Genomic DNA, 49,937 nt, shown 5'->3' on the forward strand with positions numbered 1-49,937 from the left:
GCGGGTGCAGATGTCCCAGCGGGCGCCAGTCGGGGGCCCCCGGCGGCAGCAGGACCGTCCAGTCGACGGCGATGCCATGGCCGGTCAGTTCACGGACGGCGACCAGCGCCGCGACCGCCGCCGCGCCGTCGGACCCGGCCTCGGCCCGCGCCAGATCGACCGTACCCCGCAGCCGGGCGAACCGGACGCCGTCGTCGGCGAGCCGCGCCACCGCGTCGAGGGGGTCGCCGAGCAGCTCGGTCTCCCCGAGGTACATGCCGGGGATCCGCCGGGCCACCGGATCCCGGTCGCGCCACAGGGCCAGGCGTACGGCGGTGTCAGCCCCCATCGGCATGCCCCTCCGTGGCCAGCGCGGGTACCAGGGTCTCGCGCGGCCGGGCCGGCCCCCGGCGCAGCCGCATCAGATCCTGGTTGGCGGTGGCGGGGGCGACATGGACCGCGTGGCCGCCCTCCTCGAAGACGACACCGAGCGCCCGCCACCGCGCGAGCAGACCGTCGACGCGTGTCCCGGTGACACCCTCAAGGGACCCGCCCGCCTTGCGGACCAGCGCCGCCGGACTGTGCGGGGTGTCGAGCAGCCGGAAGACGGCCACCTCGAACGGGTCGGCGATATCGAGCACCCGCCAGTCGAACCCGGGCCGGGTGTCCACGAGGACGATCCGGTCCCCGAGGTCGCAGTGGGTGAGCCGGCTGCTCTCGTACGCGTCGGCCCAGTCGTCCACGGCCCGGCGCAGCCGGTCGAGGCAGGGGTCGGTGATGCCGCGCCGGGGCGCGTCGAAGATATAGACCAGATCGGCCAGCTCCGTCTCGGGGAGGTCGTAGATGTGCCGGTAGTGGGCGGCGGGCCGGGGCGGTCCGAAGCCCAGCTCCGGCCGTTCGTAGTACGGGCTGAAGCGCTCGACCTTGACCCGGGTGGCGCCGGCCGGAGGCACCAGGTGGTACAGCGCGGGCATCTGGTCGATGACGCCCGCGTAGTCGTCGTCCCGCTCACCGGGGAAGCCGTAGAGATAGTTCCAGCTCACATTGGTGCCGACGGTCTCCGCGTCCCGCAGCAGCCGGACATTGAGACAGCCGGTCACCCCCTTGTCCATGAGCTTCAGCACCCGGCTGCTCAGATTCTCGATACCGGGCTGGACATGGCTGATCCCGGCGGCGCGCAGGGTCGCCAGCTGCTCCCTGCGCAGATTGGACTTGATCTCGTAGCCGATCCGCAGGTCGTACCCGGACTCGGCGAGCCGGGGGGCGACGGAGCCGATGTAGGCCATGTCGAGGATGTTGTCGGTGACCCAGACATTGAGGATCCGGTGGCGTTCGACCAGGGTGAGCAGCTCGTCCACGAACCGGCCCGGGTCCTTGCTGCGGAAGGTCATGAAGGATCCGTTGAGCCCGCAGAAGGTGCAGTGGTGCTTCTCGCCCCACCAGCAGCCGCGCGAGCCCTCCAGGACGAGTCGCGGTTCGGCCCAGGAGCCGGCGACGGAGCGGGCGTGGTGTTCGTAGTAGTCGCCGTAGTCGGGGGGGACGAGCGCGCCCGGCGGCAGTGGGCGGGCCTCCATGGGGTTGACGACCGAAGCGCCGTCGGGGGTGCGCCAGCAGAGCCCGGCGATCCCGGCGAGTGCCGTACGGTCCCCGGCGTCCCCCGTGTCCCCGGCGTCAGAGGCGTCGGCGGGGCCGGTGAGGGCGGCGAGCAGCTGCGGGAAGGCGACCTCGCCCTCGCCCCGGATGACGGCGTCGACCGAGGGGAAGTTCCGGTGCAGCGCCGCTCCCTGCGGCCCGTCGCAGTTCGCGCCGCCGAGCACGGTGGTCACCCGGGGGTCCAGTTCCTTGACGGCGCGGGCGGTGGCCAGCGTGGCGGCGTTCTGGGCGAACATGGTGGTGAACCCGACGACATCGGGCCCGGCCGCGACGATCCGGGCGGCTGTCTCCCGTACGAACTGCGGGGCCAGTTCATGGAGTTCCCGCATCCGGGTGAGGACCTCGTCGGGCACCTTGCCGGCGAGGCGCGCGGTGAACTCCGGCACCTGCCAGCGGGGGCGGTCGTTGAGGGCCGCCGAGAAGATCCATTCACTGAGTCCGGAGAAGTACGAGTTGGCGCAGAACTCGTACTCCTGGGGGGTGAAGCCGGTCCGGGCGACCAGCCAGTCCACGAAGTCGATGTTGGCGTGGACGACGGTGACCTGGGCGTCGGGGAAGACGTCGAGGACCCGGCGTTTGAGGACGCCGAGGGCGAGCGAGGGCATGTCGATGGAGGACCACGGCATGTCGACCAGGACGAGGCGCATGCCGGTCACCACATCCCGCGCCGGACGAGCGCGGCGCGCGCCGCGTCGCCCTCGGGGGTCGGCGTGGTCTCGAACGCGGCGGCCACGCGGGCGGACACGGGGCCATGGGCGAAGCCGGCGGGGGTGGCGAAGTAGGCGTACGGAACGGTTTCCTCCATGGGGGTTTCTCCGGTACGGGTGGTCTCCGCGCGGGTCGTCCCGGCGCGGGTGGTGTCGGTGCGGGTCGTCCCGGTGCGGGCCGCCTCCGTGGGGGCCGTCGCGGCGGGGGGAGCGGTCCAGCCGGCGACGGTCCCCGGCGCGTACCGGCGGAGCGCCGCATGGCCGCGCCCGGTCGGGACGACTCCCGGGGCCTCGATCACGAATGACAGCGGCTGTTCATGACAGAGCGCGGGGAAGAGGGCGAGCAGCAGCTCATGGCCGATGGTCTCGCGCAGGGCCGGGTCGTCCGCCGCCCCGGGCAGATCGAGCAGATGGAGCGCGTACGCCTCCTCCGCAGACAGACCCGGACCGCAGTAGGGGAGCAGCCGGAAGCGCCCGAAGTGCGGGGAGGCGAGGAAGCCGTCGAGCAGGCCGTCCTCGCTGTGGCGGTCGCGCCCGAGGGCGCGCAGGCTGCGGGGGAAGGTGGCGGCGAGCCCGCCGTCCCGCCCGAGCCGCCGGATCTGCGACCGGAAGCGGCGTACGGCGGAGTCCAGCTCTTCGAGGTCGACGGTCTCCAGACACTCCCGCTCGCCCGCGTTCGCGGCGACGGCCGCCGCTCCCTCGGTGGCGAGGCGGGTACGGAGGTCGCCGTCGAGGAAGAGGCGCAGCAGCAGATCGGTGAGGTGCCCGCCGTCGAGCTGTTCGGCGGGCGGCGCCTCGTCGGTGCGGGCGGGGACGGGGGCTGGGTCGAAGCGGGGGGCGGGGGGCGCGAGGACCGCGACGGTGGTCTCCGGCGGGCCGCTCTCCCCCTTCCGCCAGGCTCCGGCGAGGGCGCGCAGCCGTTCGTAGTTCCGCCGCGACCGTTCGACCAGCCGGCCGTCCTCCCGGAACATCGGATCCTCGTAGCTGATCGCGAGAAGGCCGGGACAGCGCGGCAGCAGATACTCGGTGAGTTCGAGCTGCTCGTCCAGGAGGACGCCATGGTGCAGATCGCGGAACTTCCCGCCGACGATCTGGCATCCCGACAGATGGAGTTCGCGGCAGCGGGAGAGCGGCAGCGCGTCGATCCCGTCGAACATGTGCCGGCCGGTGCGGCCCCGCAGCCACTGGTAGCTGAGGAGATGGCCGACGTCCAGGGTGACATGGACATCGGCGTCCTCGGCCAGCCGGGCGAAGGAGACAAAGGCATCGGCCTTGCCCAGGCGGAACGATCCGCCCTCGGTGAACCCGGGGAACTCGACATGCAGCGGCGGCACCAGCCGCCGGGCCGCCTCCGCCGTGTTGCGGGTGGCGATCTCCAGTCCGCGTTCGGTGAGCGGGGGCGGCAGTGGATAGGGCAGCGGACAGCCGCGCAGGCTCCAGATCCCGAGGTCCTCGACCACCCAGGCGAGGTCGTACCGCTCGGTGAGCCGGTTGGTGAAGTCGATGGCCGGCCCCCGGTCGTACGGTTCGGGGGTGCCCATGTTCAGTTCGGTCTGGTGCAGGGCCCGGACGGTCCCGGCGGGCAGTTCGGCGAAGAAGCGGTCGTACGCGGGTAGATAGTCGGCCGCCCGGACGGCGGCCCGGGAACGCGGCTGGAAGGAGGGGCAGGCGTAGGCGAAGTCGCCGCCGTGGCGCCGGAGGAAGGCGCGGACGCGGGGGGACACGTCCCCGCCGTCGGGCGTCTCCACGAAGCCGACGCCCCGGCTGCCCAGACTCCCTCCGCCCCAGGGCATATCCATGACGAGGCCGAGGCCGAGTCTGGTCACCGTGCCGGGCGCTGCTGTGGTCACAACGGTCTCCTCGGATACGCGGCGTCCCCCTCGGGGTTCGCCCGGGGTGCTGCCCCGTGCTCCGCCCGGCGTTCCGGCCGCCCGGCCGCCGGGTACGGGGTGCCGCCGGGGGTGAGCGGGGGATCGGGGTCGGGGCGGGCTTCGCCGGGACAGGCCTCGGCCGCCGACGCGGCGACCAGCCGGGCCAGCAGCCGCTGTCCACGGGGGGTGCGGGCGGCGAGCAGCCCGTCGGCCCGCTGTTCGACATCGTGGCGCGGCAGCCCGTAGAACTCCTCCCGGATCAGATCGGCGACCACGATCCGGTCCGCCGTACCCCTGGAGCCGGTTCCGGTTCCGGTTCCGGGTCTGGCTCCGGCGGGGACGGTCCGCACCCAGGAGTACGGTCTGACCGGCCCGGCCGTCCGGGGGCCGGCCTCCGGAGCGGCGCGCGGCGGGGAGAGCCTGCCCGCGCGGCCCGGGGTGACCGTACGGAAGACACGCTCCAGCCGGTCCAGCGCCTCGGCCCGCGCGGGTCCGCCACCGACCGTCATGGGGTAGCCGACCCGGCCGGAGAGATAGTTCAGCTCGGGGTTCCCGGTGAGCGGTCCCGAGGTGTCCAGGGCGAGGCCGAAGCGCCCGGGGTCGCGGGCGAGCCGGCTGCCGGGCTCGGCGATCAGGAGTTCCAGCGCGTCGATGCCGATCCGCTCCTGGTTCGCCACGAGGAACCGCAGCGAGTCCTCGAACTCCGCCGGGCTCTCGTCCAGTACATGGCCCATCACGGAGAGCCGTACGGTGATGCCCGCGTCGGCGAGATTGCCCAGGATCCGCTGGTAGTCGGCGGCGCGCACCCCCCGGTCCAGGAGGTCGAGGAGGCGCTGCGACGTTCCCTCGTACCCGACGGCGATCTGGGCGCAGCCGAGGTCGGCGAGGTCGCGGCAGAACTCCGGGTCGGTGAGGGAGCGTTCCAGCCGGCCGCGTACATCGAACCGGACGCGGACGCCCCGGTCCCGGGCGAGCCGCATCGCCCGGGCGACGAGCCGGAGATTGGTGTTCTCGTCGGCTATCGCGAGGAGTTCCACCCCGGTGGCGCGGACCACGCCTTCGACGGCTTCGGCGATCTGCTCGGCGGTGCCCTGCTGGTACGCACCCGGGTCCAGGGAGCGGTTGCCGTACGCGCAGAAGGCGCACCGGCCCCAGTAGCAGCCGACACAGGACACGACGGCGAGCTGGGTGGTCTCCGAGAGATAGCCGTGGATGGGCAGGTCGCCGAAGTCGGGTGGGCCCAGGTCGCGGAAGCGCAGCCGCGGGGGGCGGGTGGTGCGCCGGGCCGGTCCGTCGGGGGAGATCCAGGTCATGCCGGGGACGTCGGTGTACGGGAGGGTTCCGTCGAGGGCGTCGAGCCAGCGCTCCAGCGGTTCCTCACCGGCGGTCCGGCAGAGGGCGTCGACGCTCGCGCGGACGGAGGGGAGGGCCGCCAGGTCCTCATGGCGGAGCATCACCTGCTGGCCGCCGAGACAGACACGGGTACCGGGGCTCAGCGACCGGACCCAGGCGGCGATGAGGAGGGCCGGGCCGAGCTGGCTGAAGAAGGCGACGGAGAGGCCGACGGTCCGGGGCCGGTGGCGGGCGAGCAGGGGGGCGAGGAGGCGGTGCAGCCGGTCGACGGCGATCCCCTGGGCGGCGGGGGGCCCGGCGGCGGCGGTGCGTACGGCGGTGTCGAGCTGATCGAGGTCGTGCCAGGTCCGGGCGAGGAGGGTGTCGCGCACCAGCAGTTCGACGGCGTTGCCCGCGAGCCTGAGCGCGTCGAACGCCTCGGCGGGACGCTCCGTTCCCGGCCGGTACGGCGGCTGTGCGGGGTGCTGTGTCTGTACGGGGGGCTGTGCCTGCGCGGGGCCCGGCGTCTGCGTGGGGTCCTGCGCCTGTACGTGGTCCGGGGGCTGTGCGGTCTCCTTCAGGACCCGGGCGCGGATCTCGCCCGCGTGCCGGATCACCACATCGGCCAGCGCCCGCTGGTACCAGCCCGCCAGCCCGGTGAGCTCCCGGGCGGCGACCGCGTCCGCCAGCATCCGTGGCTGCCGCAGCACGTCGTGCACCAGCCCGATATTGAGATCGGCCTGGTGCACGCGGCGGCCACGGCGCCGCAGATGACCGGCGAGATACGGCAGGCTCAGATACGGAAAGAACCTGGCCTCGGTCTGCGGCGGAAAGATGAGAAGGGTGTCGACCGGGCCACCGCCGCCTGCCTCTTCGTCGGACGACACCCGACGCACGTCGCTCTGAGGATCCGGAGGATCTATCGGATCACATCGTCCTCGTTGTGGGAGGCGATGTAGGTGTACGCGTGGTAGGCCCCGCCGATCTTCAGCTCGCTGGACTCGATCACTTCAAGTCCGTCCAGCTCGGCGAATTCGTCGGCTATGACATCCGTCGTCGCCTCCGGCATGACAGTGCTCATCGGTCCCTCCTCGCATTCGGTGACTGGTATCTGGCACGATAGCGCGGTCCATCGAAGCGTCAATGGGGCCTCGGTAAACGGAATCCGGTGTCCTGCTGGAAGCGTGCGACCCACTCGTCCGTTGTTCCGTCGGCCTGGCGGCTGATTCCGGGTGGCGGAATATATGGGGGAGTCTCGACGCCGAGAAAGTCAAGACAGGTGCGGACGCCTTCCTCGTAGTCCGCGACGAGGTCTTCGTAGACGACGACATGGGGGGTGATTCCGTACCGTTCCGCATAGGCGTCCCAGGTCCCGGTGTCGTCTTCGAGCATGCGCAGCCGGCGGCCGATCTCCTCGTGGTCGTAACGGGGCGCCGACCTGGCACGGCCGGTCGGGAGATGGGTGCCGTCGACGATCCAGACGCCGGTCTGCTCGGCGATCGTGTACGAGATCGCCTGGCGCAGCCGGTCCCTCCGCTCGACACGGATATAGCGGGGGGAGGCGAGAAGGGTGTGCGGATCGGTCTCCAGATCGGCGAGATGACCGGCGTGGATCTTGATGCCGAAAACCCCGTTGGGGCTGGTACGGACCCTCATCAGGGCGCGGATATGGCTCGCGGGCAGTCCGTCGGCGTCATCGGCGGTGAAGCCCCAGCGTTCGAAGTAGTCGAGGACATAGGTGTCGGCGAGATAGTCCTCGGGGAAACCGGCGACGCCGGTGTGCCAGAGCGCGCGGGCGAGCAAATTGCTGCCGCAGCGGGGGGTCGATGCCAGGACATAGCGGATCGGCGGCGTCCCGGAGAAATGCGGAAAATCAAATTCCGGTCCGTTGGTGCGATAGCGCAGCGACAAGGCGGCGGCTCCTCGGGCGGACACGGGAGGGACGCGGTACGGGCGGCCGACCGTGACCGGCCCACCGGAGTCGGGGGACGCCACAGATCTTCGGGGGTTCGGCGGGTCCGCCGCAAGACCGTGGCGGCGGTGGCCTCGCGGCGGCCGTACGGGAGCCCAGGCGTCCGGGCCCCGTACGGCCCGCCGGTCGGTGAGCCGGCCGGTCGGTGATCCGGTTGCCCGGCCGGTCGGTCGGCCCGCCGGTCAGCCGGTCACGATGGTGAGGCCCAGCACACCGGACAGCCGCCCCCAGGAGGTGACATAGCCCGTCGTGCCACTGGCCAGGATGACCTGACCCCGGGCATGGGCGCCGCTGGCGTTCTTGGCGTAGAAGGGGGCGCCCTGGTCGCCCGGTTGTGGCAGGACACCGTCGTTGAAGACGACGACCGGCGCCATACAGCCGCTCGGTCCGCACAGCTGGCCATTGGTGCTGATCACCGTGTGGCCGCACTGCTCGCCCGTGGTCCGGCCGCTGTGGCAGTAGCCGGCGCCCCCGACGACGGGCTCGCCCGCGGAGACCACCGGAATGCTGGTGGTGCTGGTGACGGGCCCGGTGAAGATCCGTCCCGCGTAGCTCCCGCCGCCGATCAGCACCGCGTCCACGGCGGGCTGCCGCACGGCGACGGTGCCGTAGGCCTGGGCACCGGACTCGGTCACCACGGCCGCGCCGGCGGGGAAACAGCTCGCGGAGCCCGTCATGAGGACCGTCCCCGCGCCGTTCCGCACCGCGAAACCGGAGGTGCAGGGCCCGGTGCCCGCGGTCCGGATACCGCCGCCGCCGTAGAAGGGCGGGGTGTCGTCCCGCCGGTGGTACAGGTCGAGACCGGGATCCCGGACGGGGCCGGTGGCCGGGGCGCGCAGCGGTGCGGTGGCGCGCCGTCCGGCGACCTCGGTCACGACCTTCGGGGGCGCGTCGGACTCCAGGACGATGCGGCCGGTGGTGCGGTCGAGATAGCTGGCGAAGGTGTACGCGGTGCCGTGCGCGACGACCCGGGCGGCGATCCGTTTCTGGAGCCGGGCCAGTTCGGGCACAGCGCCGGGGGGTTCCGGGCGGAGGGCGGCCGCGGCCCCCGCGGTGCGATCCGGTGCCGTCCGCGCCGTCGGGCCGGGGGAAGCCGGGTCCTGGCCGGTGCCCCGGGCCGGTTCGGTCCCCACCGTCAGGAGTGCGACGAGCAGGACACCGACCGTCCCGACCGCCCCGGCCGCTGTGCTCCGCCACCCTGTTCCGCTTCTCGTCCGGCGCATGGGAACCCTCCTGGATCCGACGGGCCCCGGCCGGGCGGCGGGGGCCCTGACACGCATCGTCCGAGGAGCGGCGGGCGGACACCAGGGGCGCGGGCGCCGACGGCCTGTCCGGTGGAGGCATCACGGGGGCGCGCGCCACCCCCCGCGCGTCGCCGCCGACCGCCCCGCGTCCGCCCCGGGATCCCTCCCATCACCCGCTAATCAAGTTTGACTAATCTTTCCGGGGGTCCTACGGTACCGGTCCTGGTCACAGGTGACTTCCCCTTCTGGGGGGGGCGGTCGGAAGGGACGGACGGACGGATGACGAGTACCGACCACGACGCGATCACTGTCGAGGGCGTACGGAAGAGATACGGGGACAAGGCGGCCCTGGACGGGCTGGACCTCACGGTGGCGCGCGGCACGGTCCATGGGGTCCTCGGTCCCAACGGGGCGGGCAAGACCACCGCCGTGCGCATCATGGCGACCCTGCTCCGGCACGACGAGGGCGTGGTGCGGGTCGCGGGTCACGATGTACGGACCCGGGCCGCCGACGTACGGCGCCGGATCGGGCTCCTGGGGCAGCACGCGGCGCTGGACGAGGAGCTGAGCGGCCGGCAGAACCTGGAGATGTTCGGCCGGCTCCATCACCTCGGCGCGCGCCGGGCCCGTACCCGGGCGGACGAGCTGCTGGAGCGGTTCGGTCTCACCGACACCGGCCCCCGGGCGGTCACCCGGTACAGCGGTGGCATGCGCCGGCGGCTCGACCTCGCCGCCTCTCTGATCACCGACCCGGAGGTGCTCTTCCTGGACGAGCCGACCACCGGTCTCGACCCGCGCGGCCGGGCCGAGGTGTGGGACGCGGTCCGCTCGCTCGTCGGCGGCGGGACGACGGTCCTGCTGACCACCCAGTATCTGGAGGAGGCCGATCAGCTCGCGGACCGGATCAGTGTCATCGCCGCCGGGCGGGTCATCGCCGGAGGCACCCCCGACGAGCTGAAGGCCCGGCTCTCCGGCGACCGCATCGACATCGTGCTGCGGAACGCCGACGATCTGGCCGTCGTCGCGGAGCTGCTGCCCTTCGGCGCCGCGCTGACCGTCGACCCGGACCGGCTGCGGCTGAGCGCGCCGGTCACCGACCGCATGGCGGCCCTGACCGAGGCGGTCCGGGTCCTCGCGGCCGCGTCCGTCGAGGCCGAGGACATCACGGTCCGCCGCCCCACGCTCGACGAGGTGTTCCTGCACCTCACCCAGGAGGTCTCCATATGATCGCGTACTTCGTCAGCGACTCCTGGACCATGACCCGCCGGGAACTCGCCCGCTGGGCGCGGATGCCGTGGCAGGTACTCATCGGGCTGGTGTTCCCGGTGATGATGCTGCTGATGTTCGCGTATCTCATGGGCGGCGGCAGGGAGGTGACGGGCGACTACCTCACCTATCTGATGCCCGGCATCCTCGCCCTGACCGTCGCCTTCGGCCTGGAGTCGACGATGACCAACCTGACCCAGGATCTCAACAAGGGGGTCATCGACCGCTTCCGTTCCCTCCCGATGGCCTCGTCGGCGGTCCTGGTCGGCCGCAGCCTTGCGGACATGCTCCAGTCGGCGGTGTCGCTGCTGGTGGTGGCGGCCGTGGGCGCCGCGCTCGGCTGGCGCTGGGAGGGCGGCGCGGCGGCCTTCCTCGCCGGCTTCGGACTGCTGCTGCTGATGCGGTTCGCCATGCTGTGGATCGGTATCCATCTGGCGATGCTGGCGGGCCGCGCGGAGCTGGTGCAGGCGGTCCAGATCCTGGTCTGGCCGGTCGGCTTCCTCTCGACCGCCTTCGCCTCGCCCACCACGATGCCCGACTGGCTGGGCGCGGCGGTCCAGTGGAACCCGCTCTCCGCGACGGCCACCGCCGTCCGCGACCTCGGCGGCCTGGACACCCCCGGCGGCTGGGCGGCCGACCACGCCGTCCTGCTCGCGATCGGCTGGCCGCTGCTGCTGGTGGCGGTCTTCTTCCCGCTCGCGGTGGGCCGCTTCCGGGCGCTCAGCCGGTAGTCCCACCGGACGCGTCCGGCCGGTGGTCCCGCCGGACGCGTCCGGCCGGTGGTCCCGCCGGACGCGTCCGGTCCGGCCGGCCGATTCCGCCGGTCGCCCGGGCGACGTCCGAACCGCCGGGCTCCCCCACCATCCGCGCTCACATCAAGGGCGGCGGCGCGACCGGCGATCGTCTTTCTGTTCGGGCCGTGCCGCATGTCAGGTGGACCGCACGGGCGGGCACGCTACCCGTATGCCCGTATCAGCACCCGCGGACGAGCCACCTCTCATCCGCCGCGCCCGGACCGTCGGGCCCGCAGTGCGCGACTCCCGGCAGACCGTGTCCCAGAGCGGCGTGGCGCGCACCGGGCGCCCGTACGCGGGAAGAGGTGCGCGATGACCGGGGCCCGTGACTGCCCGACGATCCTGGCCCACACCGCGACCACCGTCGGACCGCTGCTGCGCTCCCGGGTCTGCCGGCTGCCCCGGCGGATCCGTCATGTGTGCGGAGTGCACTTCGGCTGGTGGACCGAGCACGGTACCGCCCCTGACACCCTCGACACCCGCAAGCTGATCCGCCCCGCCCTGACGCTGCTGGCGTGCCAGGCCGTCGGCGGCGCGGCACGGGACGCGCGTCCGGCGGCGGTCGCCGTCGAGCTGGTCCACAACGCCGGACTGCTCCATGACGACATCATCGACCAGGACCCCCTGCGACGCGGTCGGCCGGCCCTGTGGGCCGCCCAGGGGGTCCCGGCGGCGATCCTCGCCGGTGACGCCCTGTTCTTCGCCGCCGTCCAGGCCCTCGTCGACGCCCCAGGGGCGGACCGCTCCGTCCCGGTGCTGCTGAACACCGTCCAGGGACTGATCGAGGGCGAGTACCGGGACGTCCTCCTGGAAACGGGGGACGACCGGGAGCACGAGGCGCTGCGGGTCGCGGTCGCGAAGACCGCCGTCCTGCTGGCCTGCGCCTGCGAACTGGGCGCCGCCGCGGGCGGGGCGGCCCCCGCCCGGGCCGGGCACCTCAGGGCCTTCGGCCACCATCTGGGCATCGCCTTCCAGTGCGCCGACGACCTGCTCGGCATCTGGGGCGACCCCCGGACCACGGGCAAGCCCGCCCGGTCCGACCTGCGGCACCGAAAGGTGTCACTGCCGGTCGCCGCCGCCATGGCCCAGGACTCGGCGCAGGCCAGGCAGTTGCGCGAGCTGTACCGGGCCGGTGCCCCGCTCGGCGACGACGACTGCGCCCGCGCCGCTGACCTCATCGAGCGGACCGGCGCCCGGGAGGCGACCGAGCGCCGGGCCCTCGGCCATGTCACCGACGCCCTGCGCCACCTCGACAGCGCCGAACCCGACCCCGTCCCCGCCGCCGAACTCGCCGCCCTCGCCCATCTGGTCGTCCACCGCGACCGCTGACGGCGGGCCCGGCGCGGCGGCGCGACCCGCCGCCGCGCGGGCCCTCTCCCCGCGCGGCACGGACCGGCGAACCCCACCCCTCCGACCGAGGAAGCGCGCCCGATGACCCACTACACCCTCCCTCCGCTCTACTGCCCGGTCCGGTCCGAACGCCATCCGGACGCCGAGTCGATCCAGGATCGGACGATGCGGTGGATGCGGACGATCGGCCTGTGCGCCACACCGCAGGCGGAACGCGCCATCGGCAACATCATGGCCGGGGACATGGCCGCCCGCTGGTCCCCCCGGCAGCCCCGGGAACGGGTGCAGTGGGTCAGTGACTTCTGGTGCCTCGGCGCCTTCCTGGACGATCAGCGCCTCGAAGCGGCTGAGAGCGCCCCCGCCCTCATCGGCCCGTTCATCGGCGAGCTGTGGACCGTCATCTCCGACCACCGCGGCCACCGTCCCACCGACGCCGACCCGCCCCTCTTCCGGGGGGTGTACGACATCACCCGCCGCGCCTACGAACTGGCCGGCCCCCTTCAGGCCGACCGCTATGTCGCCGGCTTCGGCGCCTGGCTGCTGGGCGTGATCCGCGGCGACGCCCGCTGGGACCGGCTCGCCCTGGGCGACTTCCTGCGGTACCGCTTCGGGGCCGTCGCCGCCCAGTTGATGCTGGACGTCGCCAACGTCGCCTGCCTCTCCGCCGTACCGGCCACCGTCTGGCACCATCCCAAGACGGTCGCCGCCGGCCGGGCGGCCATGATGACCGCGGCCCTCGACAACGACCTGGTCTCCTACGGCAAGGAACACCTCCGCGCCCAGGCCACCGGAGTGTGGCCGGGCCCCAATGTCGTCCGCTTCCTGGAGGTCAACGGCCACAGCACCCAGGACGCCTTCGCCCGCACCGCCGAGATCCGCAATGGCCTGATGTGCCTGTGGCGGCATCTGCTCGCCGAACTGCTGCCGACCGCCGATCCCGCGACCACCGGGTTTCTGCGCGGACTCGACCTCCTCGTCGCCGGCAACCTCCGCCACCACCTCACCTCCAGCCGCTACCACAACCCCGACGGCCGGCACCCCCACGCCGTCACCTTCCACGCCTCCCGCACCGAGCGGTGCCCGGTCACCGACCACAGCCCACCGGCGCCCGCCCTCGCCTGGTGGTGGGAGCAGCGGGAGGCCCCCTTCCACGCAACGGCCCCCGCCGCCCGCACCTCGGCGGACCCCGCGCCGGACGTCCCGCCGGACGCCTCGTCGAAGAGCGCCCCGGCGACGGCCCGGAGGAGGACCCCGTGACCGCCCGGCATCCGCCCGCCCCCGTACGGGTGGCACCCGGGGGCCTGCCCCTCGTCGGCCATGTCCCCGCACTCGTCCGCGCTCCCGCGCGCTGGCTCGCGGCCTGCCGTACCACCGGTGACATCACCGAGGTACGCCTCGGCTCACGCCGCGCCTATCTGCTCTCCACATCCGAACTCGTCCACGAGGTCCTCGTCGGCCAGGGCGCCCGCTTCGACAAGGGCGGCCCCCTGTTCGACCGGATCCGCGAGGTCGGCGGCAACGGTCTGGCCACCGCCCCCCACCAGGAGCACCGCCGTCAGCGAAGGCTGATCCAACCCGCCTTCACCCCCGCGCACATCGCCGCCTACACCGAGGCCATGCGGGACGAGAGCGCCGCCCTGACCGCGCGCTGGCGGCCCCGGGGCGAGATCTGCGCGCTGACCGAGATGCACCGGCTCTCCGTCGGCGTCTTCAGCCGTGTCCTGCTGCCCGGCGCCGACATCGCGGACCCCGTCCGGCTCGCCGAACAGACCAGGTCGCTCTCGGACGGGATCGCCGCCCGCGCCCTGTTCCCCTGGTGCGACCGCCTGCCGCTCCCCGCCAACCGCCGTTTCCACCGCGCCCGGCGCCAGATCCTCGCCGCCGCCGACGCGACCGTCCGCGCCGCCCGCTCCCGCCCGGACCACAGCCGGCTGATGGACGCCCTGCTCGGCTCCGACCCCGACGGCGGTTCCCTCACCGACCGCGAACTCCGCGACCAGGTCGTCATCCTGCTCGCCGGCGGCACCGAGACCACCGCGAACACCCTCGCCTGGATCTTCCACCTCCTCGCCCGTCACCCGGCCGTCGAGAGCCGCCTCGCCCATGAGCTGGACGGCGTGCTCCACGGCCGTCCCGCGACCCCCGACGACTTCCGCGCCCTCCCCTTCACCCGTGATGTCGTCCTGGAGACGATGCGGATGCGGCCGGTGGTCTGGCTGCTGACCCGCAGCAGCACCACCGAGGTGGAGCTGGGCGGCCACCGCTTCGCCGCCGGCACGGACTTCGTGGTCAGCCCCTACCAGCTCCAGCACGACCCGGCCGTCTTCCCCCGCCCCGACTCCTTCGACCCGGACCGCTGGTCCGCCCCGGTCGCCCCGGCCCTGCGTCAGGCGTGCCTGCCCTTCGGCGCCGGCCGCCGCAAGTGCATCGGCGACACCTTCGCCCTGGCCGAGATCACGATCGCCCTCTCGGTGATCGTCCCGCACTGGCACCTCCGGCCGGTCGGGCGCGGCCGGCCGCCCCGTCCGCGCTTCCGGACCACGCTCGCCCCGCACCACCTGCCGATGACGACCGTCCCCCGTCGCTGACCCCTGCCACCGGGCCCCTCGGCGGGGCCCCTCCGCCCCCTTCCTTGCTACCGGGCGGTGACGCGCAGCCGGAGGCGCCGGGGGACGACCACTCCGCCCAGAGCCGCGCGGGCGGGCCGTTCGGAGACGGGGCCGATCTCCCAGTCGGCGAGCAGGGCGGCGAGGGTGGCCGTGGCGGTCTGATGGGTGTAGCGGTCGCCGATGCACCCACGCGGGCCCGCGCCGTAAGGGAGGTAGGTGGTGCGGTCGGGTTGCCGGTCGGCCCACCGGCCGGGGTCGAAGGCGGTCGGGTCGGGGTGGTGCAGCGGGTTCCAGTGATGGGTGTAGGGGCTGATGGCGAGCTGTGTTCCGGCGGGCAGGGGGGTGCCGCCGAGGTCGGTGTCGGCGGTGACGGTACGGGTCAGCAGCCAGATCGGGGTGTGGAGTCGGAGTGTCTCGGTGATCACCTGGTCGGCCGGGGAGGGGTCCTGCCGGCCGTCGGCCGCCGGGGGAGTGACCGGGGGCACCCGGGCGAGGTCGCTGTGGAGCCGCCGCTGGGTCCCGGGGTGGCGGGCGAGTTCGTAGAGGGTCCAGGAGAGCAGTCCGGCGACGGTCTCCGTACCGGTCAGCAAGAAGGTGATCACCTGGTCGGTGACCTCCCGGTCGCTCAGCGGCCGGGTCCCGTCGTCCGCCGGGCCGGGGCCCGGGGCCGGCAGCAGCCCGGAGAGCAGGTCCTGATGGTCGGCCGGGTCGTCGCGGCGGGCGGCGACGATCCCGGCCACCGTACGCCGGAGCCGGGCCAGGGCCCGGTGGTAGCGCAGGGTGCCGGGGGTGGGCACCCTGCTGAGCGCCCGGGGGGTGAGCAGCCGCCGGAGCAGACCGTTGACGACCAGGGCGACATCCTCGGGGACCCGGTGGGCGGCCCCGCCCGGCAGCCGGGCGCTGAACATCGTCCGGGCGATGGCCCGGCAGGTCATCGTCATCATCGTCCGCTTGACATCGATGACCTGGCCGTCGCTCCAGCGCGCCGAGACCTCCCGTACCGCCGCCGTGATCGCGGGGACATAGGCGGGCAGCCGGGTGGGATGGAAGGCGGGCTGGCACAGCCGGCGCTGGCGCCGGTGATCGCGGTGGGGGCAGGTGCCCAGCCCCGCGCCGACGACCTCGCCGACGCGGTCCGCGTACGGTCCCCCCTTGTCGAAGACGCGATCGTCGGAGAGCACGGCCCGGGTCAGGGCCGCGTCGCAGACCAGGACCAGGCGATGGGGGCCGAGCCGGAGCCGGACGAGGCCCCCGGGTGCGGAGAGCGAGGCGAGAAAGCGCTGGGGGTCCCGCAGCAGTGCGACCGTGTGCCCCAGCAGCGGCAGATGACCCGGGGCCAGCGGAACAGCGGAGAGATCGGCGCTCATGTCGCGTCCTTGTCGTATACCTCGGTGGACGGGCCGCACCTGGCTCGGCGGCGGGCGGCCCCTCCGGTGACGGACATCCTTTCCGCGATCCGGAGGGCTGAACCGGAGAACGGGGACCCCGGGTCGGCCCCTGCCGAAACCGCCGGAAAGCAGTCCTCCCGCCTCGTCCAGCCGTTCGGCCATCGGCCGGATGTGCGTACCGGCGGCCGGATATACATGCCTTCGGCGGAGGCGCCCGGGGCGAGCATCCGCGTACCGCCGGCTCCCCGTACCGCCCTCTCCGCTGCGGTCAGAACTCCCGTATCGCGTCCAGGGTCCCCGCCACGGCCAGTGATTGGTCCAGCGGTACGAGGAACGCCGAGCGGTCGCCCACGACGGCCCGGGTCATCTCGGCCGCCATGAGCGCGTACGGGTCGACGGGCGGGTAGCGCCGGACCTCGGTGCCCCGGGGCGTCTCCACCCGGAGCCCGGCCGGCTCCCGGCCCGCCGTGAACGGGTGATCCAGGCGGAGGGCGCCGTCGGTTCCGGTGATCACGAGTGCTTCCCGCCCCGTGCCGGTGAGGGACGCCAGCAGGGCGGCGGTCCCCTGGCCGAAGCGGAGTTCGGCGTGGGTCCGTACGTCCGCCGAGCCGCCGGGCCAGGTGTCGCGGCGCACCCCGGTGACCGTGGGCGTCGCCCAGCCATAGGCCGCCAGGATCGCGCCGGCCGCGTAACAGCCCACGTCCAGCAGGGCGCCCCCGCCCAGCGCGGCGTCGCGGCGGTAGTCGCGCGGGCCCGGGTCGGCGCCGTCGAAGACGGCCTCGACATGCCGGATCCCGCCGATGACGCCCTGCTCCAGCAGATGTGCGAGGTCCCGGGTCCGGGGGTGCCAGCGATTCCAGGCGGCCTCCACCAGGAGCCCGCCCGAGGCCGCCGCCGTCCGGGCCATCGCCCTCACCTCGTGCGCGGACAGACCGAGCGGCTTCTCGCACAGCACGTGCTTGCCGGCCTCCAGGGCCCGTACCGCCCAGAACGCGTGGGCGCTGTTGTGCAGGGCGATATAGACGACGTCCACCGACGCGTCCCCGATCAGGGCCGCGTAGTCGGTGGTGGCGCTCTCCGCGCCCAGCGTCGCGGCCCGCCGCCGGTCCCGCGCGGCGGCGGCCCGCAGTGCGGCACCGTCCAGGCTCCGCACGGCCGGCCCCACCTTGGCCGTGGCGATATGGCCGGCGCCCAGGAAGCCCCATCCGACGACGGACGCGGTCACCGCAGCGAGCCGCTCGGCTGCCGGACGGTGCCGTCCGTCTCGCCGGACAACGGCCGTTCGGCCGGAGAGCCGGGCAGCGCTCCGGTGGTGATGGACGGCTTCATGCCGCCGTCGGTGCCGTAGTGCTCGAAGGCGTTCCGCACGCCGTCCTCGTCGTCGAAGGCGAGCCGTGAGGTCACCACCGCGTCGGCGTCCACGACACCGCGGGTGATGAGGCTCAGCGCGATCCGGGCGACATGGGCCGATCGGCCCATCGGGAACGCCCTGACATCGAAGGGGGTCCCCCTGAGCCGCAGCCCCTTGGCCAGGATCATCCAGGTGCTGATCGACTGCGGCAGCCCGGTGGCACCGTAGACGACGTAGTCACCGCCGGGGCGCAGCAGCCCCATGGCGAGTTCGCGGGAGTCCGGGCCGTCGTGGGCGTCCAGGTGCGGCAGGGCGTCGAAGACATAGTCGGCGTACTGGTCCCGGTGGTCGGCGATCAACGCCTCGATCTGCGGGGTCTGCCGCCCGGGGTTGAGTACGGAGGTCGCGCCGGCCGCCGTGGCGCGGTTCAGCCGGGCGTCGTCGAGGTCGAGGGCGGTGACGGAACGCACCCCGAAATAGCGCAGCATGACCTGGAGGGCGAGTATCCCGCTCGGCCCGGAGCCGAGCAGGACGCAGTCGTCGCCGGGCCTGGGCGCGTTGAGCAGCAGTGAGCGCAGCACGGAGGTGAGCGGCTCGATCAGGGTGGCGAGATGTCCGGGCAGTTCGGGTGGTACGACGACGGCCGCGGCCTGGTGGGCGTCGTGGAAGTGCCGCTGGGTGTACCAGGTGGTCTCCCGGGCGGCGGTGGGGCGGGCGAACAGCGGACGGATGGTCCGGTAGTCGGCCAGCCCGCCGAAGTCGGTCTGTCCCCAGTAGCACACCCGGTCGCCCTCGCGCAGGACACCGCGCAGGTCGGCGCCCACCTGGACCGCCCGGCCCACGTATTCGTGCGCGGGGACGACCGGCCAGGCGTCGGGGAACAGATGACCGCGGAAGTAGGAGATGTCGGTCGAGCAGATCGACACGGCCTCGGTCCGCAGGGTGACCTCGTCGGGGCCGCACCGGGGGTCGGGAACGGTTTCCAGGCTGAGCCGGCCGGGGGCGGACAGCAGATATGCGCGCATGGAGCTCTTCCTTCGGGAGAGAGGCGGGCCGTTCGCGTCGCGTCCGGGCCGGCGGCGGCCGGGACACGACGGGGGGATCTCAGGAGACCGTTGTCCCGCGGGTGCGGGAACGCAGTGCCCAGACGGCGAGTCCGACCGAGCAGACGACGGAGGCGGCGAAGGGGAGGCGGGTGTCGACATCCACACTGAGCCCCGTCAGCCACACCAGTACGGTGGTCAGGACCGCCGAGCCGACACCGAGCGACGCGTTGAGCGGGCCGTGTCGGTCGGTGGGTGTCCGGCTGAGCATCCAGCCCTGGTACACGGGGACGAGCGGCGCGGCTCCGCAGGCGAAGACCACCACGCCCACATGGGCCAGGGGCACCGAGCCGGCGCAGATCAGGACATCGCCGACGATGATGAGCAGGGCACCGAGCAGGACGACGGTGGTGACGGTCAGATGCCTGAGCAGCAGGTCCCCGGCCGCCCGCGCCGGGGTGTAGGCCACCCAGAGCAGGGCCAGCAGGAAGGACGCGTCGGAGAGGGTGAGTCCATAGCGGTACTGGCCGAGTGAGGTGACCCAGGAGACGACGACGGTCTCGCCCGCCATCAGCGTCGCGTACACCGCGATGTGCGGCAGCCAGCCGCGGAGCATCGCCCGGGTCAGCCGGGGCTGCCCCGCCGGGCCGGCGTCCCGCGCGGTCGCCGTGTCCGTGTACCGGTCGAGCAGTTTCCCCGCGGCGAACAGCACCGCCAGCGCGGCGGCGAAGATCATGTACACCGTGCGGTAGTCGCCGTCGGCGGGGACCAGTACGCCGACCATGGAGGGTGCGACAAAGCTGGCCACGCCGAAGGTCGCGTAGAGAGCGGATATCCGGTGGTATCGCTTCGGCAGCCGGTAGAGATAGGAGACCGTGGCCAGCGCGCCCAGCGAGAAGGTCGCGCCGTGCAGAAACGCCCCGGCGAGCACCCCGGCGTACTCCTGCGCGGTGATCAGCACCGCGCAGCCCGCCAGCCCCACCAGTACGGCCAGGGTGGTCATCCGCGCGACGCCGATCCGGCGCAGCAGGACCGGTCCGGCGAACATCGCCGTGATCAGCCCGATGTCCTTGAGGTTCTGGACGTTGGCGAGCCGGCCTCCGCTGAGTCCGTACTCCTCGCGGAAGGTGGTGACCAGGGCGGGGACCAGGCCCATGCCGAGGGCCAGGAGGCCGTAGACCACAAAGAGGTAGACGCTGGTCAGGGTGTGACCGGTGGAGGCCGGAAGGGGCGTCCGGGTGGCTGTTCCGACGGGCCCGGCCACCGTGTCCGGCCCGCCGGGCGGCCGTGGGGCCCCGGCGGCCGCGGTGTCGCTCACCGGGGCGCCGGAACGGCCGGGGTGTCCGTGCGTTCCGCCGCTGTGGCGTGCTCGGCGAAGGTCTCCGGATCGAGTGCGCGGGCCTGGACCAGCTGGGACCGGCCCAGTTCCGGGCTGCCGTCGCCGGTCACCGTACGGCCGATCCGGATCAGATAGCGGCAGAGCACCGCGCGGCCCGTCCGCTCGTCGGCGGCTCCGCGCGACACCGCGGTGGCGATGGCCTCCTCCAGACCCGCGCGTTCGTTCGCACAGCGCATCCGGTTGAAGGCGTCCACCCCGCCGGACTGCCGGCGCGAGGCGCTGCCGCCTTCCCGGGGGACCCGGTAGCCGGTCGGGATTCCGGGTACGTGGTCGATCGCGGCGCCACTGCCCAGGTAGCGGAAGAGGGTCGCCACGTCCTCGCAGAAGGGAGCCGCGGTGAAGGGCACAGCGCGCGCGAGGGTCGTCCGCAGGTTCATCGCGGACGGGATCGCGATGTTGTCGCGTTCGACCGCCTGCTCGATCCACCGCTCACGGCCGCGCAGCTTGGGCAGCCGCTGCTGCTCGTCGAGCAGGCGCAGACCGGGTAAGAGCCGGTCGGTCTCCCAGGGTGTGCCGTGTTCGTCGATGAACTCGATGTCGTTGTACGCGAAGTCCAGCTCCGGCTCCGCGGCGAACAGGGCGCGCACCGCGGCAACCCGGTGCGGGTGCGCGAGATCGTCGGCGTCCAGATAGGCCAGCAGGGAGTGCCCGTCCCGGTGCGCCGCTTCGATGGCGAGGTTCCTGGCCTGCCCGGCGCCCGCGTTCCGGGGGGCTTTGAGCACGGTCATGGAGCCGGACACCGAGGCGGCGAGGCCGGACAGGAAATCCGTGGTGCCGGGCGCGGGTGAGGCGTCGTCCGTCAGATAGACGCACCAGTGGGGGTCCGTCTGCCGCTCCAGGCTGGCGAGGGTCAGCCGCAGGCAGGCGCGGCGCCACGCCGGGCCGTCGTCGAAGTAGGGGATCACGAAGGCCACGGATTCCGGGTGACCGGTGGGGGAGGGCATGGGAATCCTCGGGGTTGTCTCGTCGGACGCCGAGCGGCCCGGCGCCGAGCGGTCGGGTGTGGGGGGATCGGTCAGGCGGCGCCGGGCGGGTTACGCCCACGCTCTCGTGCGCCCATCTGAAGTGTCGAACAGTTTCGAACGGATCGTCAGATGACGACCCGTTATGGGTCGGAATTATCGCATGATCACCTGTGCGGTCAAGTGCCGTTTCTGTGAAGGTCGAGGCGCCGGGTTCCGTCCGGGATCGCGCCGCACCGTGGCGGGGCGGCCGTCGTCCCGCCACCCTCCGACGGTGCCGGGCGGAGCCGCGGATACGGGCCGCAGGGAGGAAAGTCACCTGGTGTCCCGTGTTGTACCGCCCGCTCCGGGGGTGGGCGCTGAGACACTGCCTGCCGATGGCCGCCGGCGGCGGTCGCCCGTCGGGAAGGGGAGCGCGTGGAAGCCGCGGCTTGGGAGCCGGTCCTGCTCCTGCTCGCCGTCGTCCTGGTGGGCGTCCTTCTGGCGCACGGTCTCGGGGCCGCCGTCCGGGGAGTGCGGGAGCCGCTGCGCACGGGGCCGTTCAGCGGCGGGTTCGAGCCGCGGGAGCACGCGGTCTCCCGGTTCCATGTGCGGTGGTACCCGGTCACGATGGTCTTTCTCGCGTTCGACATGGAGATGCTCTTCATGTACCCGTGGACGCTGGTCGTCCCGGCGGTCGGCGTCCCGGCGGTCGTCGAGATGTTCCTCTTCCTCGGTGTTCTGCTCGCCGGGGTCGGTTACGCCTGGCGCGAGGGGGCGTTCCGGTGGACCTGAGGGCGCGGCTCACCGCGGTGGCGCTGGCCCGGCCGGCCGTGCTGCTCATCACGGGGCCCGGTGCCACGCGTGAGCGGCTGGCCGTCGAGGCCGAACTCGGGCGCAGACGCTGGCCGCGGGCGACCGGACCCGCCACGGCGGACCTGGTGGTCTTCGCGGGTGCCCCCCTTCCCGTACACGGTGACGACTGGGCGGAACGGGTGTGGCGGGGGGTGCCGGATCCGAAGGCGCGGGTGACCGTGACGGATGCCGGGGAAACGGCCCGCGCGCTGGACCACGGGCACGGCACGCTCCTCACCCGGGCCATGCGCCCGGCCGGCCGTCATGAGGCGGCGGCCGGGCCCGATCGTGGCCACCCCGGCTCCCCGGGCCACGGCGGTGAGGACCACGACGGTCACGGTGCCGGGGAGCACGGCGGCCCCGGCCGGCACGGTGGCCACGGTCGTCATCCGGCGGTCGTGGCCGGCCTCCCGCTGGCGGAACGGGCCGACGACCGGGACGGATTGCGGCTGGACCGGCTGCGGCTGCCGCTCGGGCCCGCGCTGCCGGACTGGCCCGCCGGGCTGGTGCTGCGCCTGGAACTCCAGGGCGACGTGGTGCGGCACGCCGAGGCCGAGGCGATCCCCGCGCCCCCCGCCGCCCGGCCCGCCTTCTGGGACGAACCCTGGCTCAGGGCCCTGGCCGGTGAGCCGGTGACGGTCGGCGAGGCCGCCCGGCGGCGGTGCGCCGCCCATCTCGACAGCCTCGGCCGATTCCTCGGCGTGGCCGGCTGGAGCGCCGCGGCGACCCGGGCGCGCCAGGCGCGCGACCGGACCCTCGGGGGCGCCCGGGGCGATGAACTGCTGCCCCTCGTCCGCCCGCTCGTCCGGCGCCTGCGGCGGTCGCGGACCCTGCGCCGGCTGACGGTGGGCGTCGGCGAACTCTCCGGCGACGGGGGACCGGCCGGCCGGGACGCGCACAGCAGACTGATCGGGCGGCTGGACGGGATCGAGCGCGCGCTCTCCGGGATCGACGGGCGCGCCCCGCTCGCCGTCCACCCTCCGGCCGGTTCCCGGGGCAGCGCCGACACGGGGACACCGGCGGCCCTCGCCACCCTCTCCGCCCTGCTCACCGGCGCCGAGTTCGCCTGCGCCCGGCTCATCGTGGCGAGCCTCGACCCCGATCTCGACGGGCCGGCCCCCCGGTACGCACCCGGGGGCCGTGCCCATGGCTGAACCGGCTCCGCTGTGGGCGGTACCCCTCCTGCCTGTCGCCCTGGCCCTGGTCGCGCTGGGCCTGGCGACCCTCGACGCGGGGTCCACCGGGCCGGGCCGGGAGACCCTGCGGCTGCTGGTGCAGCAGCGGCGGGTCACCAGGGCGGCCGATGTCCCGCTCGTCCGGGTGGGGACGACGCTGCTCCCGGTCGCCGCCGTGCTCGCCGCCGTCGTCCTGCCCCTCGGCTTCCGGTCGGTGTCCGATCTGCCGGACGGGATCGTGTGGTTCAACGCCATGGAGGCGCTGGCCTGGGCGGCCGTCTGGCTGACGGGCTGGGGGCCGAACTCGGCGCTGTCGCTGATCGGCGGGTACCGCTTCCTCGCGCAGGGGCTGGCGTACGAGCTGCCGCATATGCTCGCCATCACCACGGCGGCGCTCGGCGCGGAGTCGCTGCGGGTGGGTGCGGTGGTGGACGCCCAGGCCGGGCTCTGGTTCGCGGTGTGGATGCCGGCGGCGTTCGCGGTCTATCTGCTGAGCACCTGTGCCATGGCCTTCTGGGGGCCGTTCGACCAGCCCACCGGGAGGGACGCGGCGGGCGGCGCGGCGGCCGAACTGTCCGGCGTCGACCGGCTGGTGTTCCTCGGCGGGCGCCGGCTGCTGCTGGTGGTCGCCGCCGCCTTCGCCGTACCGCTGTTCCTGGGCGGTGGCCAGGGGCCGCTGCTGCCCGGCTGGGCGTGGACGGTGCTCAAGACGGCCGCCGTCCTCGGCCTGCTGCTGTGGGTGCGCCGCCGGGTGCCGACCGTGCGCATGGAGCGGTACATGGAGCTGTCCTGGGTGGTCCTGACACCGCTGGCGGTGCTCCAGGCCCTGGTCGTGGCCGTGGTGGTGCTCGAACGGTGAGCCCGGCGACGACGGTGGGCCAGACGACGACGGTGGGTGCGGCGGAGGCGGCGATGAGTGCGGGAGCGGCGGCGGGTACGGTCGTGGGCGCGGTGGCCTCCTGGGTGCTGGCCCTTCTCGCGGTGGCCGCCGGTGTCCTGGTGTTCCGCTTCGACTCGATGGCGCGCGCGACCTTCGCCCTGCTCACCACCCTGCTCTGTGTGGGCGGCGAGCTGATCGTGCTCGGGCTCGACTATCTCGGCATCGTCACCGTACTGATGATGACGATCGAGATGGCCATCATGGCCGTCTTCATGGTCATGTTCATGATGAATCCGGCCGGGCTGATGCCGATGACGATGGTCCACAACAGCCGGGGAGCGGCCGTGATCTGCGCCGGGTCCTTTGTCGCGCTCGTCGCCGGGATCCTCCTCGTCCCCTGGCCGCGCCGGCGCGGCCGGGCCCCGGCCGACCCGACCCTCGACCTCGGCCTCTCCCTGATGGGGCCGCAGATGCTCACCATGATGACGCTGGGCATGGCGCTGTTCGCGACGATCGTCGCGACCGTGGTGCTCGCCACCGGGCGCGGCCGGTACGACCGGTTCGGCGACGACCTCCGGGCGGCCCGGCCCGACGACCCGGTCCGCGGCGGCGTGGGCCGATGACTCTCGAACTGCTTCTCGTCACCGCCGCCGCCCTCTTCTGCGTCGGCCTGTTCGGCGCGCTGACCCAGCAGTCGATCGTCATGCTGATGATGGGTCTGGAGCTGATGCTGGGCGGGGTGATCCTCGCCGCCGGCACGGTCTGGCACCACCTCGCTCCGGCCACGGCCGACGGACAGGTCCTGGTGGTGGTCGCCATCACGGCCATGGCGGTGGAGATGGCGATCGGATTCGCCGTGGTGACCGCCCTGTTCCGGACCCGCGAGATCGACACCGCCGACGAGGCGGCGGAGCTGAGGGAATGAGTCTCGTCCTCTGGTCGCTCATCGGCCTGCCCCTGACCGCCGGAACCCTGCTCGCCCTCGCGGGGCGGCGGGCCGACCGGTGCGCACCCCCGCTCGCGGTCGCGGTCGCGGCCGTGACCCTGGGGCTGGCCTGCACCGCCGCGCTGCGGCGGCCCGCGGTCGAGGCGCCCCTGCTGGAGGGGCTCCCCGTCCGGTTCGCGGTGGACGGCCTCTCCGGAGTCCTGGCCGTCACCGTCACCGCCGTCACCCTCGTCGTCCTGCTCTTCAGCGGTGCGGAGTACGGCGCCCGGTCCGGCGCGAAGCCCGGCGCGGAGCCCGCCGGGGAGTCGGGCGCGGAGCCCGGCGCCGGGTCGGCCGCCCGGTCCGGCGCGGAAGAGGCCCGCGCCCGCTTCTTCGGACCGATGCTCCTCTTCGCGGGAAGCATGCTCGTCACCGTCACTGCCACCACCCTGCCGACCCTGCTCATGGGCTGGGAGGTCATGGGCGCCACCTCCTGGGTGCTCATCGGATACCGGTGGCGCGAGCCGGAGAGCACCGCCGCGGCCGGTACCGCCTTTCTGACCACCCGTACCGCCGACCTCGGCCTGTATCTCGCCGCCGGTGCCGCCCTCGCGGCGGGACCCGGCACCCTCGCCCTCGACGGGCTCGCACGGGCCGGCGAGCCATGGCTGTCGCTGACGACGGCCGGCATCCTGGTCGCGGCGCTCGGCAAGTCCGCACAGCTGCCCTTCAGCTTCTGGCTGTCGGGGGCCATGCGGGGACCGAGCCCGGTCTCCGCGCTGCTGCACTCGGCGGCGATGGTGGTCGCCGGCGCGTATCTGCTGCTGCGCACCGGGCCGCTGCTGGACGCCTCCGGCTGGGGCGCGCAGACGGCCGCGTGGGCGGGTGCGGCGACCGCCGTCGCCCTCGGCCTGGTCGCGGTGGCACAGAACGATCTCAAACAGCTGCTCGCCGCCTCGACCTGCGCCCAGATCGGGTTCATGGTGCTCGCCGCCGGCGCCGGAGCGATCACCGGCGGGGCGTTGCAGCTGATGGCGCACGCCGCCGCCAAGAGCCTGCTGTTCCTGGTGGCGGGCGTCTGGCTCACCGTATGGGGAACCCAGCGGCTGCCCGCACTGCGCGGCGCCGCCCGTACCGACCGGGCGGTCGGGGCGGTGTGCACGGTGGGCGCCCTCTCCCTGGCCGGGCTGCCACCGCTCTCCCTGTGGGCCGCGAAGGACGTCCTGCTCGCCGGGGTGCTGGAGACCGGAGCATGGCTCTACGCGGCCGGGCTCGCCGCCGCCGTGCTCTCCGCCGTCTACAGCGTCCGGATCCTCTGGTTCGTCTGGGGCCGCCCGGAGCGCGACGCGGGGGACGGGCGGCGCGTGCCGCGCGGAGCCGTCGCCCCGCTGGTCCTGCTCGCCGCCGCCTGCCCGGCGCTGACCCCCCTGGCCTTCCCGCCCGTACGGGACGCGCTCACCCGGTATCTCGGCGGCGGCGCCGGACCCGCCCCGCAGGCCTGGGAGTTCGCCCTGTCCGGTGCCCTCGCCCTGGTGGCCGCCGCCGTGACCTGGTCCCGGTGCAGCCGCCCGCTGCCGCTGCCGCCCCGGGCGAAGCGGCTGGCCCGGCGGTGGCTGGGCCTCGAACACGCCGCCCATGTCCTGCTCGTCTCCCCCACCCTGGCGCTGGCCCGCGCCGCCGCCGCCCTCGACGACCGGGTCCTCGACCGGGCCGTGGAGGCGTCCGCCCGGGGAACGGTCCGCCTCGCCCGGTGGACGAACCGGCACACCGAGCGCGCGATCGACGGAGCGGTCGAGGGCGTCGCCACCGCCACCCGCCGGCTCGGCGCGGGGGCCCGCCGCCCCCAGACCGGCCTGCTGCACCAGTACCTCGCCCAGGCCGTCGCCGCCTTCTCCCTCCTCGCCGTCGTGCTCGTCCTCGTGAGGTAACCCTTGCTCACCGCCCTCGTCCTCGCCCCGACCGCGGTCGCCCTGCTCCTCCTCGCCCTGCCCGCGCGTACCCCGGTACGGGTACCGCGCGCCCTCTGGGTGGCGGCCACCGCCGCCGAACTGGGCCTGGTCGTCGCCGTGTGGGCCGGATACGAGCCGGGCGGCGGCATCCAGTACGAGGTCCGGGCCCGCTGGATCCCCCAGGCCGGGGTCGGCTACCACGTGGGTGTCGACGGCCTCTCCCTGCCGCTGCTCGCCCTCACCTGTGTCCTCTTCCTCGTCTGCGCGCTGTACTCGCTCCGCGAGAACCGCCGCCTCCCCGTGTTCGCCGCGCTCTTCCTCTTCCTCCAGACCACCTGCCTCGGGCTGTTCGTCGCCCTCGACCTGATCCTGTTCTTCGTCTTCTTCGACCTGTCGATCGTGGCGATGTACTTCGTCATCGCCGGCTGGGGCCACCGCGACGCCGGACCCGCCGCCCTGAAGTTCTTCCTCTACACCTTCCTCGGATCCCTCGCCCTGCTGCTGGGCTTCATCGGCCTCTATCTGGCCGCCGCCCCGCACACCTTCGACATGGTCGACCTGGCCCGCCAGAACCCCCTCGCCGGCCGCTCCGCCCCCGCCGCGCTCATCCTCCTCGCCGTCGTCGTCGGCCTCGCCATCAAGACCCCCACCGTCCCCTTCCACACCTGGCTCCCGCCCGCCCACACCGAGGCCCCGGCCGCCGGATCGGCCATCCTCGCCGGAGTCCTCCTGAAGATGGGCACCTACGGGTTCCTGCGCATCGCGATGCCCCTGCTCCCGGAGGCCTGGCGGCGGTACGCGCTCGTCCTGGTCGTCGTCGGGGTCCTCTCCGTCCTCCACGGCGCGCTGGTGGCGCTCGCCCAGACCGACTTCAAGCGCATGATCGCGTACACCTCCGTCAACCACATGGGATACATCCTCCTGGGCATCGGCGCCGCCGCCACCACCGCCGACACCTCCGCACAGGCCCGCTCCCTCGCCGTCACCGGCTCGGTCACCCAGATGGTCAGCCACGGACTCATCACCGGCGCCCTGTTCCTCCTCGCCGGCGTCCTGTACGAACGCGGCCGGACCCACGACATGGGCGCGTACGGCGGCGTCGCCGCGACCGCCCCCGTCTTCGCGGTCCTGACCGGCGCGGCGGCCTTCGCCTCGCTGGGACTCCCCGGGTTCTCCGGCTTCATCGCGGAGTTCCAGATCCTCACCGGCTCACTCGGGCCCCGGCCCCTGGCCACCGCCCTGTCCGTACTCGGCATCCTGCTCACCGCCGGTCTGTTCCTGCGCGCGCTGCGGACCGTCCTGATGGGGCCGCTGCGGCTGCCACGGCCGTCCGGCACCCCCCGCGCCTTCCCGGACCTGCGCGCGCACGAGTACGCGGCTGTCGTCCCGCTCCTCGTCCTCGCCGTGGTCCTGGGCATCGCGCCGCGCTTCCTCCTCGACGTCATCGAACCGGCCTCGCACACGCTCCTGGAGCTGCTCGCCCGATGACCGGCATGACCGAGATGAACGAGAACCCCCTGGTCCTCCTCCCCGAGCTGCTCCTCGCGGCATCGGCCGTTCTGGGGCTCCTCCTGGGCGCGTGGCTGCCGCGCCGCCGGCAGTGGCTCGTGGGACTCCTCGCGGCGGTGGCGGCGTGCGCGGGCCTGGTGGCGGCCGCCGTCGCCGCCACCCGGCCCGACACGACCGCGTTCGGTGACGCGTTCACCGTCGACCCGGTCACCAGCACCTCCCGCGTGGTCGTCCTCGGCGGTCTGCTGCTCGTCCTCGCCCTCACCGCCGGGCCGTTCCACGCCCATCCGCGCGAGAGCGAACTCTCCGTGCTGCTCCAGCTCTCCGCCCTCGGGACGCTCGTCCTGGCCGGGGCCCAGGACCTGTTGCTGCTCGCCGCCGCGTATCTGCTCGCGAGCATCCCCGCCTACGCGCTCGCCGGTTTCCGCAAGGACGGCCCCGGGACCGAGGCCGCGCTCAAGTACTACGTGACCGGCGCGCTGCTCGGCGTGCTGATGCTGGCCGGGATCACCCTGCTGTACGCGGCCGGGCGGGCCACCGGCTATCCGCTCCTCGGCCCCGCGCTCCCCGGGGCACCGGACGCGCTCGTCACCGCCGGTGCCGTCGGCCTCCTCGCCGGGGTGCTGTTCAAGGCCGGTGCCGTCCCCGCCCACTTCTGGGTGCCGGACGCCGTCCAGGGCAGCAGCGCCCCGGTCGCCGCCTTCCTGACCACCCTCCCGAAGACCGGTGCCCTGGCGGCGGCGCTGCGGCTCGGCGAGGCCGTCCTCGCCGACAGCGGAATGCCCTGGGCGGCGCTGCTCTCCGTGGTGGCCGCGGCCTCGATGACGCTGGGAAATCTCGCCGCCTTCTTCCAGGACGACGTCAAGCGGCTCCTCGCCTACTCGGCCATCGGCCAGGTCGGCTATCTGCTGCTGCCCGTCACGGTGGCCGGCCGGTCGGACCTCGCCCAGGAGGCCCTGCTGTACTACCTGGCGGGGTACGCCGTCACCAACCTCGGCGCGTTCGCCGTGGTGTGCGCCCTTCCCCGGGCCACCCGGGTCGGCGACTACCGGGGTCTGGCCCGCCGGCGCCCGCTGCTCGCCGCGAGCCTGGTCATCTGTCTGCTGGGGCTGGTGGGCACACCCCCGACCGCCGTCTTCGTGGGCAAGCTCGAAGCGTTCAGCGCCGCGATCGACGGCGGGTTCGGCTGGCTGGCGGTGCTGGCGGCGGTCAACACCGTCGCCTCGCTCTTCTACTATCTGCGCTGGATCGTGCCCGCCGTGTCACGGGGCGGCGGCGACCGGCTCACCGACGGCGCCCGCCCGGCCCGGGCCGTCGCTCACACAGCGGCCGCGGTCTCCCTGGGCCTCGGTCTGGCCGCCGGGCCCGTACTCCCCGCCCTCAGTGGCTCCCTCTCCGCGTAGCGCCACCGCCGTACGGGCTCATGAGGGGTCGCCGCGGAGGAGCCGTTCCATCGCGGCGACCTCCTCGGTGAGCGAATCGCGCCGGGTACGGGGGCCACAGCCCCGCACCAGGCGGGCGTAGTCGGCCGCCGCACGGCCGATGCGGTCCGCGAGGGCCGCGCCGCTGTCGCGGGAGCCGAAGTCGTCGGTGGCGGCGTAGACACCCCGGGGCGAGACGACGGCGTGCAGATAGGAGAACATCGGCCGCATCGCGTGTTCCAGGACGAGGGAGTGACGCTCGGTCCCGCCGGTCGCGCCGATGAGTACGGGCATATCGGCGAGGGTGTCCTCCGGCAGCACGTCGAAGAAGGACTTGAACAGCCCGCTGAAGGAGGCGTTGAACGCCGGGGTGACCGCGATGACACCGTCGGCCCCGGCGACCGTGGCGTACGCCTCCTCCAGGGGCTCACTGGGGAAGCCGCTCAGCATCGCGTCGATGATCGCCCTGCCGAGCGGCCGCAGTTCGACGAAGGAGGAGGCCACCGTGGCCCCGGCAGTGGTGAGTTCGGTACGGACCGCCGCCGCCAGCCGGTCCGCCAGCAGCCGGGTCGAGGAGGGCTCCCGCAGCCCGCCGGTGATGATCGCGATCGTGGTCGTGGTCGTCATCTCACCCCGCTCCTCCCGTCGGGTCCTCGTCCGTGCCGCCCCCGCCGGTCCCCGCTTCCTTCTCGCGTGCCCGGAGCATCGACGCGTGCGTGGGGGCGTCCGGGGCCTCGGGGGACCGGCCGACGGCGAACTCCCTGCGGAGCACCGGGACGACCTCCTCGCCCAGCAGGTCCAGCTGCTCCAGCACCGTGGTGAGCGGCAGTCCGGCATGGTCCACCAGGAAGAGCTGGCGCTGGTAGTCCCCGGCGTACGAGCGGAAGCCCAGGGTCTTCTCGATCACCTGCTGGGGGGATCCGACCGTCAGGGGCGTGAGCGAGGTGAACTCCTCCAGCGAGGGCCCATGCCCGTAGACCGGCGCGTTGTCGAAGTAGGGCCGGAACTCCCGTACCGCGTCCTGGCTGTTGGGGCGGAGGAAGACCTGTCCGCCCAGCCCGACGATCGCGGCCTCGGGCGGGCCGTGCCCGTAGTGCTCGAAGCGCTTCCGGTACAGCTCGACCATGGTGCCGGTGTGGGAGGAGGGCCAGAAGATGTGGTTGGCGAAGTATCCGTCCCCGTAGTAGGCCGCCAGCTCCGCTATCTCGGGGGTGCGGATGGAGCCGTGCCACACAAAGGGCGGAACGCCGTCCAGCGGGCGGGGGGCCAGGGTGAAGCTCTGGAGGGGGGTGCGCAGCTTGCCCTCCCAGTCGACGACCTCCTCGCGCCACAGCCGGCGCAGCAGCCCGTAGTGCTCGACGGTCAGCGGGATCGCCTGGCGGATGTCCTGGCCGAACCAGGGGTACACCGGTCCGGTGTTCCCCCGCCCCAGCATCACATCGCACCGTCCGTTGGACAGATGCTGGAGCACGCTGAAGTCCTCGGCGATCTTGACCGGATCGTTGGTGGTGATCAGGGTGGTAGAGGTCGACAGGATGATCCGCTCCGTCATCGCGGCGAGAAAGCCGAGCAGGGTCGTCGGCGAGGACGGCACAAAGGGCGGGTTGTGGTGCTCGCCCGTGGCGAAGACATCGAGGCCGACCTCCTCCGCCTTCACGGCGATGGCCACGGTGGCCCGGATGCGCTCCTCCTCGGTCGGCGTACGGCCGGTGGTGGGGTCGGGTGTCACATCACCGACCGTGAAGATGCCGAACTGCATACCCGTCATGTCGCCGTCACTCTCCTTACGGGGTGACACGCCTGTCCACCGCGCGCGGCCGCCTTGCTCCGGCGGCTCGGGCGGCGCTTCTGCGCCTCGGGTGGGTCCGGCGGGGGAGGGGAGCAACTCTCGCCACACCAGCCCCATGACTCACTTCCGGATTACCCCCTGGGCCGGATATGAACCGCTTCTGCGGAAATCCGGGAGCTGTCGGACAATGGGCGCCTCGGACCATGGGCGCCACCCGGGAGGCAGCCGGGCGGCGCCCGGGAACACCGGGCCAGGGGGAATCCGTACCGTGAGCGTCAGACGCCGAGGGTGGTGAAGGGGCGGCAGACGAAGGGCCTGGAGTGTTCGGGGTCGAGCCGGTTGAGGACGAGCTGGGTGACATTCGGGTCGACGGCCAGGCCGAGATGGCCGGCCGAGTCCAGCCTGCACTTGTCCTGGAGCACGATATTGGTGACGTTCTCGCCGGTGAGCAGGCCGCTGGTGTAGGGCGTGACGACCCGGTCGTAGCGGGTGACGATGCTGGTGTACGTCGGTCCGGGGACCGCGACGGGGCCGTCGTTGAGCTTGGCGAGGAAGGCCGAGCCGGGCAGATAGTCGGTACAGGCCCCGCAGCCGACGCCGGTCAGCAGGGGCTGGAGCTTGAGGGCCGCCGCCAGCGTCGCCAGGCCGTTGAGCGTGGTGCCCCGGAAGTTGGAGCCGAAGCCGATGAAGTCGTCGACCTTCGCGGCTCCGCCCAGGTACTTCAGGTAGTACGCCGGGACGGTGGTCCCCTCGGAGTGACCGACGATGTCGACCTTCGCCGCCCCGGTGGCGGTGCGCACCCGCTCGACGAACGCGCCCACCTCGACGGCGCTCTCCGCCATGGGGGCGAGCCCGCCGGCCACTGAGCCCAGCACGGTTTGGCCGTACGTCTGCGAGTAGACGCAGTAGCCGGCCGAGCGGAGTGCGGGGGCCAGGGTCAGGAAGTTGTCCCAGCTGTTGCCGCCGAGACCGTGGACGAGGACCACCGGCTCGGGGTGGGCGGCGCTGGGCCGGCAGGACCAGTTGTTCCACCCCGACCTCGGGGGCGCGTCGGCCGAGGCCGTCGCGGTCAGGGTGGTGGAGGCGAGGACGGACAGGGCGAGGGCGGTCAGGAGGGTACGGAGCTTGGCCATCGGGCGACTCCTTGTTCAGCGGAAGTTACCCGAAAGTAGAGCATGGGCTCTTGTTAGGAACAAGGCATCGTTTCCAAAAAGGCGTCGTTTTCGAAAGGTCGTTGCACGGGGTGGTGAACAGGGGGGTGAACAGGGGGAGTTCCCCGGGACGGCTCCGCCCGTCGCGGCGGGGTCGGACCGGGGTGGGGAGCCTCAGAAAGCGGGGAGCCTCAGGAAGCGGAGAGTCCGGAGCTGACCACCGTGTAGAAGCGGTCCAGCCCGTCCTGGAGGATGGCACGGTCGGCGGGCCGGGCGGTATCGCCGTCGAGCAGCCAGTCGGCGATGATGTCGAAGAGCCCGCCGATCAGCCCCATGGCCACCGCGCGGCCGTGCGGTCCCGCCGTGACCCCGAGCCGCTGCCAGGCCGCCTCGACGAAGGAGGCCGCCCACCGGCGGTTGGCCCGGCGGTGCGCCTCGGCCAGCGGTGTCACGGCCCGGCCCTCGCCGAAGGTCACCCGGGCCACCCGCACATCGTCCACAAAGGCGTCCGCGAAGTGCCGGATCAGGGCACGGGCGGCGGCGCCCTCGTCCGGATCCCCGTCCGGATCCTCGTCCAGCGAGCCGAGCGCGGCGGTGAGACGTTCGGTCACGACCCCGACGATACGGTCGAGCAGCGCCAGATACAGGGCCTCCTTGCCGGTGAAGACCTCATAGAAGCTCTTCGTCCCGACATACGCCCGCTTGCAGATCTGCTCGATCGAGGTGTCCTGATAGCCCTGGGCGGAGAACAGCTCCAGCGCCGCGTCGAGGAGATCCTCACGGCGCCTGGCCCGCCGCTCCTGGGCGTCCAGCCCACGGATCCGCCGACCGTTCGCGCCCTCGCCGTCCACCACCGCACCCACCACCGGGCCACCATACCGTCCGCCGCGCGCACCGCCTCCCCCGTTCCCTGCCCCAGGTCACAAGAGCCCCCGCCCAGGTCAGAAGAGGGCGTCCGCCGTGGTGACCATCGCGCACCGGCCCGCCGCCCACTCCAGGGCCATCCGGTGGTCCCGCTCCGAGAAGTCCGCGACCGCGTCCGCCACGACAAACGCCTGGATGTCCCGCATCCAGGCGTCGCACGCGGTCATCAGCACCCCGATATGGGCATAGACCCCGGTGATCACGAGCTGGTCCCGGCCCTGGGCGCGCAGCCGCTCCGCCAGGTCGGTCCGGGCGAAGGCGCTGTACTTCCACTTCGTCAGCAGGGTGTCCCCCGGGCCCGGCGCGACCGCGTCCGCGATGGCCGCCGCGTGCGGGTCGTCGGGGATGCCCGGTCCCCAGAAGTCCTGCTGGAGCCCGCGCTGTCCGGGGGTCTGGCCGCCGGGCTGGGCGGTGTAGACGACGGGCACACCGAGCCGGGCCGCCTCCTTCCGCAGCAGCCCGATCCGGTCGAACAGGGTGGTGACGGGCTCCGCGCCGGTGTCGAAGGCGGAGAGGAAGTAGTTCTGGAGATCGTGCACCAGCAGAACGGCCCGGTCCGGGTCGACCTCCCAGCGCACCCGGTTGGCCGGCAGCTCACCGGGGAGCGGCAGGGGATAGGAGGGGATGGAGGGCAGTGCCATGGGGGATTCCGTTTCCGGACGGGTGGGCCAGCGGACAGAAGGGGTGCGGGGCAAGTCAGGAGGGGTGCGGGGGAGTCAGGGGGTGTGCGACGGGGTCAGGCGCGGGCGCGCAGCTCCTTCTTGGAGATCTTGCCCACGCCCGTGGTCGGCAGGGTGTCCACGAAGACGATCCGGTCGGGCACCTTGTACGCGGCGAGACCGCGGCCCCGGACGAACTGCTTCAGCGCGAGCGCTCCCACCGGCCCGGTGTCCGTGCGCAGGACGACATAGGCGCAGCTCCGTTCGCCGAGGTACGGGTCGGGTTCCGCGACGACGTGGGCGTCGTGCACCGAGGGGTGGGCGAGGAGGTGGTTCTCCACCTCCTCGGCGGCGATCTTCTCCCCGCCCCGGTTGATCTGGTCCTTGGCCCGGCCCTCCACGATCAGATGGCCGCCCTTCACCACCCGGACGAGGTCGCCCGTCCGGTAGAAGCCGTCCTCGGTGAAGGCCCGGGCGTTGTGCTCGGGCGCGTTCCAGTACCCCCGGACGGTGTAAGGGCCACGGGTCAGCAGATGGCCCGTCGTACCCTCGGGCACCTTGTTGTCCTCGTCGTCCACCACCCGGATCTCGTCGCCCGGTGAGAGCGGGCGGCCCTGGGTGGTGACCACCGTCTCGGGATCGTCGTCCAGCCGGGTGTAGTTGACCAGGCCCTCGGCCATGCCGAAGACCTGCTGGAGCGTGCAGCCCAGGGCCGGCCGGACCCGCCGGGCCGCCTCCTCGCCGAACTTCGCCCCGCCGACCAGCAGGACCCGCAGACTGGAGAGGTCGTACGGGGTCGAGGGCGCCGCGTTCGTCCAGACCAGCGCCAGCGGCGGCACCAGTCCGGTGATCGTCACCCCCTCGTCCTGGATCAGCGGAAACGCCGTGTCCGGCGCCGGCCCGGGACACATCACCACCCGCCCGCCCGCGTACAGGGTGCCGAGCGTCCCCGGTGAGGAGAGCGGGAAGTTGTGCGCCGCGGGCAGCACACAGAGGTAGACGCTGTCGCCGTCCACCCCGCAGACCTCGTTGGAGGCCCGTACCGAGTACAGATAGTCGTCATGGGTACGGGGGATGAGCTTGGGCACCCCCGTACTGCCGCCGGAGAGCTGGAGCAGGGCCACGTCCGAGGGGGCCGGACCGGGCAGCCGGGCGGGCTCGGCGGTCACCTCGGCGGTCACCTCGGCGGTCACCTCGGCCAGCGAGGTGAAGCGGCCCGCGTCCGGCCCGGCGACAAAGACCTGGCGCACCGAGGGCACCCGCGCGGAGACGATCGCCGCCAGCGTCCGGTAGTCGTACCCCTGGTGCACACCGGGCACCACATACGCCACCGCACCCGTGAAGGAACAGAAGTAGGTGATCTCCGACTCCCGGTGCGCGGGCAGCGCGAGGACGGGCACCGCGCCGATCCGGGCGAGCCCGAAGAGCACCGCCAGAAAGTCGGAGGTGTTGGGGAGCTGGACGACGACCCGGTCCCCGGGGCCGATGCCCCGGGCGGCCAGCCCGGCGGCCAGCCGGTCGGCCCGCCGGTCGAGTTCGGCGTAGGTCAAGCTCCGCCGGGTGCCGCCGGGGCCGTCCGCGGGGTCGACCACGGCGGTCCTGCCCGGGTGCGCGGCGGCCCGCCGGCGGAGCATCCCGCCGAGGGTCTCGCCGCGCCACCAGCCCGCCTCGCGGTAGCGCCGGGCGAACTCCTCGGGCCACGCCGGGGCGATGGCCGTGGACGCACCGGTCACAGCTCGGCCCCCACGGCGTCCAGGAAGGTACGGAACTTCGCGGTGGTCTCGCCGGTCTCGGCCGCCGGCTCGGAGGCGGCGACGATGCCCGCTCCCGCGTACAGCCGCAGGGAGCGCCCCTCCGCCTCGGCGCAGCGGATGGTGACGACCCACTCGCCATTGCCGTCGGCGTCGCCCCAGCCCACCATGCCGGTGAAGAACCCCCGGTCGAAGGGTTCCGTCTCACGGATCACCGCGCGCGCCACATCGGTCGGAGTGCCGCAGACGGCCGGGGTCGGGTGCAGGGCGGAGGCCACCTCCAGGGCCGAGACCCCGGGGTCGGCGAGGGTGCCGGTGACGGTCGTCGACAGATGCCACAGGGCGGCCGTCCGGACCAGCGAGGGCCTCGCCGGCACCTCGATCGAGGAGCAGTACGGGGCCAGGGTCTGGTGGACGGCGTCGACGACGACGGCGTGCTCGTAGAGGTCCTTGGCGGACTCCAGCAGGGCGGCGGCCCGGCGGACGTCCTCGGCGAGATCGGCGCTGCGCGGGGCGGACCCGGCGAGCGGATTGGCGACCAGCAGTCCGCCCCGGCGGGAGACCAGCAGTTCGGGGCTGGCACCGAGGAGCACCCGGCCCGGCGCGGTCGGCAGCGCGAAGGTGTAACCGTCGGGGTCGCGGCGGGCGAGCCGCTGGAGCATGGCGGGCAGATCGAGGTCCTCGGCGCCGGTCACCTGGAGGGTGCGGGCCAGCACCACCTTGCTGAACTCGCCCTCCCACATCCGGTCGACGGCGGCGGCGACCCCCTTCGCGTACTGCTCGGGTCCGGGCTCGGGCCGGACCGTCCACCCCGTCCTCGGCGGCGCCGAGGCGGGCAGCGCCACCAGCGGGTCCACGGCGAGCGCGGGGCCGGCGCCCACGGTCTCCGGGACGACCAGCGCGGCGGGTGCCGCCGGGTCGAAGGGGATGGCCCCCAGCACCAGGGGCACGGCGCCGTCCGGGGCCGGGGAGAGCGCGGCCAGGGTGTCCGCCACCCGGCGGGCCAGTGGCTCCGAGCCGTGCGGGACGGCCGCGCGCATCCCCCGGGCCAGCAGGGTACGGGTGGGAGTGGCGAGGAAGCGGTCCTCGCCGCGATAGGCGTCGAGGAGGCCGGTGGCGGCTCCCACGGCGGAGTGCGAGGCTTCGGTGGACCGGGGCGCGGCGATCTGCGGGACCGTCGACACGGAGGACTCCTTGGCTGGTGCGGGTGGGGGGTGGGACAACACGGGTGCGGTGGGTGCCGGCCCGGGGACGGGCCGGGGCAGCGGTGGCGGCGGGGTCAGCGCAGGGTCGCGCCCCCGTCCACGTACACGTCCTGCATGGTGATGTGCCGGGCCCCGTCCGAGACGAGATACACCACCGCGTCCGCGACATCGGCGGGCTCGGCGATCCGGCCCAGCGGGATGCCGGTGCGGTACGCCGCCGGATCCCCCTCGATCACCCGGCGCGGCGCCGACGGGCCGTCCCACAGCGACCGCTGCATGGGCGTGTCGGTGGATCCCGGGCAGACCGCGTTGCAGCGGACGCCCCGCGCGGCGACCTCCAGGCCGAGGCACTTGGTGAACATGACGGCGGCCGCCTTGGAGGCGGCGTAGGCGCTCATCCCCGCGCGGGGGATCCCGGCGGCGTTGGACGCGACGGTGACCACCGCGCCCGCGCCGCGCTCCGCCATCCCCGGCACCACCGCCCGGCAGACATGGAACACCCCGGCGGTGTTGACGGCGAAGACCTCCGCCCAGTCCCGGTCGGTGGTCTCCAGCGCGGCGCCGGTCCGCAGCACCCCGGCCACCTGGACCAGGATGTCCAGCGGCCCCAGCTCCCGCTCGACCCGGGCCACGGTCGCGTCCACCGCCCGTGGATCGGTGACGTCCAGCGGGTATCCGGTGACGCCGCCGGCCGCCGGGCCGCCACCGGTGCGCGCGGTGAGCGCGGCGACGGTCTCCGCGAGGGGCCCGGCCGCCCGGTCGGTCGCCGCCACGGTGGCGCCGAGACCGCTGAGCGCCTGGGCCACCGCCCGGCCGATCCCCTGCGCCGCGCCGGTGACCAGCGCCACCCGGCCGTCGAAACCGCCGTACGGCACGGTCGCGGCCGGTGCGGGCCGGGGCGGGGGATCGAGACCGGGCAGGGGGTCACGCGTCGGCACGGCGATCCCCGGCCGGGGCGAGGAGTCCGGCCCACTCGGTGAGGGTCGGCCGCTCGGCCAGGTCGGCGAAGCCGATGCGGGCCCCCTCGGCACGCCACTTCTCCACCAGGGTCATCAGCCGGATCGAGTCGAGCCCGAGATCGAGCAGATTCTCGTCCGCCGGCAGTTCGCCGGGTTCGGTGTAGAGCACCTCGGCGACATCCTGGGTCAGCCTCTCCACCGTGAAGCTCCGCTGTCCGGCCGTGTCGGCCATGATGGGTCGTCCTCTCCCTCGTGCTGGTGTGAACTCCATGACGCGGCGGCGGGCATCACCCGGGCGGTGCCGAGGGGGCCGTCGCCGCCGGCCGTACGGGCTCCGTCAGCGGCCGGTCGGGCCGCGCCGCGAGCAGCCGCAGCAGCGCGGCACAGCGGTCGGCGAGCCCCGCCACCTCCGCCGGTTGGTACAGGGCCGCGTTGGCGTCGAGGTCCAGCCGCAGCCGTCCGTCCGCCTGCCGTACCGCCGACAGCGAGAGATCGTCCACCGGGCCGGAGGCGAGGGTGACGATCCGGCCGGGTGTGCCGTGGAAGTCCAGCTCGGTCGCGAAGGGCCGCAGATTGAGCAGGATCCCGCCGCGCCCGGTGAGCAGGGACGCCCCCCGGTACCGCTGGTGCGCCCGGACCGCGCGGAACTCCGCCGCCGTCCGCCGCAGCAGCGCCGCGAAGCCCGCCCCGTCGCCCACCGGGATCCGGACCGGCAGGACGTTCACCGCCATGCCGGGGACCCGCAGGGTGCCGGGGGCGGTGCGGGCCATGGCGTACATCCGCAGCACGGCCTCCGGTGCGCCGGTCTCCAGCCGCAGTTGTGCGGCGACCGCCGCCGTGACGGCCTCCGCCCAGGTGGCGCGGGCGCCCCGGGCCGTGTGCTCCAGCCGGGCGGTGTCCGCGCGGTCCAGGACGACCGTATGTCGCAGCACCCGCCCGGAGGCCGGCGCGGTGCCCCGGGCGAAGCCGGTGACCGAGGGCCGGTCGGCGTAGCGCGCGGTCCAGTGGGCGCGGTCGGCCGCCTCGTCCGCCGAGTCCGCGTAGGCGCGTTCGGCGTCGACGAGGACGCTCAGCGGGGCGAAGGGGGAGGGCGGCGGTTCCTCCCCGCGCGCCAGCGCCGTATAGAGGTCGGCGGTACGGCGGCTGAGCAGCGAGACCCCGTAGCCGTCCACGGCGAGATGGTGGAAGTACTGGAAGAGCAGATGCCGTTCGGGTCCAACGCGCACCAGCACCGTACCGGTCAGGGAGGCACCGCCCGGGGCAGGACCGCCGGGTCCGGGGGCACCGCCCGCCGGACCGGGTGCGGGGGCCGGGCCCGCCGGGGCGATCAGCGCGTCCAGCCGGGGCGGACAGGCGAGCTGATCGCGTACCAGCTCCACGGCGGCGGCGACGGGATCCGCCGCGCCGGAGGTGTCCAGCCGGGGCAGCCGCCACCCTTCGGCGTCGAAGGGCAGCTGCTCCTGGCGGGGGCCGTCCGCCCCGCCGTGGATCCGCAGCCGCAGCGCCGGCGCCTCGGCGAGCACGCGGGCGATGGCCCGTCGCAGCGGGGTCACCTCCAGCGGACCGCGCAGATCGATGTACTGACCGACGTTGTAGGTGGTGTTCCCGGGGTCGGCGCACTGGGCCGACAGCACAGGGCGCTGTGCTGCCGTCAGCTCCAGTCCGCGGCCCGCCCCGGGGGTGATCGCAGGCACGGGGCCCTCCGAACTCTGATGTCGTGAACGGTCGAAGGTGGCGGATCGGTGGGGGAGGCCGGCCGGCCGGACGGGGCCCACGGCCGGGTGGGCCCCCGGGGCGGCACACCCGGGGGCGGCGGGACCGCCGCTCACGGGGCCGGTACGGCCACACCGTCCGCCGTGTCGACCGTCCCGCCCGCCCGGTCCGCGCGGCCGGAGAGCAGATCCTGTCCGGCCAGGCCCAGCAGCAGGGCGTCACAGATCTCGCCGGAGCGCACGGCGAGCGTGGAGAGGAGGGAGGAGGTGATGCCGTGGGTGTGCTCGGCGGCGGCGCCCTGGACATAGATCCCGGCCCCGACCCGCTCGGTGGTGGCCACCCGGTGGTCGCGGCCGATGCGCAGCCTGCCCCGGTCGTCCGTCAGGCACTCGTCGGCGAGCGGCCCCAGCAGCTCGCGCGGGTCCTGGGACCGGTAGCCGGTGGCCATCACGATCGCGTCGCAGTCCAGCGGGTGCCGTTCGCCGCTGGTCAGGGAGCGCACCACCACCCGTACGCCATCGGGGATCTCCTCGATGCCCGCCAGCTCCGTGGTCCGCAGGATCCGCAGCCGCTCGGTGCCCGCTACCTTCTCCTGGTACACCGTCCGGTACAGCTGGTCGATCAGTTCGCCGTCCACCACCGAGTAGTTGGTGTTGGCGTGGTTGTCCATCAGCGACTGCTTGACCTCGTCCGGGGCCTCGTAGAAGTCGTCCACGGCGGAGGGGTCGAAGATGCGGTTGGCGAAGGGGCTGTCGTCGGCGGGGCTGTAGCCGTACCGGGTGAACACCGCGCAGATCTCGGCCTCGGGGAACTCCCGGTGGAGGTACTCGGCGGTCTCCGCCGCCGACTGGCCGGCGCCCAGGACGACGAAGCGGCGGTGCGGCCGGGCGGCCGCACGGGCCTCCTGCGACCGGAAGAGGAGGTCCCGGCTGTGCCAGATATGGGGACCGGTGGCCACCCCCTCGGGCAGCCGGGGCCGCAGCCCGGTGCCGATGATGACGTTCCGGGCGCGCAGGATCGTTTCATCGGTGCCGTCCTCCGGGGTACCGCCCCCGGCGGGCCGGGTATGGACCTCCAGGGTGTCCACCCGGCCGTCGGTGCGGACCGGGCGGACCGCGTAGGTCTCCCGGCTGTATCGCACACGCTGCTCGACGGTCCCGGCGCACCAGCGGAGGTAGTCATGGAACTCGACCCGGCTGGGGAAGAACGACTTCTGGTTGATGAAGTCGGCGAGCCGTCCCCGCTCGTGCAGATAGCGCAGGAAGGTGAAGCGGCTGCCCGGATCGCGCATGGTCGCCAGGTCCTTGAGGAACGACACCTGCATGGTGGCCCCGGCGAGCAGCATGCCCCGGTGCCACCCGAACTCCGGCTGGCGTTCGGTGAAGACGGACCGCAGGGCCCGCCCGGGGCCGCACTGCGCGTTGTGCTCCTCGATGGCGATGGCCAGCGCCAGGTTGGCCGGGCCGAAGCCGATGCCGACCAGGTCCTCGGTGGGGGCGGCGTCGTGCCGCTCTCCCGTGTGCTGGTGCCCTGCAGACATGCTCATCCTTTGCTCGGTCCGACCCGGGGGCGGACAGGTCCGGCCACTGCCGGTGGCGTCGGGCGCCGGGTCTCCGGGAACGCACGGAAAGACCCTGGAAGTTAGGTAAGCCTTACCTAAGATCACCCATGGGGGGCGGTGTGTCAAGCGCCCTGTGTGCGGGTTCCCGCGGTGTGTCGATCGACGTCAAGAAGGGTGTGATGGAGGGGAGTTGGGTCCGGCCCGCCCGGTACGGAGGCGCTGTCCTCGCGGTGCGCGGGTCCTTGCCCCCGGGGCGCGGTGGCCGATGCGTCCGGGACCACGGTCGTCCCGGTCCCGCTGTCGGTGAAGACCTCCAGGAGCAGGGCGTGCGGTACCCGCCCGTCGACCACATGGGCCCGGCGCACGCCCTCCCGCACGGCGCGCAGACACCCTTCCATCTTGGGTGCCATCCCGCTCTTCAACGTGGGGAGCAGCCGCTCCAGTTCGGTGGCGGTCAGCCGCCCGATCACCTCGGTGCTCCGGGGCCAGTCGGCGTGGAGTCCCGCCACATCGGTCAGCATCACCAGTTTCTCCGCGCCGAGCGCCCCCGCCAGCGCCGCCGCCGCGAGATCGGCGTTGATGTTGTAGATCTCGCCGTCGTCCCCCCGGGCGACGGGGGAGACGACCGGGATCCTGCCCCGGTCCAGCAGGGCGAGCAGGGTCTCCGTGTCGACCCGGACCACCTCGCCGACGAGTCCGATGTCCACCGGCACCCCGTCCACCAGGGCGGGTCGGCGGACCGCGGTGAGTGTGTGCGCGTCCTCGCCGGTCAGCCCTACCGCGAACGGCCCATGGGCGTTGACGAGTCCGACGATCTCCCGCTGGATCCGCCCCGCCAGGACCATCCGCACCACATCCATCACCTCGGGTGTGGTCACCCGCAGTCCGGCGGTGAATCGGGCCTCCAGCCCCAGCCGGGCGAGCAGCGCGTTGATCTGGGGTCCGCCGCCGTGCACCACCACCGGGCGCAGCCCGGCGTACCGCAGGGCGACGACATCGCGGGCGAAGGCGTGCTTGAGCTGCTCGTCGACCATCGCGTTGCCGCCGAATTTCACCACGACGACCTTGCCGTGGTGCCGTTCCAGCCAGGGCAGGGCCTCGATGACGGTACGGGCCCGGGAGCCGTCCGCCCGTGACCGCGGCGCGGCGGGGCGGGGTTTGACGGGGTCGGCGGGGGGCCGGTGCCCCGGCCCGGAAAGCGGATCAGGGGCATCCGTTTCTCTGGTCCCGGTCGCGGGGGTCATGGCGCGACTCCGGGCGCGAGGGCTGCGGTGGGGGTCATGGGTGTCTGCGTTCCTTCGGTGCGGAGGTTTGCGGACAGGGCGTCTCCGGGCCAGGGGTGTCCGGGCCGGCGGAGGGGGGAAGGCCGGGGGTCTCCCGTCGGCGCCGGGGCGCGAGGGCGGGCCGGTCACCGGGGTGCCGCTCCGCTCCGTGCCGGGGCCGGCCGCCGTGCCCCGTCCCGCGCGGGTGCGCCGGGGGAGGGGCCGGAACCGCTGGTCGGAGGGCGTTCGGGTGCCCGTACCGGCGCGCGGCCGCTCCGGGCCGTGGCGGCGCGGTCGGAGGAGGGTGTCCAGGGCGACGCGGAGGCCCCGGGCGGATCGGCGGTGATCGGCGGGGCGGGGTGCGACCGGGTGTCCCGGACCCCGTCCGCTCCGCCGGCGCGGGTGCGCGCCGGGGAAGAGGGAGAAGCGGGCGCGCGAGAGGGACCGTTTTCCCGCGCACCCGCTTCGTTCAGGGAGCCACCGACCGTCCGGCCGGGCTCTGTTCGAACCGCTCGCGCGGGCAGACGCACAGATAGGCGTCCTTCTCCGGCTTGCGGATCTTCTCGGTCGTGGTGAAACCCGCGTACGCGAAGATCGTGTGGGCGGCGTCGTTGCGGATGTCCGGCTCGGCCACCACCCTGCGGGTCGCGGGGTCCGCGAAGAGCATCCGCATCGTGCTGGTGATCGCCGCACGGGTGAAGCCGTGCACCGGCCTGTCCGCGGGCGACACCAGGAAGTGCAGCCCGACATCGCCCGGTTCGGGCCGGTAGAGCCCCACCAGGGCGACATACCGGGGGTCGTACCGCTCGATCAGAAAGGCGGGCACCCCGTCCACCAGGCCGAGGAAGGCGTCGTGGTGCTCATGGGCCGCCATCGCCGTGTACTTCTCCTCGATGTCGCCGAGGTCGAAGTGGCGCATCATCCAGAAAGCGGACTTGGGGTGGGTGACCCACCGGTGGACCAGCGCGGAGTCGGTCCGGGGATCGAGGGGCCGCAGGCTGAAGCGGCCGGGGTCGATGGGTGCCGTGCCCCCCGCGCCGTGGGGACGGCTCACGGGGCTCGTGCCGCCGATACGGCTCATGCGGCCCGCTCCGGGAAGGCGGGGGCGGTCCGGTTCCCCGGACGGCGGCGCACCCCGCCGGCGATCACGGTGGCGGCGCGCGGGCCCCCGGCGGGGGTCCGGGCCGGGGCGATCGGGCGGGACCACCCCAGGGGACCGGCCGGCTCCGCTCCCGCCGCCGCGCCAGGGCGGCGGCAGGCGTCGGCCGTGTGGTCGTCGGGCGGGTGCGTACGCATGCGGGACCTTCCGGAGGAGGCGACATGACCGGGTACGGGGGCCGGGGGAAGATCACCCGGCTGAATTGTTAGGTTAGCCTAACCTAACTGACCTGTCATCCCTTGGTGATCATTTTCGTGAGCCAGGTCGAGACGTGGTGAGGCGTGTTCCGTGAGCCGTGTTCCGTGTCCGGCCCCCGGAGCGCCCGGGGGACGCTCCGGGGCCTCGCCCGCCGCCCCGGAACGCGGACGGCGGGCGACGGGCGGCGGGCGGCGGCTCAGGGCCCCGCCGGGGCCTGCTGGGCGTTCAGCCGGACGACCCTGGGCAGCCGTTCGATCGTCGCCTCGCGGTGCGCGATGACGACCAGGGTGCGGTCCGCCCGCAGGGTGTCGATCGCGGTCTCCACCCGCAGGGCGGTCTCCGGGTCGAGATCGGCGGAGGCCTCGTCCAGCACCAGCACCGCCGGGTCGACCAGCGCCGCCCGGACCAGCCCGATGAGCTGGATCTCGCCCGCCGAGAGCCCGCCCGTGCCGCCCCCGAGCGGGGTGCGGAGCCCCTCGGGCAGCCCGTCGACCCAGGAGGTCAGGCCGAGTTCGCGGACGGCGGCCAGGATCCGGTCCTCCCCGGGTTCACCGGGCACCAGACCGAGGTTGTCCAGCAGGGTGCCCCGGATGAGGTGGACACGCTGCGGTATGAGGACGATCCGGCGGCGCAGCTCGTCCGGCGGCAGCTCGCGCAGATCCCGGCCGTCGTAGCGGACCGAGCCGGAGTCCGGGATGTAGAGCCCGGTGAGCAGCTTGGCCAGGGTGGTCTTGCCCGCGCCGGTCGGACCGGCGAGACCCACCCGTTCCCCCGGTTCGACCCGGAGGGAGACCCCGGACAGCACTCGGGCGGTGGAGACATAGGCGTACTCCACCCCCGTCACCTCCAGGACCCCGCGACCGGCGGTCGGCCGGGGCCCGGCGGAGGGCGCCCCCGGATGCTCCCCGGGCGCCGCCCCCGGTGGTCCGGACGCCGGCTCCGGCGTGGCGGGCTCCCGGGGGGCCGTCCGCGCGAGCAGGTCCAGCAGCCGGGCGAGCCCCACCAGGGTGAGCTGGAGCTGGCCCATCAGATTGGACGCCTGGGTGGCCGAGTCGAAGAGCTGACGCGTCGCCAGGACGAAGACCACCACCGTACCGACGCTGATCCGGCCCTCCGTCGCGAGCCAGCCGCCGACCAGCAGCAGCGCGGCCGTCGTCGCCCCCTGCACCAGCCGGGCGAGGCTGATCACGAACAGGGCCCGCTGGCTGCGCCGGGCGGCCCGGTAGCGGCGCTCGGTGTCCTCGTGGAACCGCGTACGCCAGAAGTCCACCCCGCCGGTGGTGACCAGCATCTCGCGGGACTGGACCAGCTCCCGGTAGGACGCGGCGACGGTACCGGCGGCGGCGGCCTCGGCGGCGAAGGCGGGCCCGGCGGCCCGCTTGAAGCGCCGCAGCACCCAGACGATCGCCGGGGCGAAGACGCCCAGGGTGACCAGGGTCAGCAGCGGTGAGTACCCGAGCAGCAGCACCGTCGTGAAGACCAGATACCCCGCGACGGTCAGCAGTTCGGGCAGTTGCGCGCGGACGAAGGTCGCCAGATCCGCGATCTCCGTGGTGCACCGGCGCAGCAGGTCGCCCGACGGCTGCGCCTCCAGAAAGCGCAGCGGGGCCCGGGAGAGACGTTCGACGGCGAGGTCGCGCAGCCGCCGTACCACGCGTTCGCCGACGGTGGTGAGCAGGATCTCGGCCCGCCGGAACAGCACCAGGCGCAGCAGGGCCAGCACGGTCAGCGCGCCGACCGCGATGAACAGCCCCGTACGGTCCCGCTCCAGCAGACGGTCGACGCCCGCGCCGATGACGGCGGGCACCGCGACGGAGGTCAGGGTCGCCGCCACACTGGTGAGCAGGGCGACCACCACGGCCCGCCGGTGGGGGCGCAGATACGGCCAGGTGCGTCCGAGCACCCGGCGCTGATCGGGGTCGGGGGAGAGCGGTCGTTCCTCAGCCACCTGCGGTCACCCGGTCCTTCGGCCTGGCCGGATCACCGGCGGGTACGAGCGTGACCACCTCGTCGGCGGCCTTGAGCACGGCGGGCCGGTGGGTGGCCCAGACCACCGCCGTACTGCCGGACCACTCCCGCAGCCGTTCCAGCAGCACCTGTTCGGTGGCGGGGTCGACGGCGGAGGTGATGTCGTCCAGGAGCAGGACGGCGGGGCGCCGCAGCACGGCACGGGCCAGCGCGAGACGCTGGAGCTGGCCGCCGGAGAGGGTGCTGCCGCGCTCCCCGACCTCGGTGGCGAGCCCGTCGGGCAGCGACTCCAGATGGTCGTCGAGGGCGGCGACCCGGCAGGCGGCGCGCAGTGCCTCGTCGTCGTGGTCGCCGCCGAGCCGGAGATTGTCGGCGAGGCTCCCGCTGAGGGTGGCCGGGCGCTGGGGGACGAACCCGATCAGCCGGTGGAGCCGGCCGGGGTCCGCCTCGTCCAGGGGGACCCCGCCGAAGCGCACGGAGCCGCCGTCCGGGGGAGCGAGCCCGGCGAGTACCCGCAGCAGCGTGGTCTTGCCGGACGCGGTGGGGCCGGTGACGGCGACCAGGGTGCCGGGGCGGACCGTGAGGCCGATGGGGGCCAGGACGGTACGCCCGCCCGCGACGCGCAGGACGGCCTCGGCGGTCAGCTCGCCGGCGGCGGCCGGCTCCCGCCTCCCGGCGGCGCTCTCCTCCGGCCCTGGCAGCAGCAGTTCCTGGAGCCGGCGGGCGGCGGTGGTGGCCTGGCTGAGCTGGCTGATCCGCAGGGTGAGCACGCCCACCCACATCACCAGCATGCTCATCCAGGTGGTGAAGGCGACGATGCCCCCGACCGACATGGAGTCCCGCAGGACCGCGACCCCGCCGACGCCGAGTCCCGCGCCGATGGCGAGGGCGGGGACGAAGGGCGAGAGGGCGGCCCAGTCGGCCGACACCCGGGCGGTGACGAGGGTGTGTTCGGTGACCTCGGCACTGCGGGTGTGATGGCGCGAGACCAGGGCGGACTCGCCGCCGATGCCGCGTACGGCGGCGCTGGCGGAGAGCAGCTCCTCGACCGCGTCGGCCCGGCCGCCGTGGGCGGTGGACAGGCCGGTGTTGGCCTTCCCGAACCGCCGGGGGAACCAGTGGGTGTTGATCCAGACCAGCGGGGGCACACAGAGCAGACAGACGACGGCGAGGAGCGGGTCCAGCCGGACGATGGCCGTGATCATCAGCACAAAGCCCGCGACACCGCTGACGAAGGAGGCGAAGCCCATCAGCCAGGTACGGACGAGGTCGACGTCCCGGGTGCCGCGCATCCCGAGATCGCCCTCACCGAACCGGTCCAGGGTGCGGGTGTCGAGCGACGCGACCCGGTCGGCGAGCCGGTGGTTGAGCCGGATGCCGCCCCGGGTTCCGGCGAGGGTGGAGAACCAGCCGAGGAGGACCTCGGCGAGGGCCGCGACGACTCCGGCGGCGAGCGCGACCAGCGCCCACTTCCGCAGCGCGTCGCTGTCGTCGCCGACGATGCCCTGGTCCACGGCGCGCTCGATGCACCAGGGCAGGGCGATCAGCGCGAACTGATAGCCGAAGCCGCCGAGTACGGCGGGCAGCTGGAGCCAGGCGTCCCGGCGCAGCACCGTGCCGAGCAGCCGCAGCCCGTCGCCGGTGGTGGGCCCGGTGCCCGGTGCCCCGGGGGATGGGGTCATGCCGTGCCTCCGATGACAGGGCCCCGGCCGGGGGCCCCGGCCGTCGCGGGCCGGTGGGGCCGGGTGGGCCGGTGGATTCCGTGGACGGCGTACGCCGGACGGTACGGGCGTGGTGCGCGGGGTCCCCGGGGGCGGCCGGTGCCGCCCGGCGCCGGGGTGGTCGGGTGCCGGCGCGGGACGGCCGCGCGCCGCTCCGGTCCGGTGGGGCCGGGTGGTGCGAAGGGCATCGGTCAGACCTCGCTGTCCTGGGTCTCGCCCCTGGTCCAGTAGGGCGTCAGATGGGTGTCGGAGCGCGCCAGGCCCTGTCCTTCGACGAAGTGCCGGCGCAGCTCGCGGATGACGCCCCGCTCGGCCGCGCCCCAGATCCGGCCCCGGCCCGGGGGCAGCGGGAGCGCCGTGGCCCGCTCGTGGAGCAGCTGCCCGGCGGGCCGCGATCCCCGGTGGAGCCAGCTGATCCGGGCGTCCGCCCGGGTGGTCAGAGGCTGTTCCTCGGCCCGGTCGGGGACCTCGACGACCACCGACACCGGCAGTCCGGGCGGCAGTTGCTCCAGGGTCGCGGCGATGGCGGGCAGCGCGGTCTCGTCGCCGAGGAGGACGGCCCACTCCGCGTCGGGGCCGGGCGTCCAGCCGGACCCCGGGCCGAACCAGATGGCCTCGTCACCGGGGGTGGCCCGCTCCGCCCAGCCCGAGGCGAGCTGATCGGCGCCGTGCAGCACGAAGTCCATGTCCACCTCGCCGGCTTCGGGCCGGTGGTGGCGGATGGTGTACCGGCGCAGCCGGGGTTTGGCCACCGGCAGCAGCGCGCGGGCGGCCTCGGTGGTGAAGGGCCGGGGCAGTTCGACACCCGGCTCGTAGAAGTACAGCGCCACATGCTGGTCGCCGCCGTTGCTGTGCAGTCCGGCCAGCTCGTCACCGGCGAAGGTGATCCGCGCCATCCGGGGCGTGATCCGCTCCACCCGCCGCACCCGGGTCACCCTCAGTTTCCCCGAACGCCGGTGCTCGCTCTGCCCGTCGCGGACCGCTGCGCCGCTCATCTTCGCTAACTCCTCATCGCCGTTGGCCCGTTGGATTGCCCAGGGGATTCCGTAGATCGTCTCCGGAAGAGGTAGCTTAGGCAAGCCTTACCTTTCCGCTTGGGCGGTGGGGTGGGTTTCCGTACGGTGTTCGATGGAGGAGTAAGCGAAAATGACCCGCTCGCGCACGATGTCCCGCACTCTCGGCCGACGGTCCTTCCTCGGAGGGCTGACCGCAGGCGCGGCGGCCCTCGGGCTGACCGCCTGCGGGGTGAACGACTCCTCGGAGGGCGACGGCGGCGGTGACAAGAAGGCGGACGCAGGCAAGGGCGGCGGCACCCGCACGGTGAAGGCCGACAACGGCACGATCACCGTACCCGCGGCCCCGAAGCGGGTCGTGGTCACCGACAACTACGCCGCCCTGATGCTGCTGGAGCTGGGCATCGTGCCCGTCGGCGTCCCCGACGGCACGGCGCTGCCGACCCTGATGCCCGCCGCCGACCACGCCAAGTTGGCGAAGGTGAAGACCATCGGCGCCCCCGGCACCCTCAACGCCCAGGCGGTGGCGGCCCTCAAGCCGGACCTGATCATCGATCAGTTCTACCGGGACAAGGCCACCGCCCTGGCGGACGCGAAGGTGGCACCGGTCACCCACTTCGACTGGACCAAGGACGCGCTCTGGCACGAGCAGATCGCCCGGGTCGCCGACGCGGTGAACCGGGAGGCGCGGCTCACCGAGCTGAAGACCCGCTACGAGACCCGCGTCAAGGAGGTGAGGACGGCCCACGCCAAGAAGATCGCCACCTCCGTCTGGGCCCCGCTGAGCGGCGGCCCCAGCGGCAAGTTCTTCCTCGGCACCCCGTATGTCACCGTCATGCGCGAGCTGGGCCTGAAGATCGGCGCAGGCATCCCGGAGGGCCAGGGCGAGAAGTTCATCCCCAAGAGCTACGAGGAGCTGGATGTCCTCGGCGACTGCACCGCGCTGATCTACCCGGTGCAGTTCGACGGCAAGCCCACCCCCACCACCCAGGCCCTCCTGGACCACAAGCTGTGGAAGGCCGTCCCCGCCGTCAAGGCGGGCCGGGCCTTCTCCTCGCAGCACTTCCTGATGGCGAACTACTCCTTCGCCATCGGCGCGGTGGACGAGATCGAGGGCATGCTCAAGAAGCTCTGACCCCAGGGGCGGCACCGACCGCCCCCGTGGTGGGGGGGCGGGGCCGGCGGCGCCCCGCGCCGCCGCCCCCGCCGCCACCCGGCCCCGGGCCCCCGGGGCCACCCCCACCGCCCCCGCGGGCGCCGCGGCGCCGGCGCGCGGGGGCGCCCGCGCCCG

General features: G+C 73.7%; 43 protein-coding genes (1 of these 43 running past the window's edge). 14 read left to right on the forward strand and 29 right to left on the reverse strand.

Translation table 11 applies throughout. The annotated features are described in order from the left end of the window. From ABT354_RS18105 to ABT354_RS18135, 7 genes are all read right to left on the reverse strand, one after another. Positions 1–328: the 5' portion of a DUF5825 family protein gene (locus ABT354_RS18105; protein ID WP_351494770.1), read on the reverse strand. Its footprint begins 323 nt before the window's first position; the window shows 328 of its 651 coding nt (coding positions 1–328); the start codon lies at positions 326–328; its stop codon lies off the left edge, out of view. Next, positions 318–2,279: a RiPP maturation radical SAM C-methyltransferase gene (locus ABT354_RS18110; RefSeq protein WP_351494772.1), complete on the reverse strand. Its 1,962-nt coding sequence runs from the start codon at positions 2,277–2,279 to the stop codon at positions 318–320. The genes ABT354_RS18105 and ABT354_RS18110 overlap by 11 nt, the downstream gene beginning before the upstream one ends. A 5-nt stretch (positions 2,280–2,284) precedes the next feature. Further along, a complete protein-coding gene (locus tag ABT354_RS18115; RefSeq protein WP_351494774.1) occupies positions 2,285–4,189 on the reverse strand; it encodes a multinuclear nonheme iron-dependent oxidase in 1,905 nt (634 codons plus the stop codon). Continuing rightward, positions 4,186–6,429, reverse strand: coding sequence for a B12-binding domain-containing radical SAM protein (locus tag ABT354_RS18120; RefSeq protein ID WP_351494776.1), 2,244 nt, complete (start codon positions 6,427–6,429; stop codon positions 4,186–4,188). The genes ABT354_RS18115 and ABT354_RS18120 overlap by 4 nt, the downstream gene beginning before the upstream one ends. 32 nt (positions 6,430–6,461) lie before the next feature. Then, on the reverse strand, positions 6,462–6,623 hold the full coding sequence (locus ABT354_RS18125) for a hypothetical protein (RefSeq protein WP_351494778.1): 162 nt from the start codon (positions 6,621–6,623) through the stop codon (positions 6,462–6,464). A gap of 59 nt (positions 6,624–6,682) precedes the next feature. Then, the gene (locus tag ABT354_RS18130; protein ID WP_351494780.1) at positions 6,683–7,453 is read right to left on the reverse strand and encodes a Stf0 family sulfotransferase; all 771 of its coding nucleotides are present in this window, start codon (positions 7,451–7,453) and stop codon (positions 6,683–6,685) included. A gap of 243 nt (positions 7,454–7,696) precedes the next feature. Next, positions 7,697–8,737 carry a chymotrypsin family serine protease gene (locus ABT354_RS18135; protein ID WP_351494782.1) on the reverse strand — a complete coding sequence of 347 codons (1,041 nt, stop codon included), beginning with the start codon at positions 8,735–8,737 and terminating at the stop codon, positions 7,697–7,699. 300 nt (positions 8,738–9,037) lie between these two features. On the opposite strand from ABT354_RS18135, the gene ABT354_RS18140 reads away from it, so the two are divergent. The 5 genes from ABT354_RS18140 to ABT354_RS18160 all read left to right on the forward strand — a co-directional run bounded on the left by ABT354_RS18140 (position 9,038) and on the right by ABT354_RS18160 (position 14,756). Beyond that, positions 9,038–9,985 (forward strand): ATP-binding cassette domain-containing protein, encoded by a 948-nt coding sequence (locus ABT354_RS18140; protein ID WP_351494784.1) that lies wholly within the window; start codon positions 9,038–9,040, stop codon positions 9,983–9,985. Next, positions 9,982–10,755 (forward strand): ABC transporter permease, encoded by a 774-nt coding sequence (locus ABT354_RS18145; RefSeq protein WP_351494786.1) that lies wholly within the window; start codon positions 9,982–9,984, stop codon positions 10,753–10,755. The genes ABT354_RS18140 and ABT354_RS18145 overlap by 4 nt, the downstream gene beginning before the upstream one ends. A 375-nt stretch (positions 10,756–11,130) precedes the next feature. Continuing rightward, on the forward strand, positions 11,131–12,147 hold the full coding sequence (locus ABT354_RS18150; protein ID WP_351494788.1) for a polyprenyl synthetase family protein: 1,017 nt from the start codon (positions 11,131–11,133) through the stop codon (positions 12,145–12,147). Positions 12,148–12,249: 102 nt separating this feature from the next. Continuing rightward, positions 12,250–13,425, forward strand: coding sequence for a terpene synthase family protein (locus tag ABT354_RS18155; RefSeq protein WP_351494790.1), 1,176 nt, complete (start codon positions 12,250–12,252; stop codon positions 13,423–13,425). After that, complete coding sequence (locus ABT354_RS18160) at positions 13,422–14,756, forward strand: cytochrome P450 (RefSeq protein WP_351494792.1); 1,335 nt, start codon at positions 13,422–13,424, stop codon at positions 14,754–14,756. Before ABT354_RS18155 ends, ABT354_RS18160 begins: the two co-directional genes overlap by 4 nt. Positions 14,757–14,803: 47 nt before the next feature. Here the strand turns inward: ABT354_RS18160 and ABT354_RS18165 are convergent, their stop codons facing one another. From ABT354_RS18165 to ABT354_RS18185, 5 genes are all read right to left on the reverse strand, one after another. Then, positions 14,804–16,144: a cytochrome P450 gene (locus ABT354_RS18165; RefSeq protein ID WP_351494794.1), complete on the reverse strand. Its 1,341-nt coding sequence runs from the start codon at positions 16,142–16,144 to the stop codon at positions 14,804–14,806. A gap of 289 nt (positions 16,145–16,433) precedes the next feature. Next, on the reverse strand, positions 16,434–17,390 hold the full coding sequence (locus tag ABT354_RS18170) for a Gfo/Idh/MocA family protein (protein ID WP_351494796.1): 957 nt from the start codon (positions 17,388–17,390) through the stop codon (positions 16,434–16,436). Next, positions 17,387–18,541 carry a zinc-dependent alcohol dehydrogenase gene (locus tag ABT354_RS18175; protein ID WP_351494798.1) on the reverse strand — a complete coding sequence of 385 codons (1,155 nt, stop codon included), beginning with the start codon at positions 18,539–18,541 and terminating at the stop codon, positions 17,387–17,389. The genes ABT354_RS18170 and ABT354_RS18175 overlap by 4 nt, the downstream gene beginning before the upstream one ends. Positions 18,542–18,620: 79 nt before the next feature. After that, on the reverse strand, positions 18,621–19,877 hold the full coding sequence (locus ABT354_RS18180; protein WP_351494800.1) for an MFS transporter: 1,257 nt from the start codon (positions 19,875–19,877) through the stop codon (positions 18,621–18,623). Continuing rightward, complete coding sequence (locus ABT354_RS18185) at positions 19,874–20,902, reverse strand: glycosyltransferase family 2 protein (RefSeq protein WP_351494802.1); 1,029 nt, start codon at positions 20,900–20,902, stop codon at positions 19,874–19,876. Before ABT354_RS18185 ends, ABT354_RS18180 begins: the two co-directional genes overlap by 4 nt. 435 nt (positions 20,903–21,337) lie before the next feature. Between ABT354_RS18185 and ABT354_RS18190 the strand changes: the two genes are divergently transcribed. Genes ABT354_RS18190 through ABT354_RS18225 form a run of 8 tightly spaced genes read left to right on the forward strand, consistent with a single transcriptional unit; the run spans position 21,338 to position 29,595 of the window. After that, the gene (locus ABT354_RS18190) at positions 21,338–21,694 is read left to right on the forward strand and encodes an NADH-quinone oxidoreductase subunit A (RefSeq protein ID WP_351494804.1); all 357 of its coding nucleotides are present in this window, start codon (positions 21,338–21,340) and stop codon (positions 21,692–21,694) included. Further along, positions 21,685–22,908 carry a hypothetical protein gene (locus ABT354_RS18195; protein WP_351494806.1) on the forward strand — a complete coding sequence of 408 codons (1,224 nt, stop codon included), beginning with the start codon at positions 21,685–21,687 and terminating at the stop codon, positions 22,906–22,908. Before ABT354_RS18190 ends, ABT354_RS18195 begins: the two co-directional genes overlap by 10 nt. Continuing rightward, positions 22,901–23,788: an NADH-quinone oxidoreductase subunit H gene (locus ABT354_RS18200; protein ID WP_351494808.1), complete on the forward strand. Its 888-nt coding sequence runs from the start codon at positions 22,901–22,903 to the stop codon at positions 23,786–23,788. The genes ABT354_RS18195 and ABT354_RS18200 overlap by 8 nt, the downstream gene beginning before the upstream one ends. Before the next feature lie 53 nt (positions 23,789–23,841). Beyond that, positions 23,842–24,432, forward strand: a complete 591-nt coding sequence (locus tag ABT354_RS18205) for an NADH-quinone oxidoreductase subunit J (RefSeq protein ID WP_351494868.1) — start codon at positions 23,842–23,844, stop codon at positions 24,430–24,432. Then, complete coding sequence (gene nuoK / locus ABT354_RS18210) at positions 24,429–24,734, forward strand: NADH-quinone oxidoreductase subunit NuoK (protein ID WP_351494810.1); 306 nt, start codon at positions 24,429–24,431, stop codon at positions 24,732–24,734. The genes ABT354_RS18205 and nuoK overlap by 4 nt, the downstream gene beginning before the upstream one ends. Continuing rightward, positions 24,731–26,662 carry an NADH-quinone oxidoreductase subunit 5 family protein gene (locus ABT354_RS18215; protein ID WP_351494812.1) on the forward strand — a complete coding sequence of 644 codons (1,932 nt, stop codon included), beginning with the start codon at positions 24,731–24,733 and terminating at the stop codon, positions 26,660–26,662. The genes nuoK and ABT354_RS18215 overlap by 4 nt, the downstream gene beginning before the upstream one ends. A 3-nt stretch (positions 26,663–26,665) precedes the next feature. After that, positions 26,666–28,171 (forward strand): complex I subunit 4 family protein, encoded by a 1,506-nt coding sequence (locus ABT354_RS18220; RefSeq protein WP_351494814.1) that lies wholly within the window; start codon positions 26,666–26,668, stop codon positions 28,169–28,171. A 5-nt stretch (positions 28,172–28,176) separates the two neighbouring features. Further along, positions 28,177–29,595, forward strand: a complete 1,419-nt coding sequence (locus ABT354_RS18225; RefSeq protein ID WP_351494816.1) for an NADH-quinone oxidoreductase subunit N — start codon at positions 28,177–28,179, stop codon at positions 29,593–29,595. A gap of 18 nt (positions 29,596–29,613) precedes the next feature. Here ABT354_RS18225 and ABT354_RS18230 read toward each other — a convergent pair whose 3' ends face one another. The 17 genes from ABT354_RS18230 to ABT354_RS18310 all read right to left on the reverse strand — a co-directional run bounded on the left by ABT354_RS18230 (position 29,614) and on the right by ABT354_RS18310 (position 48,628). Beyond that, on the reverse strand, positions 29,614–30,240 hold the full coding sequence (locus ABT354_RS18230) for a CE1759 family FMN reductase (protein ID WP_351494818.1): 627 nt from the start codon (positions 30,238–30,240) through the stop codon (positions 29,614–29,616). A 1-nt stretch (position 30,241) separates the two neighbouring features. Continuing rightward, positions 30,242–31,372: an LLM class flavin-dependent oxidoreductase gene (locus tag ABT354_RS18235; RefSeq protein WP_351494870.1), complete on the reverse strand. Its 1,131-nt coding sequence runs from the start codon at positions 31,370–31,372 to the stop codon at positions 30,242–30,244. 305 nt (positions 31,373–31,677) lie between these two features. Further along, positions 31,678–32,535 (reverse strand): lipase family alpha/beta hydrolase, encoded by an 858-nt coding sequence (locus tag ABT354_RS18240; protein ID WP_351494820.1) that lies wholly within the window; start codon positions 32,533–32,535, stop codon positions 31,678–31,680. Between the two features lie 209 nt (positions 32,536–32,744). Beyond that, positions 32,745–33,419, reverse strand: a complete 675-nt coding sequence (locus ABT354_RS18245) for a TetR/AcrR family transcriptional regulator (RefSeq protein ID WP_351494822.1) — start codon at positions 33,417–33,419, stop codon at positions 32,745–32,747. Between the two features lie 75 nt (positions 33,420–33,494). Beyond that, positions 33,495–34,118: an isochorismatase family protein gene (locus tag ABT354_RS18250; protein ID WP_351494824.1), complete on the reverse strand. Its 624-nt coding sequence runs from the start codon at positions 34,116–34,118 to the stop codon at positions 33,495–33,497. 95 nt (positions 34,119–34,213) lie between these two features. After that, on the reverse strand, positions 34,214–35,869 hold the full coding sequence (locus ABT354_RS18255) for a (2,3-dihydroxybenzoyl)adenylate synthase (protein ID WP_351494826.1): 1,656 nt from the start codon (positions 35,867–35,869) through the stop codon (positions 34,214–34,216). Then, positions 35,866–37,071, reverse strand: a complete 1,206-nt coding sequence (locus ABT354_RS18260; protein ID WP_351494828.1) for an isochorismate synthase — start codon at positions 37,069–37,071, stop codon at positions 35,866–35,868. Before ABT354_RS18260 ends, ABT354_RS18255 begins: the two co-directional genes overlap by 4 nt. A 95-nt stretch (positions 37,072–37,166) precedes the next feature. Next, positions 37,167–37,967 (reverse strand): 2,3-dihydro-2,3-dihydroxybenzoate dehydrogenase, encoded by an 801-nt coding sequence (locus ABT354_RS18265; protein ID WP_351494872.1) that lies wholly within the window; start codon positions 37,965–37,967, stop codon positions 37,167–37,169. A 49-nt stretch (positions 37,968–38,016) separates the two neighbouring features. After that, positions 38,017–38,283 carry a phosphopantetheine-binding protein gene (locus ABT354_RS18270; protein ID WP_351494830.1) on the reverse strand — a complete coding sequence of 89 codons (267 nt, stop codon included), beginning with the start codon at positions 38,281–38,283 and terminating at the stop codon, positions 38,017–38,019. 55 nt (positions 38,284–38,338) lie between these two features. Continuing rightward, entirely contained in the window at positions 38,339–39,745 is a 1,407-nt protein-coding gene (locus ABT354_RS18275; protein ID WP_351494832.1) for a condensation domain-containing protein, read from the reverse strand. Positions 39,746–39,876: 131 nt separating this feature from the next. Continuing rightward, positions 39,877–41,304, reverse strand: a complete 1,428-nt coding sequence (locus tag ABT354_RS18280; RefSeq protein ID WP_351494834.1) for a lysine N(6)-hydroxylase/L-ornithine N(5)-oxygenase family protein — start codon at positions 41,302–41,304, stop codon at positions 39,877–39,879. A 143-nt stretch (positions 41,305–41,447) separates the two neighbouring features. Continuing rightward, complete coding sequence (gene argB / locus ABT354_RS18285) at positions 41,448–42,569, reverse strand: acetylglutamate kinase (protein ID WP_351494836.1); 1,122 nt, start codon at positions 42,567–42,569, stop codon at positions 41,448–41,450. 487 nt (positions 42,570–43,056) lie between these two features. After that, entirely contained in the window at positions 43,057–43,668 is a 612-nt protein-coding gene (locus tag ABT354_RS18290) for a GNAT family N-acetyltransferase (protein ID WP_351494838.1), read from the reverse strand. Continuing rightward, positions 43,665–43,883, reverse strand: a complete 219-nt coding sequence (locus ABT354_RS18295) for a hypothetical protein (protein WP_351494840.1) — start codon at positions 43,881–43,883, stop codon at positions 43,665–43,667. The genes ABT354_RS18290 and ABT354_RS18295 overlap by 4 nt, the downstream gene beginning before the upstream one ends. A 257-nt stretch (positions 43,884–44,140) precedes the next feature. Beyond that, complete coding sequence (locus ABT354_RS18300; RefSeq protein WP_351494842.1) at positions 44,141–45,892, reverse strand: ABC transporter ATP-binding protein; 1,752 nt, start codon at positions 45,890–45,892, stop codon at positions 44,141–44,143. Continuing rightward, complete coding sequence (locus tag ABT354_RS18305; protein WP_351494844.1) at positions 45,885–47,594, reverse strand: ABC transporter ATP-binding protein; 1,710 nt, start codon at positions 47,592–47,594, stop codon at positions 45,885–45,887. Before ABT354_RS18305 ends, ABT354_RS18300 begins: the two co-directional genes overlap by 8 nt. A 230-nt stretch (positions 47,595–47,824) precedes the next feature. Beyond that, positions 47,825–48,628, reverse strand: coding sequence for a siderophore-interacting protein (locus ABT354_RS18310; protein ID WP_351494846.1), 804 nt, complete (start codon positions 48,626–48,628; stop codon positions 47,825–47,827). Positions 48,629–48,779: 151 nt separating this feature from the next. Between ABT354_RS18310 and ABT354_RS18315 the strand changes: the two genes are divergently transcribed. Next, on the forward strand, positions 48,780–49,781 hold the full coding sequence (locus ABT354_RS18315; RefSeq protein WP_351494849.1) for an ABC transporter substrate-binding protein: 1,002 nt from the start codon (positions 48,780–48,782) through the stop codon (positions 49,779–49,781). Positions 49,782–49,937: the final 156 nt, after the last annotated feature.

Source organism: Streptomyces sp. NPDC000594, from assembly GCF_040299965.1.
Lineage (GTDB): Bacteria > Actinomycetota > Actinomycetes > Streptomycetales > Streptomycetaceae > Streptomyces.

Excerpts from the sequence above, each read along its gene's own strand:
- ABT354_RS18310 (WP_351494846.1), bottom strand. The coding sequence starts at position 48,628 with ATGAGCGGCGCAGCGGTCCGCGACGGGCAGAGCGAGCACCGGCGTTCG.
- ABT354_RS18135 (WP_351494782.1), bottom strand. The coding sequence starts at position 8,737 with ATGCGCCGGACGAGAAGCGGAACAGGGTGGCGGAGCACAGCGGCCGGG.
- ABT354_RS18240 (WP_351494820.1), bottom strand. The coding sequence starts at position 32,535 with ATGGCCAAGCTCCGTACCCTCCTGACCGCCCTCGCCCTGTCCGTCCTC.
- ABT354_RS18290 (WP_351494838.1), bottom strand. The coding sequence starts at position 43,668 with ATGAGCCGTATCGGCGGCACGAGCCCCGTGAGCCGTCCCCACGGCGCG.
- ABT354_RS18140 (WP_351494784.1), top strand. The coding sequence starts at position 9,038 with ATGACGAGTACCGACCACGACGCGATCACTGTCGAGGGCGTACGGAAG.
- ABT354_RS18270 (WP_351494830.1), bottom strand. The coding sequence starts at position 38,283 with ATGGCCGACACGGCCGGACAGCGGAGCTTCACGGTGGAGAGGCTGACC.
- ABT354_RS18145 (WP_351494786.1), top strand. The coding sequence starts at position 9,982 with ATGATCGCGTACTTCGTCAGCGACTCCTGGACCATGACCCGCCGGGAA.
- ABT354_RS18235 (WP_351494870.1), bottom strand. The coding sequence starts at position 31,372 with ATGCAGTTCGGCATCTTCACGGTCGGTGATGTGACACCCGACCCCACC.
- argB (WP_351494836.1), bottom strand. The coding sequence starts at position 42,569 with ATGACCCCCGCGACCGGGACCAGAGAAACGGATGCCCCTGATCCGCTT.
- nuoK (WP_351494810.1), top strand. The coding sequence starts at position 24,429 with ATGACTCTCGAACTGCTTCTCGTCACCGCCGCCGCCCTCTTCTGCGTC.
- ABT354_RS18110 (WP_351494772.1), bottom strand. The coding sequence starts at position 2,279 with ATGCGCCTCGTCCTGGTCGACATGCCGTGGTCCTCCATCGACATGCCC.
- ABT354_RS18295 (WP_351494840.1), bottom strand. The coding sequence starts at position 43,883 with ATGCGTACGCACCCGCCCGACGACCACACGGCCGACGCCTGCCGCCGC.
- ABT354_RS18155 (WP_351494790.1), top strand. The coding sequence starts at position 12,250 with ATGACCCACTACACCCTCCCTCCGCTCTACTGCCCGGTCCGGTCCGAA.
- ABT354_RS18175 (WP_351494798.1), bottom strand. The coding sequence starts at position 18,541 with ATGCGCGCATATCTGCTGTCCGCCCCCGGCCGGCTCAGCCTGGAAACC.
- ABT354_RS18185 (WP_351494802.1), bottom strand. The coding sequence starts at position 20,902 with ATGCCCTCCCCCACCGGTCACCCGGAATCCGTGGCCTTCGTGATCCCC.
- ABT354_RS18280 (WP_351494834.1), bottom strand. The coding sequence starts at position 41,304 with ATGTCTGCAGGGCACCAGCACACGGGAGAGCGGCACGACGCCGCCCCC.
- ABT354_RS18215 (WP_351494812.1), top strand. The coding sequence starts at position 24,731 with ATGAGTCTCGTCCTCTGGTCGCTCATCGGCCTGCCCCTGACCGCCGGA.
- ABT354_RS18250 (WP_351494824.1), bottom strand. The coding sequence starts at position 34,118 with ATGGCACTGCCCTCCATCCCCTCCTATCCCCTGCCGCTCCCCGGTGAG.
- ABT354_RS18230 (WP_351494818.1), bottom strand. The coding sequence starts at position 30,240 with ATGACGACCACGACCACGATCGCGATCATCACCGGCGGGCTGCGGGAG.
- ABT354_RS18125 (WP_351494778.1), bottom strand. The coding sequence starts at position 6,623 with ATGAGCACTGTCATGCCGGAGGCGACGACGGATGTCATAGCCGACGAA.
- ABT354_RS18150 (WP_351494788.1), top strand. The coding sequence starts at position 11,131 with ATGACCGGGGCCCGTGACTGCCCGACGATCCTGGCCCACACCGCGACC.
- ABT354_RS18200 (WP_351494808.1), top strand. The coding sequence starts at position 22,901 with ATGGCTGAACCGGCTCCGCTGTGGGCGGTACCCCTCCTGCCTGTCGCC.
- ABT354_RS18205 (WP_351494868.1), top strand. The coding sequence starts at position 23,842 with ATGAGTGCGGGAGCGGCGGCGGGTACGGTCGTGGGCGCGGTGGCCTCC.
- ABT354_RS18305 (WP_351494844.1), bottom strand. The coding sequence starts at position 47,594 with ATGACCCCATCCCCCGGGGCACCGGGCACCGGGCCCACCACCGGCGAC.
- ABT354_RS18165 (WP_351494794.1), bottom strand. The coding sequence starts at position 16,144 with ATGAGCGCCGATCTCTCCGCTGTTCCGCTGGCCCCGGGTCATCTGCCG.
- ABT354_RS18315 (WP_351494849.1), top strand. The coding sequence starts at position 48,780 with ATGACCCGCTCGCGCACGATGTCCCGCACTCTCGGCCGACGGTCCTTC.
- ABT354_RS18225 (WP_351494816.1), top strand. The coding sequence starts at position 28,177 with ATGACCGAGATGAACGAGAACCCCCTGGTCCTCCTCCCCGAGCTGCTC.